General features: G+C 68.5%; 57 protein-coding genes and 4 tRNA genes (1 of these 61 running past the window's edge). 35 read left to right on the top strand and 26 right to left on the bottom strand.

All coding sequences use genetic code 11. From position 1 onward, the window contains the following. Both ACJMKX_RS03130 and ACJMKX_RS03125 read left to right on the top strand, forming a co-directional pair. Positions 1–333 carry the 3' end of a TonB-dependent receptor domain-containing protein gene (locus ACJMKX_RS03130; protein WP_405220904.1) on the top strand. It extends 1569 nt beyond the left edge of the window, so the window shows 333 of its 1902 coding nt (coding positions 1570–1902); the start codon falls outside the window, past its left edge; the stop codon is at positions 331–333. 10 nt (positions 334–343) lie between these two features. Beyond that, the gene (locus ACJMKX_RS03125) at positions 344–1393 is read left to right on the top strand and encodes a lysine-2,3-aminomutase-like protein (protein WP_405220901.1); all 1050 of its coding nucleotides are present in this window, start codon (positions 344–346) and stop codon (positions 1391–1393) included. A gap of 6 nt (positions 1394–1399) precedes the next feature. Here ACJMKX_RS03125 and ACJMKX_RS03120 read toward each other — a convergent pair whose 3' ends face one another. From ACJMKX_RS03120 to ACJMKX_RS03110, 3 genes are all read right to left on the bottom strand, one after another. Further along, entirely contained in the window at positions 1400–2335 is a 936-nt protein-coding gene (locus tag ACJMKX_RS03120; RefSeq protein ID WP_405220899.1) for an alpha/beta hydrolase, read from the bottom strand. Between the two features lie 105 nt (positions 2336–2440). Then, complete coding sequence (locus ACJMKX_RS03115) at positions 2441–3646, bottom strand: EAL domain-containing response regulator (RefSeq protein WP_405220896.1); 1206 nt, start codon at positions 3644–3646, stop codon at positions 2441–2443. Positions 3647–3806: 160 nt separating this feature from the next. Further along, positions 3807–4985 (bottom strand): two-component system sensor histidine kinase NtrB, encoded by a 1179-nt coding sequence (locus tag ACJMKX_RS03110; protein WP_405220893.1) that lies wholly within the window; start codon positions 4983–4985, stop codon positions 3807–3809. 149 nt (positions 4986–5134) lie between these two features. Here ACJMKX_RS03110 and ACJMKX_RS03105 point away from each other — a divergent pair, with 149 nt between their 5' ends. After that, complete coding sequence (locus ACJMKX_RS03105) at positions 5135–5764, top strand: glutathione S-transferase family protein (RefSeq protein WP_405220890.1); 630 nt, start codon at positions 5135–5137, stop codon at positions 5762–5764. Between the two features lie 6 nt (positions 5765–5770). Here ACJMKX_RS03105 and ACJMKX_RS03100 read toward each other — a convergent pair whose 3' ends face one another. Continuing rightward, positions 5771–6247: a hypothetical protein gene (locus tag ACJMKX_RS03100; protein WP_405220888.1), complete on the bottom strand. Its 477-nt coding sequence runs from the start codon at positions 6245–6247 to the stop codon at positions 5771–5773. Between the two features lie 111 nt (positions 6248–6358). On the opposite strand from ACJMKX_RS03100, the gene ctlX reads away from it, so the two are divergent. From ctlX to ACJMKX_RS03085, 3 genes are read left to right on the top strand one after another with little or no spacing between them, the layout of a single operon-like run. After that, positions 6359–7294 (top strand): citrulline utilization hydrolase CtlX, encoded by a 936-nt coding sequence (ctlX, locus tag ACJMKX_RS03095; RefSeq protein WP_405220885.1) that lies wholly within the window; start codon positions 6359–6361, stop codon positions 7292–7294. A 17-nt stretch (positions 7295–7311) separates the two neighbouring features. Beyond that, positions 7312–8142, top strand: a complete 831-nt coding sequence (locus ACJMKX_RS03090; RefSeq protein WP_405220882.1) for a dimethylarginine dimethylaminohydrolase family protein — start codon at positions 7312–7314, stop codon at positions 8140–8142. Between the two features lie 23 nt (positions 8143–8165). Continuing rightward, entirely contained in the window at positions 8166–9983 is a 1818-nt protein-coding gene (locus ACJMKX_RS03085) for a M61 family metallopeptidase (protein WP_405220879.1), read from the top strand. Positions 9984–9989: 6 nt separating this feature from the next. Here ACJMKX_RS03085 and ACJMKX_RS03080 read toward each other — a convergent pair whose 3' ends face one another. Together ACJMKX_RS03080 and ACJMKX_RS03075 are read right to left on the bottom strand one after the other, a co-directional pair. Continuing rightward, the gene (locus ACJMKX_RS03080) at positions 9990–10661 is read right to left on the bottom strand and encodes an SdpI family protein (protein WP_405220876.1); all 672 of its coding nucleotides are present in this window, start codon (positions 10659–10661) and stop codon (positions 9990–9992) included. Beyond that, the gene (locus ACJMKX_RS03075) at positions 10658–10975 is read right to left on the bottom strand and encodes an autorepressor SdpR family transcription factor (protein ID WP_405220873.1); all 318 of its coding nucleotides are present in this window, start codon (positions 10973–10975) and stop codon (positions 10658–10660) included. Before ACJMKX_RS03075 ends, ACJMKX_RS03080 begins: the two co-directional genes overlap by 4 nt. Positions 10976–11144: 169 nt before the next feature. On the opposite strand from ACJMKX_RS03075, the gene ACJMKX_RS03070 reads away from it, so the two are divergent. The 5 genes from ACJMKX_RS03070 to ACJMKX_RS03050 are packed head-to-tail and all read left to right on the top strand — an operon-like array spanning position 11145 to position 15115. Beyond that, positions 11145–12038, top strand: coding sequence for a DMT family transporter (locus ACJMKX_RS03070; protein WP_405220870.1), 894 nt, complete (start codon positions 11145–11147; stop codon positions 12036–12038). A 49-nt stretch (positions 12039–12087) separates the two neighbouring features. After that, a complete protein-coding gene (locus tag ACJMKX_RS03065) occupies positions 12088–12747 on the top strand; it encodes a glycerol-3-phosphate acyltransferase (RefSeq protein WP_405220867.1) in 660 nt (219 codons plus the stop codon). Positions 12748–12753: 6 nt separating this feature from the next. Further along, the gene (locus ACJMKX_RS03060; protein ID WP_405220864.1) at positions 12754–13590 is read left to right on the top strand and encodes a biotin--[acetyl-CoA-carboxylase] ligase; all 837 of its coding nucleotides are present in this window, start codon (positions 12754–12756) and stop codon (positions 13588–13590) included. Next, entirely contained in the window at positions 13590–14351 is a 762-nt protein-coding gene (locus ACJMKX_RS03055; RefSeq protein WP_405220861.1) for a type III pantothenate kinase, read from the top strand. The genes ACJMKX_RS03060 and ACJMKX_RS03055 overlap by 1 nt, the downstream gene beginning before the upstream one ends. Further along, positions 14348–15115: an SPOR domain-containing protein gene (locus ACJMKX_RS03050; protein ID WP_405220858.1), complete on the top strand. Its 768-nt coding sequence runs from the start codon at positions 14348–14350 to the stop codon at positions 15113–15115. Before ACJMKX_RS03055 ends, ACJMKX_RS03050 begins: the two co-directional genes overlap by 4 nt. 58 nt (positions 15116–15173) lie before the next feature. Here the strand turns inward: ACJMKX_RS03050 and ACJMKX_RS03045 are convergent, their stop codons facing one another. The 3 genes from ACJMKX_RS03045 to ACJMKX_RS03035 form a co-directional block, all read right to left on the bottom strand. Next, positions 15174–15689 (bottom strand): cytochrome b/b6 domain-containing protein, encoded by a 516-nt coding sequence (locus ACJMKX_RS03045; protein WP_405220856.1) that lies wholly within the window; start codon positions 15687–15689, stop codon positions 15174–15176. Positions 15690–15705: 16 nt separating this feature from the next. After that, positions 15706–16251, bottom strand: coding sequence for a menaquinone-dependent protoporphyrinogen IX dehydrogenase (gene hemG / locus ACJMKX_RS03040; RefSeq protein ID WP_405220854.1), 546 nt, complete (start codon positions 16249–16251; stop codon positions 15706–15708). Positions 16252–16380: 129 nt separating this feature from the next. After that, on the bottom strand, positions 16381–17076 hold the full coding sequence (locus ACJMKX_RS03035) for a hypothetical protein (protein WP_405220853.1): 696 nt from the start codon (positions 17074–17076) through the stop codon (positions 16381–16383). 107 nt (positions 17077–17183) lie between these two features. Between ACJMKX_RS03035 and ACJMKX_RS03030 the strand changes: the two genes are divergently transcribed. The 3 genes from ACJMKX_RS03030 to ACJMKX_RS03020 all read left to right on the top strand — a co-directional run bounded on the left by ACJMKX_RS03030 (position 17184) and on the right by ACJMKX_RS03020 (position 19064). Next, positions 17184–17259: transfer RNA gene (locus ACJMKX_RS03030), tRNA-Thr, on the top strand. A 120-nt stretch (positions 17260–17379) separates the two neighbouring features. Then, the gene (locus ACJMKX_RS03025) at positions 17380–18687 is read left to right on the top strand and encodes a mechanosensitive ion channel family protein (RefSeq protein ID WP_405220851.1); all 1308 of its coding nucleotides are present in this window, start codon (positions 17380–17382) and stop codon (positions 18685–18687) included. Positions 18688–18863: 176 nt separating this feature from the next. Continuing rightward, positions 18864–19064: a hypothetical protein gene (locus ACJMKX_RS03020; protein ID WP_405220849.1), complete on the top strand. Its 201-nt coding sequence runs from the start codon at positions 18864–18866 to the stop codon at positions 19062–19064. A gap of 22 nt (positions 19065–19086) precedes the next feature. Here the strand turns inward: ACJMKX_RS03020 and ACJMKX_RS03015 are convergent, their stop codons facing one another. Continuing rightward, a complete protein-coding gene (locus ACJMKX_RS03015) occupies positions 19087–19371 on the bottom strand; it encodes a DUF4242 domain-containing protein (RefSeq protein ID WP_405220847.1) in 285 nt (94 codons plus the stop codon). Between the two features lie 104 nt (positions 19372–19475). Here ACJMKX_RS03015 and ACJMKX_RS03010 point away from each other — a divergent pair, with 104 nt between their 5' ends. The 10 genes from ACJMKX_RS03010 (at position 19476) to ACJMKX_RS02965 (ending at position 29445) form a co-directional block, all read left to right on the top strand. Continuing rightward, entirely contained in the window at positions 19476–20414 is a 939-nt protein-coding gene (locus ACJMKX_RS03010) for a LysR substrate-binding domain-containing protein (protein ID WP_405220846.1), read from the top strand. A gap of 74 nt (positions 20415–20488) precedes the next feature. After that, the gene (locus ACJMKX_RS03005; RefSeq protein WP_405220844.1) at positions 20489–23149 is read left to right on the top strand and encodes a serine/threonine-protein kinase; all 2661 of its coding nucleotides are present in this window, start codon (positions 20489–20491) and stop codon (positions 23147–23149) included. Positions 23150–23249: 100 nt separating this feature from the next. Continuing rightward, the gene (locus ACJMKX_RS03000) at positions 23250–23924 is read left to right on the top strand and encodes a tetratricopeptide repeat protein (RefSeq protein ID WP_405220842.1); all 675 of its coding nucleotides are present in this window, start codon (positions 23250–23252) and stop codon (positions 23922–23924) included. 176 nt (positions 23925–24100) lie between these two features. Then, positions 24101–24805 (top strand): dioxygenase family protein, encoded by a 705-nt coding sequence (locus tag ACJMKX_RS02995; RefSeq protein ID WP_405220840.1) that lies wholly within the window; start codon positions 24101–24103, stop codon positions 24803–24805. Positions 24806–24912: 107 nt separating this feature from the next. Further along, positions 24913–26646, top strand: coding sequence for a hypothetical protein (locus ACJMKX_RS02990; protein WP_405220838.1), 1734 nt, complete (start codon positions 24913–24915; stop codon positions 26644–26646). A gap of 144 nt (positions 26647–26790) precedes the next feature. Then, positions 26791–27282 carry a hypothetical protein gene (locus ACJMKX_RS02985; RefSeq protein WP_405220836.1) on the top strand — a complete coding sequence of 164 codons (492 nt, stop codon included), beginning with the start codon at positions 26791–26793 and terminating at the stop codon, positions 27280–27282. Positions 27283–27297: 15 nt separating this feature from the next. Further along, on the top strand, positions 27298–28065 hold the full coding sequence (locus tag ACJMKX_RS02980; RefSeq protein WP_405220834.1) for a potassium channel family protein: 768 nt from the start codon (positions 27298–27300) through the stop codon (positions 28063–28065). A 73-nt stretch (positions 28066–28138) separates the two neighbouring features. Further along, on the top strand, positions 28139–28540 hold the full coding sequence (locus ACJMKX_RS02975) for a cupin domain-containing protein (RefSeq protein WP_405220832.1): 402 nt from the start codon (positions 28139–28141) through the stop codon (positions 28538–28540). 31 nt (positions 28541–28571) lie between these two features. After that, positions 28572–28940, top strand: a complete 369-nt coding sequence (locus ACJMKX_RS02970) for a cupin domain-containing protein (protein WP_405220830.1) — start codon at positions 28572–28574, stop codon at positions 28938–28940. A 16-nt stretch (positions 28941–28956) separates the two neighbouring features. After that, positions 28957–29445, top strand: coding sequence for a GFA family protein (locus ACJMKX_RS02965; protein WP_405220828.1), 489 nt, complete (start codon positions 28957–28959; stop codon positions 29443–29445). 60 nt (positions 29446–29505) lie between these two features. Here the strand turns inward: ACJMKX_RS02965 and ACJMKX_RS02960 are convergent, their stop codons facing one another. Beyond that, a complete protein-coding gene (locus ACJMKX_RS02960; protein ID WP_405220826.1) occupies positions 29506–30111 on the bottom strand; it encodes a DUF456 family protein in 606 nt (201 codons plus the stop codon). 55 nt (positions 30112–30166) lie between these two features. Between ACJMKX_RS02960 and ACJMKX_RS02955 the strand changes: the two genes are divergently transcribed. Further along, positions 30167–30559, top strand: coding sequence for a hypothetical protein (locus ACJMKX_RS02955; protein WP_405220824.1), 393 nt, complete (start codon positions 30167–30169; stop codon positions 30557–30559). A gap of 48 nt (positions 30560–30607) precedes the next feature. On the opposite strand, the gene ACJMKX_RS02950 is transcribed toward ACJMKX_RS02955, so the two are convergent. The 4 genes from ACJMKX_RS02950 to hutC all read right to left on the bottom strand — a co-directional run bounded on the left by ACJMKX_RS02950 (position 30608) and on the right by hutC (position 35950). Next, positions 30608–31777 carry a Na/Pi symporter gene (locus ACJMKX_RS02950; RefSeq protein WP_405221845.1) on the bottom strand — a complete coding sequence of 390 codons (1170 nt, stop codon included), beginning with the start codon at positions 31775–31777 and terminating at the stop codon, positions 30608–30610. A gap of 218 nt (positions 31778–31995) precedes the next feature. Beyond that, positions 31996–33516: a histidine ammonia-lyase gene (hutH, locus tag ACJMKX_RS02945; RefSeq protein ID WP_405220822.1), complete on the bottom strand. Its 1521-nt coding sequence runs from the start codon at positions 33514–33516 to the stop codon at positions 31996–31998. Then, positions 33513–35195, bottom strand: coding sequence for a urocanate hydratase (hutU, locus tag ACJMKX_RS02940; RefSeq protein WP_405220820.1), 1683 nt, complete (start codon positions 35193–35195; stop codon positions 33513–33515). The genes hutH and hutU overlap by 4 nt, the downstream gene beginning before the upstream one ends. Then, positions 35192–35950: a histidine utilization repressor gene (gene hutC / locus ACJMKX_RS02935; protein WP_405220818.1), complete on the bottom strand. Its 759-nt coding sequence runs from the start codon at positions 35948–35950 to the stop codon at positions 35192–35194. The genes hutU and hutC overlap by 4 nt, the downstream gene beginning before the upstream one ends. Positions 35951–36112: 162 nt before the next feature. Between hutC and hutI the strand changes: the two genes are divergently transcribed. Beyond that, positions 36113–37294 carry an imidazolonepropionase gene (gene hutI, locus ACJMKX_RS02930; protein ID WP_405221842.1) on the top strand — a complete coding sequence of 394 codons (1182 nt, stop codon included), beginning with the start codon at positions 36113–36115 and terminating at the stop codon, positions 37292–37294. Beyond that, positions 37278–38207, top strand: a complete 930-nt coding sequence (gene hutG, locus ACJMKX_RS02925; protein ID WP_405220816.1) for a formimidoylglutamase — start codon at positions 37278–37280, stop codon at positions 38205–38207. Before hutI ends, hutG begins: the two co-directional genes overlap by 17 nt. A 46-nt stretch (positions 38208–38253) precedes the next feature. Here hutG and ACJMKX_RS02920 read toward each other — a convergent pair whose 3' ends face one another. Then, complete coding sequence (locus ACJMKX_RS02920; RefSeq protein WP_405220814.1) at positions 38254–38874, bottom strand: YdbL family protein; 621 nt, start codon at positions 38872–38874, stop codon at positions 38254–38256. Then, on the bottom strand, positions 38871–41012 hold the full coding sequence (locus ACJMKX_RS02915; protein ID WP_405220812.1) for a translocation/assembly module TamB domain-containing protein: 2142 nt from the start codon (positions 41010–41012) through the stop codon (positions 38871–38873). Before ACJMKX_RS02915 ends, ACJMKX_RS02920 begins: the two co-directional genes overlap by 4 nt. 221 nt (positions 41013–41233) lie before the next feature. Between ACJMKX_RS02915 and ACJMKX_RS02910 the strand changes: the two genes are divergently transcribed. After that, positions 41234–42703, top strand: a complete 1470-nt coding sequence (locus ACJMKX_RS02910; RefSeq protein WP_405220810.1) for an alpha/beta hydrolase — start codon at positions 41234–41236, stop codon at positions 42701–42703. A gap of 75 nt (positions 42704–42778) precedes the next feature. On the opposite strand, the gene ACJMKX_RS02905 is transcribed toward ACJMKX_RS02910, so the two are convergent. Beyond that, complete coding sequence (locus ACJMKX_RS02905) at positions 42779–43300, bottom strand: hypothetical protein (RefSeq protein WP_405220808.1); 522 nt, start codon at positions 43298–43300, stop codon at positions 42779–42781. Next, positions 43297–43980, bottom strand: coding sequence for a pyridoxamine 5'-phosphate oxidase family protein (locus ACJMKX_RS02900; RefSeq protein WP_405220806.1), 684 nt, complete (start codon positions 43978–43980; stop codon positions 43297–43299). Before ACJMKX_RS02900 ends, ACJMKX_RS02905 begins: the two co-directional genes overlap by 4 nt. Before the next feature lie 89 nt (positions 43981–44069). Between ACJMKX_RS02900 and ACJMKX_RS02895 the strand changes: the two genes are divergently transcribed. Beyond that, positions 44070–46022: an NAD(P)-binding protein gene (locus ACJMKX_RS02895; RefSeq protein ID WP_405220804.1), complete on the top strand. Its 1953-nt coding sequence runs from the start codon at positions 44070–44072 to the stop codon at positions 46020–46022. Positions 46023–46093: 71 nt separating this feature from the next. Here ACJMKX_RS02895 and ACJMKX_RS02890 read toward each other — a convergent pair whose 3' ends face one another. Genes ACJMKX_RS02890 through ACJMKX_RS02870 form a run of 5 tightly spaced genes read right to left on the bottom strand, consistent with a single transcriptional unit; the run spans position 46094 to position 50175 of the window. Continuing rightward, on the bottom strand, positions 46094–47077 hold the full coding sequence (locus ACJMKX_RS02890) for a zinc-dependent alcohol dehydrogenase family protein (protein ID WP_405220802.1): 984 nt from the start codon (positions 47075–47077) through the stop codon (positions 46094–46096). Between the two features lie 58 nt (positions 47078–47135). Continuing rightward, the gene (locus ACJMKX_RS02885) at positions 47136–47777 is read right to left on the bottom strand and encodes a trimeric intracellular cation channel family protein (protein WP_405220800.1); all 642 of its coding nucleotides are present in this window, start codon (positions 47775–47777) and stop codon (positions 47136–47138) included. Beyond that, positions 47774–48280, bottom strand: coding sequence for a GIY-YIG nuclease family protein (locus tag ACJMKX_RS02880; RefSeq protein WP_405220798.1), 507 nt, complete (start codon positions 48278–48280; stop codon positions 47774–47776). The genes ACJMKX_RS02885 and ACJMKX_RS02880 overlap by 4 nt, the downstream gene beginning before the upstream one ends. Beyond that, a complete protein-coding gene (locus ACJMKX_RS02875; RefSeq protein WP_405220796.1) occupies positions 48277–49368 on the bottom strand; it encodes a glycosyltransferase family 4 protein in 1092 nt (363 codons plus the stop codon). The genes ACJMKX_RS02880 and ACJMKX_RS02875 overlap by 4 nt, the downstream gene beginning before the upstream one ends. Before the next feature lie 3 nt (positions 49369–49371). Beyond that, complete coding sequence (locus ACJMKX_RS02870) at positions 49372–50175, bottom strand: FkbM family methyltransferase (protein WP_405220794.1); 804 nt, start codon at positions 50173–50175, stop codon at positions 49372–49374. Positions 50176–50255: 80 nt separating this feature from the next. Here ACJMKX_RS02870 and ACJMKX_RS02865 point away from each other — a divergent pair, with 80 nt between their 5' ends. Beyond that, positions 50256–51161 carry a DUF4437 domain-containing protein gene (locus tag ACJMKX_RS02865; protein ID WP_405220792.1) on the top strand — a complete coding sequence of 302 codons (906 nt, stop codon included), beginning with the start codon at positions 50256–50258 and terminating at the stop codon, positions 51159–51161. Between the two features lie 13 nt (positions 51162–51174). On the opposite strand, the gene cmoB is transcribed toward ACJMKX_RS02865, so the two are convergent. Continuing rightward, positions 51175–52140 carry a tRNA 5-methoxyuridine(34)/uridine 5-oxyacetic acid(34) synthase CmoB gene (gene cmoB, locus ACJMKX_RS02860; RefSeq protein WP_405221839.1) on the bottom strand — a complete coding sequence of 322 codons (966 nt, stop codon included), beginning with the start codon at positions 52138–52140 and terminating at the stop codon, positions 51175–51177. Positions 52141–52173: 33 nt separating this feature from the next. After that, positions 52174–52917, bottom strand: coding sequence for a carboxy-S-adenosyl-L-methionine synthase CmoA (gene cmoA / locus ACJMKX_RS02855; RefSeq protein ID WP_405220790.1), 744 nt, complete (start codon positions 52915–52917; stop codon positions 52174–52176). 88 nt (positions 52918–53005) lie between these two features. On the opposite strand from cmoA, the gene ACJMKX_RS02850 reads away from it, so the two are divergent. The 5 genes from ACJMKX_RS02850 to ACJMKX_RS02830 form a co-directional block, all read left to right on the top strand. Next, on the top strand, positions 53006–53506 hold the full coding sequence (locus ACJMKX_RS02850; RefSeq protein WP_405220788.1) for a M15 family metallopeptidase: 501 nt from the start codon (positions 53006–53008) through the stop codon (positions 53504–53506). An 83-nt stretch (positions 53507–53589) separates the two neighbouring features. After that, positions 53590–53674, top strand: a tRNA-Tyr gene (locus ACJMKX_RS02845). A gap of 189 nt (positions 53675–53863) precedes the next feature. Next, positions 53864–53937: transfer RNA gene (locus ACJMKX_RS02840), tRNA-Gly, on the top strand. A 37-nt stretch (positions 53938–53974) separates the two neighbouring features. Further along, positions 53975–54050: transfer RNA gene (locus tag ACJMKX_RS02835), tRNA-Thr, on the top strand. A gap of 206 nt (positions 54051–54256) precedes the next feature. Then, positions 54257–54383: GTP-binding protein (locus tag ACJMKX_RS02830; protein WP_405221836.1), on the top strand; the 127-nt coding region annotated here is incomplete at its 3' end.

Raw genomic sequence — 54383 nt, 5'->3', positions numbered from 1 at the left:
GACAAGGACGCGGATTACGGCACCGCGGCGGTGGACGCGAGTTACTACGCGCTGAACTACGCCCGCCAGCGGCTGACCGTGGCGCTGGAGTACGACTTCGCCGCGGCCTGGCGGCTGGCGATGGACACCGAGCTCCGGCGCCAGGCGGACAACCCGCTGCGCACCGGCTCGGACGATGCTTTCGCCGCGTCCCTGGCGCTGTTCTGGCGGCCGCTGGCGCGGCTCGATCTCAGCCTGGTGGCCGACAACGTCACCAACAGCGACTTCCGCGAGTTCCCCGGCACGCCGGCACCCCGGCGTCAGGTGAGCCTGCAGGCCCGCTACTCCTGGTAGGCGCGCGGCCGTGACGAGACTCACCAGTGCCGACGATCTCGCGCGGGCCGGTCTCGTGCCCGCCGAGGCATTGCCCGGCCTGCGGGCCGTGGCCGAGCGCTATGCCGTCGCCGTCACCCCTGCCGTCGCGCGACGCATCGCCGCCGGCTCGGAGGGCGTGGCGCTGCAGTTCCTGCCGTCCCCCGACGAGCTGACCGCGCTCGACGGGGAGCTGGCCGACCCCATCGGCGACGGCGCCCACAGTCCGGTGCAAGGCATCGTGCACCGTTACCCGGATCGCCTGCTGCTGCAGCCGACCACCACGTGCCCGGTCTATTGCCGCTACTGCTTCCGCCGCGAGACCGTCGGTCAGGCGGACGCCGGCCTGCTCGGCCGTGAGGAACTGACGGCCGCGCTGGGCTACATCCGCACGCAGCCCCGGCTATGGGAAGTCATCCTGAGCGGCGGCGACCCGCTCATCCTCTCGCCGCGACGCCTGGGACAGATCGTCGACGGGCTGGCGACGGCGGAGCACGTGCGCATCCTGCGCGTGCACAGCCGGGTGCCGGTGGCCGCGCCGGAACGCATCACGCCGGAGCTGGTGGACGTGCTGCGGGCGGCGCGGCAGACGGTCTGGCTGGTGCTGCACGTGAATCATCCGGACGAGCTGGACGAGGCGGCGCTCGCGGCCTGCGCCCGGCTCGCCGACGCCGGCATACCGCTGATGAGCCAGTCGGTGCTGCTGCGCGGCGTAAACGACGACGCGGATACCCTGGAGCGGCTGTTCCGCCGGCTGGTGGAGCACCGGGTGCGGCCCTACTACCTGCATCACTGCGACCTGGCGCCGGGCACGGCGCGATTCCGTACCGGCATCGAGGCCGGCCGTGCGCTGATGCAGGAACTCAGGGGCCGGGTGTCCGGGCTGTGCCAGCCGGCCTACGTGCTGGATATCCCCGGCGGTGCCGGCAAGTCGCCGCTGGGCCCGTCCTGGGCCGAGCGCGACGAGGCCACGTCGGAGTGGCAGGTGCGGGACTACCGCGGCGGCGTCCACCGTTATCCGGCAGACCCGCCGGAGGGGTGATACCCCTTACCGCTTCGCTTGCCAGGGCGAGCGCAGCCAGGCCAGAAGATCGGCGGTGACCTCGTCCCGATTGGTCTCGTTGAACATCTCGTGACGCCCGTCCGGATAGAGCCGCAGGGTCGTGCCGGCGAGCCCTGCCTCCCGGTAGGCATCGTGGAGCCGGGTGAGGCCCTTCGCGCCGCCCACCGGGTCCTTCTCGCCGCCCAGGATGTAGACGGGCAGGCTGGCAGGCAGCTGGCGCAGGGCCGGGACGGAGGAGATCTCCATCAGGCCGCCGGTGAGATCGCGCCAGAGCTGGTTGGTGGACTGTCCGCCGCAGAGCGGGTCGGTCACGTAGGCATCCACTTCGGCCTCGTCCCGTGACAGCCAGTCGAAGTCGGTGCGTGCCGGCCGGAACTCCTTGTTGAACGCGCCGAAGCTGAGCTTGTCCAGCAGCCGGCTGCGGCCGGTGGAGCCCTGGCGCAGCTTCTCGATGGCGGCGACGATGCGGAAGATCCGCAGCTGGAGGCGGGAGGCGAAGGTGGAGCCGGACAGCACCAGTGCGTCCATGCTCACCGGATGGCGCAGCGCGTAGCTCTGCGCGACGTAGGAACCCATGCTGTGGCCGAGCAGGATCAGGCGGCCGTCGGGCCTGAGCGCCTTCGCCTCCTGGCGTGTCCGCTCGACGTCTTGCACCACCTTGTCCCAGCCGGCCTGATCGGCGAAGTGGCCGGGGATGCCGCGCTGGGCGGTGCGTCCGTGGCCGCGCTGGTCGTGGGCGAGGACGAGATAGCCGGCGTCGGTCAGGCTCGCGGCCAGACGCCGGTAGCGTCCGGCATGCTCCCCGAGCCCGTGGATGATCTGCACGGCGTCGCCGTTGCTCTTGTCCTCGTCCGGGTGCCAGACGTAGAGATGGAGGTCAGGCCCGCCCGTCCCCGAAAGCGTCCTTGCTTCTTCCTTCACGGTTTCCCCTCATTGTCCCCAGGCGATGTATTCCACCACAGTCCGGCGCCGGTTGCAGCGCTGCGGGGATCAGGGGCCGGGATTGTGGGTCGGGAGGTCTGCCGGTCAGGCAGCCAGGCTCTCGCCGTTCCAGCGGTGATAGAACTCCTGCATTTCGCCGGAGGACAGGGCGCGCGAGATGAGATGGCCCTGCAGCCGGTTGCAGCCGAGGTCTTTCAGGAACTGCAGCAGGTCTTCCCGGTCGATGCCCTCGGCGCAGACGGTGATGCCGAGCGTCTGGCCCAGCTGCACCAGCGCCCGCAGGATGGTCTCGGACTCCGGCCGACCGGGCACGTCTTCCATCAGCGAGCGGTCCAGCTTCACTTCGTTGAAGGGCATGCGGGTGAGCTGGGTGAAAGAGGAATAACCGGTGCCGAAGTCGTCCAGCGAGAGGCGGAAGCCCTTCAGCCGCAGGCGCGTCATGATGTCGATCATCATGCGCGGCTCTTCCAGCGGCGCGATCTCGGTGAACTCCAGCGTGAGGTAGCGGGGGTCCAGTTCATACTCCCGCAGCAGGAGTTCGAGGCGGTCCGGCACCTCGAGGTCGGCGAGCAGGCCTACGTTGAAGTTCACGGCGACGCCGATCTGCACACCGCTCTGGTGCCAGACCCGCGCCTGTTCCACGGAACGCTGCAGCACGAAGTCGGTGATATGGGTGGCGAGGCCTGCATGCTCGGCGATCTGCATGAACTCGCTGGGGTAGACGATCTCCTGGCGCTGGGGGTGCTTCCACCGTACCAGGGCCTCCACGGAGGCGATGCGCCAGCTGCCGTCCGCCTTGTGCTGGGCGATCGGCAGGTAGTGGGCGGTGAACTCGCCGGCCGCGAGGCCGTCGCGGATGGCGTCTGCGGTAATCGGTTCGGTGGCCCCGCGGGCGTTCCTGAGTGTCTCGCGGAACGGCTCGGGCTCGAACGGCTTCTGTATGGAGGCCAGCATGGTCAGCCCGCTGGCGGCTCCCACCCGCTCGGCGGCGGAGAGCGTGCGCATCTCGGCGCCGCTCATCAGCACGACCCCGGCGCGGGACTCCTGCTCCGCCAGGAAGCGCATGAGCTCCACACCGTCGCCGCCGCGGATGCTGAGGTCCAGCACGATCACGGTGGGGTCCACCTCGGCGTACAGGCGCCGGAACTCGTCCGCGGAGGCGCAGGCCGCCACGGCGAAGCCGACTTCTTCGGCCACGGCGGTCACGACGGCGCAGATCTGGTCCTCATCGTCGACGATCAGTAACCGGTTGGGCGGCCGGTTGGGCTGTTGCTTGCCTGTTGGCTCCATCGTCCCTGTCTCTTGCCTGTCCCCTGCCTATCTCTCAGGCCGGCGGTGCGGCCGAGCTTTGCCATAATCCGGCGGGGCTACCGATGGGATTATGGACACACACCGGTCGGCCGGACCGGACCGATGTCGCATTTTCGGGGATTCTCGCAGATCTGTGGGCTCAGTCGGCGGCGGGCAGCCAGAGCCGGAAGGTCGTACCCTCGCCGGGGCGGCTGTCCAGGGCCAGGCGTCCGCCGGCAGCCCCGGCGAAGCGCTGGACCATGGCCAGACCCAGGCCGCTGCCCTCGGGCTTGGTGGTGAAGAACGGCTCGAGGGCGCGGCGGCACACTTCCTCGCTCATGCCCGTGCCGGTGTCGGCCACGGTGACGAGCCAGCCCGGCGGTCGGTCGCTGCTGCCGTCGCCGGTCACGTTGCCGTCCGCCTCGACGGCGAGTGAGAACACGCCGCCCTCGGGCATGGCGTCCCGCGCGTTGATGGCCAGGTTCAACAGCGCGCTCTCGAAGCCGGCCGCATCCAGCCACACCGGCGCCGGCCTCCCCGCCGGGCAGATCCGGAGCTCGATGCCGCTTTCCAGCGCCCGCTCCAGCAGCGGTCGCAGCGCGCCGATGCGCTCGTCCAGGTCGATGCGCTCGGGTTCGGGCGTCTCGCGGCGGGCGAAGGCGAGCAGGCTGCGGGTGAGGTCGGCACCCTGCCGCGACGCCTTGCGCGTCGCCGCGAGCAGCGCTGCGAGGGGATGCCCCGCCCCCAGCTCCTGCTCGGCCAGGTACAGGTTGCCGTTGATGATGGAGAGCAGGTTGTTGAAGTCGTGGGCGATGCCACCGGTGAGCTGACCGACGGCTTCCATCTTCTGCGCCAGCACGAACTGCTGCTGCAGTGCCTTCATCTCCGTGATGTCGGTGAACATGCCTTCGTAGCCACTCAGCATGCCCCGGGCGTCGCGCACCGGGGCACACGCCGCCATCACGTGCACCGCGCCGCCGTCGACGTGGGCGAGCGCGAGTTCCATGCCGCGCACGGTCTCGCCCCGGGTCAGCGCCCGCAGCCACGCCAGCAACTGATGGCGATGGCGGAAGACCCGGCCCTGCGCGAGGCGGCGCTGCAGGGCGGCCGGGTCGGCGTCGCCGAGCATCGCGCGCACCGCCGGGTTCATGCGGGTGATGTGGCCGCGGGCGTCCAGCTCGAACAGCCCGGCCGGGACGTTGTCGTAGAGCCGCTGCCAGCGTTCCTCGGCCTCGCGCAGCGCCCGCTGCGCGCCCGCTTCGGCGGGGCGCCCGTCGTCGCCGCCACCGCTGTCGGCGGAGTCATGGTCGTGCGTGTCGTCCGTTGCGGGCCGGTTCATGGGCAGCGGCTTCCCTGCGGTCGTTGTCGGCCCGTGCAGGGCATTGCTGGAGGTTGACCCGGGGCGGCGCCATAATGCGCGCCACGCATGGCCGGGCGTTCCCGGCAATAGTACTGGGCCGCGGTCGGCGAGACGAGGGGAGGGATACCATGAAGTTCTACGATTGCCAGTCGGCGCCGAGCCCCCGGCGGGTGCGGATATATCTGGCGGAGAAGGGCATCGAGCTGCCGACGGTGCAGGTGGACCTGGGCGCCGGCGAACACCTGCGCGACGAGTTCCGCGCCATCAATCCGGATTGCACGGTGCCCGCGCTGGAACTGGACGATGGCACGATGCTGACCGAGTCCTTCGCCATCTGCCAGTACCTGGAATCCGTCTACCCGGATCCGCCGCTGATGGGCCGGGACGACCGGGAACGGGCGCTGGTCACCCAGTGGAACGCGAAGGTGGAGGCCCAGGGCCTGAGCGCGATTGCCGAAGCCTTCCGCAACCGTTCGCGGGGTTTCGCGGGCCGGGCGCTGACCGGCCCCGAGGGTTTCGAGCAGATCGCCGAGCTGGTGCCGCGCGGGCGGCGCCGGGCGGAGTTGTTCTTCACCCGCCTCGACGACGAACTCGCCGGGCGGGAATACGTGGCGGGTGACGTCTTCACCGTGGCCGACATCACCGCGCTGGTCACCGTGGACTTCGCGGGCTGGATCAAGCTGCCCCTGCCGGAGGGCGCCGACAATCTGCGTCGCTGGCACGAGGCCGTCTCCGCGCGGCCCGGCACGAAGGTCTGAGTCCGGTCAGCCGTCCGGGGCGCGTCCGGTCACGGCGGCTGCTGCGCCTGCGGTCGCGGCACCGGCCAGCGCATAGACGCCCAGCCAGGCCAGCAGCAGCGCCTTGGTGACCTCGATGGCCGCGTAGACACCGTGGGCGGCGGACGGCGGCGGTTCGCTGCCGGCGATGACCATCTCGGAGCGGGCCACGAGTTCGGGCAGCAGCCACAGGGTCTGGGCCGCCAGCATCGCCGCGAGTACCGCGGCGGTGATCCAGAACAGCCGGCGCCGCTCGGCGACCAGACCCAGCACCACGGTCATCGCGAACAGCACGAGTTCCGTGCGGTTCAGCGCCGTGAACACCACGCGGCCCACGTCGAAGGCGACGGGCCGTGTGAGGGTCGGCGCGGTGAATTTCACCGGCGCCTCGATGAACGAGATGCCGATCACGACCCCGAGCCAGATCAGCAGCACGGGGCCGGGGGAGAGGAGTATTCTTTTCATGGCGGGTCGTATCACTGTTGTCATGCCAGGGTTCGGCAGGCAATCTGAGCGGCCTCGAGGGGCGAGCATAGCACCCGGGCGCTGCCGGGCGCCGGGTGGGGAGAGTGCATCGTGAGTGAAGCGCAGTCGGCGGACGCGGTCCTGATGATCCGGCCGGTCCGCTTCCAGACCAATCCGCTGACCGCGGAGTCGAACAAGTTCCAGGCGGAGGCCCCCGTGGTGCCGGCGGACACCGCCCAGGAGCGGGCGCTGGCCGAGTTCGAGGGGCTGCGCGCGGCGCTGGAGGCCGCCGGCGTGGCCGTGCACGTCTTCGACGACACGCCGGAGCCGCACACGCCGGACTCCGTGTTCCCGAACAACTGGGTGAGCTTCCACTCCGACGGCACGGCCGTGGTGTATCCCATGGAAGCACCGAACCGGCGCCCGGAACGGCGCCGGGACGTGGTGGAGGCGTTCGACCGGGAGCTCGGCTACCGGGTGGACCAGGTGATCGATCTCACCCGTCACGAGGACGCCGGCCACTTCCTGGAGGGGACCGGCAGCCTGGTGCTGGACCGCGCCCGGCACCGGGCCTACGCCTGCCGGTCGTCCCGCACCCACGCGGGCCCGCTGGGGGAGTTCGCCCGCCGACTCCGTTACGAGGTGCTGAGCTTCGAGGCCGTGGACGCCGACGGCGAACCCATCTACCACACCAACGTCATGATGTGGGTGGGCGAGCGCATGGCTGCGGTCTGCGCCGAGTCCGTGCGTGACGCGGAGCAGCGCGAGGCGCTGCTGGCCGCGCTCGCGGAGGGCAGGCGCACGGTGCTCGAGCTCTCCCTCGCGCAGGTCATGGCGTTTGCCGGTAACATGCTCGAATTGCGCAATCGGGAAGGGGGCCGGCTCCTCGTCATGTCGGAACAGGCCCGGCGCAGCCTCACCGCAGAGCAGCTGGCCGCCATCGGGGATTACGCGCGCATCGTCAGCGCGCCGCTGGACCACATCGAGACGAGCGCCGGCGGCAGCGCCCGCTGCATGCTGGCCGCCGTCCACCTGCCGCGGCGCTGACGCGAAACCGAGTCCTTATGAGCAAGACACGCGACCGCATACTCATGTGTCCGCCGGACTACTTCACGGTGGACTACGTCATCAACCCCTGGATGGCGGGCAACGAGGGGGCGCTGGAGCCGGAGAAGGCCCGGCGGCAGTGGGAGAACCTGCGTGACGCGCTGTCCGAGTATGCCGACATCGAGGTGATGGAAGCTCAGCCCGGGCTGCCGGACATGGTGTTCACCGCCAACGCGGGTGTGGTCTTCGGCGAGAAGGCCGTCGCCAGCCACTTCATGCCGAAGGAACGCCGGCCGGAGGAGCCCCATTTCAAGCGCTGGTTCCGCGACCACGGCTACGAGCTGTACGACCTGCCCGAGGACATCGGCTTCGAGGGCGCCGGCGACTGCCTGCTGGACCGGGGCGGGCCGTGGCTGTGGACCGGCTACGGCTTCCGCACCGAGATCGAGGCCCACGAGCACATCGACCGCTTCTTCGACCGGGAGCTGGTCTCCATCCGCCTCACCGACTCGCGCTTCTATCACATCGACACCTGCCTCTGCCCGCTGAGCGAAGGCTTCCTGCTCTACCACCCGCCGGCCTTCGACTACGATTCCCGGGTGGCCATCGAGAGCCGGGTGCCGGACCACAAGCGCATCGTCGCCGACACGCTGGATGCCGGTAACTTCGCCTGCAATGCGGTGAACGTGGACGACCAGATCTTCGTGCACAAGGCGTCGAACCCGCTGAAGGCGCGGCTGATGCGCCTCGGCTTCGAGGTGAACGAGATCGATCTGTCCGAATTCCTGAAGGCCGGCGGCTCGGCCAAGTGCCTGACGCTGAAGCTCTCCGAGCCCCGCCGCCGCTGAGACGAGAACCACCAGGAGGTCCCATGTCCGAGGCCGCCCCCGAGGCCGTTCGCTATACCATTACCCCGGCCGAGCCGGGCGCCCATCTGTACCGGGTGAGCGTGACGGTCGCCGACCCCGACCCGGCCGGCCAGGTGTTCTCCATGCCGGCGTGGATACCGGGCAGCTACATGATCCGCGACTACGCCCGCCACATCGTCTCCATCGAGGCGGAGGCGGAAGACCGGCCCGTGGCGCTGGAGAAAGTCGACAAGACCACCTGGCGGGCCGCGCCCTGCCGGGGCGCGCTGACGGTGACCACCCTGGTCTACGCCTGGGACCTGTCCGTGCGCGGCGCTCATCTGGATACCACACACGCCTATTTCAATGGTCCCTGCGTGTTCCTGGTCGCCGAGGGCCGCGAGGACCGGCCGGTCCGCCTCGAGGTGCGGCCGCCGCCGGACGGTATCGGTGACCACTGGCGGCTTGCCTCGGCCATGCGTCGGGTAAGCGGCGAGGACTGGGGCTACGGCACCTTCGCGGCGGACGACTACGACGAGCTCATCGACCACCCGTTCGAGATCGGCGATCTCACCATCGGCGAGTTCGCCGTGGATGGCATCCCCCACGCCATCGCCGTGCGCGGCGCCCGCCGGTTCGACCTGGAGCGGCTGTGCCGGGACATGGAGCGCGCCTGCGCGGAGCATCACCGCCTGCTCGGCGCGCCGGAAGATCTCGACCGCTACGTCTTCCTGCTCTACTGCATGAGCGATGGCTACGGCGGCCTGGAACACCGCTGGTCGTCTAGCCTGGTGTGCAAGCGCTCCGACCTGCCGCGGGCCGGCGAGGAGCGGGTGAGCGAAGGCTATCGGCGCTTCCTCGGCCTGGTGAGCCACGAGTACTTTCACCTGTGGAACGTCAAGCGCATGAAGCCGGCCGCCTTCACCCCGTACGACCTCACCGCCGAGTCGCACACCGGCCTGCTGTGGGTGTTCGAGGGCATCACCTCTTACTACGACGACCTGGCGCTCGTGCGCTCGGGCCTCGTCGACGCCGCCGGCTACCTGGAACTGCTGGGCCAGACCATCACCAAGGTGCTGCGCACGCCGGGACGGCGCCTGCAGAGCATCGAGGCGTCGAGCTTCGACGCCTGGACGAAGCTGTACAAGCAGGACGAGAACGGCCCGAACAGCATCATCAGCTACTACACCAAGGGCTCGCTGGTGGCGCTCGCGCTCGACCTGAAGCTGCGCGCGGAGACCGGCGGCTGCAACCTGGACGTGGTGATGCGCGAGTGTTGGCGGCGCTACGGGGAGACCGGCGCCGGTATGCCGGAGCGGGCACTGGAGTCCATCGCCGAGGAGCTCAGCGGCCTCGACCTGGGTGAATTCTTCGAGCGTTACGTGCGCGGCACCGGGGACCCGCCGCTGGACGAACTGCTGGCCACGATGGGGGTGGGCTATCACCTGCGCAAGGCGACCGGCGGCGGCGATGCGGGCGGCAAGCCGTCGCAGAACAACCCCCAGCCGCTGCCCTGGCTGGGCGGCCGGATGTCGTCCGAGGGCGAGCGCACCCGTCTGGCCGTGGTGCTGGCGGACGGCCCCCTGCAGCGTGCCGGGGTGGCCGCCGGTGACGAGCTGGTGGCCCTGGACGGGCTCCGCGCCACGCCTGCGTCAATGCCGGTTCTGCTCCGCGGCTACCGCGCCGGCGACACGGCGGAGCTGACCGTGTTCCGCCAGGACGAACTGCTCACCTTCCCCATCACGCTGGCGGAGGCGCCGGCGGACACCTGTTACCTGACCCTGAACGAGGAGGCGGACGACGCCGTGCTGACGCGGCGGCGGGACTGGCTGGGGCGCTGAGCCGGCTCAGGCGGCGTCTTCGTCCTCGTCCTCGGGCTCGAACCCCTCCAGTTGCCGGTACAGCAGGAAGGAGTAGATCACCGGCGCGAAGCCGGCGATGAGGGCGCCCGCCACCGCCACCCGCAGGCCCGGCAGATACAGGGCGCTCATGAGCGCGGCGATGCCGGCCAGCGTAAACAGCCACGCCGCCAGCCGGTGGGTGCGTGCCCACACCTCGCTGCTCGCCAGCGTCCAGGGCGTGCGGATGCCGATGAAGAAGTTCTTGCGCACCTTGCCGAGATAATTGCCGAGTATCACGAACAACACGCCCAGCGCGCCCGTGATGAAACGGGGCATGGCCACCTGAAAGCCGGCTGCATAGAGCAGCGTTGCCACGGTGAGTACGACGATGAAGGCCACGAGTACGATTTGGAACAGCCGCACCACCTCCATGAACTGATCGGTGCGGAAGCCCTTCGGCGAGATCACCGGTATCAGCTTCATGAGCACGAACACCAGCCATGCGACGGCGGGCAGCAGGAAGACGCCCCAGGGCTTGGGTGTGTAGCTGTCGACGTCTCCCGCCGCGTTCCAGTGAGTGGGGATCAGCTCGGGCAGGGACGGGTACATTACCGCCGCGAATGCGAACGAGAATGCGATCAGCAGGATGCTGAGCCAGTCGGCCAGGCGTTGGGTCATGAGCGTTCGGTCTCCTTGTCATGGTCGCCGCCGTTTCCATCCGGGCTGCCGTCGGACCCGAACAGGTCCATGAACAGCGCCGCCACCTCCTCCATCACCGAGGCGTTCAGGGAGTAGACGATGTGCTGGCCGCGGCGTTCCGTGCGCACCAGATCGGCGGCCTTCAGGATGCCGAAGTGGTGCGACAGCGAGGCGCGGGTGATGGGGAACGCCTCGGCCAGTTCGCCCGCCGTCTTCGAGCCCTTGCGCAGCCGCCGCAGGATGGAGCGGCGGGTGGGATCCGCCAGGGCCTTGAAGACGGACTGTTGCTTCATGGTGTTATGATATTTCGAGAAACATCTAAATACAAGACAGAGCCGAAACCCGAGGCTGCCGTACCCGTTCATCGCGGCCATGGCCGGGCCGGCGTCCGCTCTTTAGAATGCCAGCCCTCGTGCTTGCAGAGGATCCTATGCCGCTCACCCGCCAGACAGGGCCCGCCCCGTGCCGCTGATACCGCCTCGAGCCCGCATTTTCCTGGGCGCGACGCTGATCAGCTTCTCCCCGGTGTGGGTGGCGCTGGTGGACGTGGCGCCGACGGCGAGCGCCTTCTACCGCATGCTGATCGGCGGCATCGCGCTCACGGTGTTCATCGCCGCCACCGGGCGCAGTTTCCGCTTCAACCGGGTGGCCTTCGTCGCCATCGTCGCCGCGGCCGTGTTCTTCGCGCTGGATCTGTGGTTCTGGCACCGCAGCGTGCTCTACGTGGGGCCCGGGCTATCCACGCTGCTGGCCAACTTCCAGGTGTTCGCCATGACCGCCGTGGGCATCATCTTCCTCGGCCAGCGGGCGAGCGTCTGGCAGCTGATCGCAATCCCGGTCGCCATGGTGGGACTCGCGCTGGTGGTGGGCGTGGACTGGAGCGTGCTGAGCCCGGAATACCGGCTGGGCGTCGTCTTCGGGCTGGCGACCGCGGCCAGCTACACCGGTTACCTCCTGTCGCTGCGCCGCGCCCAGGCGGAGAGCGGTCACGTGCTGCCGCGGGCGGAGATCGCAGTCATGTCGCTGGTGTGTGCCGCCGTCCTCGGTGCCATGGTGCTGGCGGAGGGTGAGTCCTTCGCCGTGCCCAGCGCTGCCGATGCCGGCTGGCTGGTGTGCTACGGCGTGCTCTCCCACGTGCTCGGCTGGCTGCTGATCGCCGGCAGCCTGTCCCGGGTGTCCACCGCGGTGGTGGGCATCTCGCTGTTGCTGCAGCCGCTGCTCTCCTACGTGTGGGAGATCCTGCTGTTCGGCCGGGTGGTGAGCGCTACCGAGATGGCCGGCGCCGCCATCGCGCTGGCGGCCATCTTCATGGGCTCGCGTCCGCGCCGCGAGCCGCAGCCGGCCGGGGGCGGGTGATACAATTCCACCGGCCCCGATGCCGCGGGCCGCACACCAGATCACTCGTATGCTGGAACTCGGACTGAAGGTACTCATCGCCTACTTCCTGGGCTCGATCATGGGCGGCGTGCTCATGGGGCGGCTGCGGGGTGGCGTAGATCTCGCCAGCGTGGGCAGCGGCAACGTGGGCGGCACCAACGCGCTGCGCACCCAGGGCAAGTTGTTCGCCCTCGGCGTGATTGTCGTGGACGTGGGCAAGGGCGTGCTGGCCGCGGGCGTCATACCGGGGCTCGATATCCCGGGCGTCGGCCTCGACCCCGTCGTGAACCGCCACTGGCTCACACTGTCGTGTGCCGGCGCTGCCGTGGTGGGCCACGTCTATCCGGTCTGGCACCGCTTCCGCGGCGGCAAGGGCGCGGCGACGCTGGTGGGCGCCTTCGGCGTGCTCGCCCCCGTCCTCCTGCTGCCGCTGATCCTCGTCTGGCTGGGCGTCATCGTGCTCAGCGGCTACGTGGGGCTCGCCACCATGATCACTGCCTGGAGCGCGGCGCTGATGATCGCCACCAGCCCCGGGCCGGCCGGCCGTCCCTTCGTGATATTCGCGCTGATCGCCGCGCTGTTCATGCTCTGGACCCATCGCTCCAACATCGCGCGCATGCGGGCCGGCAACGAGAACCGCAACGAGCGCCTGATGATCTTCCGTCCGCGCTCCGGCCCGGAAGCCTGACCCTCCATGCCGACCCCCGATCCCCTCGACGAGGAAGGCATCCGTGACGCCCTGCCCGGTGGCAGCGAGGCCTGGCTCGAGCACCTGGACGTCTTCGACACCATCGACTCCACCAACGACTGGCTGGCCGGGCAGACGCCGCCCGCGGCGGGGCGCCTGGCCGCCGCCGTCGCCGACTTCCAGTCGAAGGGCCGCGGCCGGCGGGGCCGCCAGTGGGACATCCCGCCGGGCCACGGCCTGTGCCTGTCCGTGGCCCGCGCGGTCACCGTGCCCGCCGACGGCATCTCCGCCCTGACGCTGGCCTGCGGCACCGCCGCCGCCGAGGCGCTGGAGTCGTCCGGCGCGGCGGACATCCGGCTGAAGTGGCCCAACGATCTGGTACTGATCGACGGCAAGCTGGGCGGCATCCTCTCGGAGATCGCCGGCCGCGCCGGCGCCGCCATGCATGTGGTGGTGGGCATCGGCATCAACGTCTCGCTGCCGGCGGGGTTCGTGCCGCCCGGCGACATCGGCTGGGGCCGGGGTCCCGCCGCGCTGGCCGAAGTGCTGGAACCGCTGCCGGCACGCAACCACCTGGCGGCGGCGCTGATCGACGCCCTGCAGGGCGCTTTCGACGCCTACGAGGCCGAGGGATTCGCGCCCTTCGCCGAGCGCTGGCAGCGCCGCGACTGGCTGCGCGGCAGCGAGGTGACCGTGCGTGATGCCGACGGCGAAGCGCGCGGCGTGGCCGCCGGCATCGATACCGGCGGTGCGTTGCTGGTGGACACGCCGGACGGGCAGCGGCGTATCATCGCCGGTGATATCCTGCGCTGCCGCCGTCCCGCCCCGGGCACCGGAAACTGATGAGCACCGCCCTCTTCGACATCGGCAACACCCGCCTCAAGTGGGGCGTCCTCACGGCCTCCGGCGAGGTGGCCGGCGCCGGCTACCGCACCCACAAGGAATGCGAGTCGGACAACTACGCCGCCGTGCTGGACACGCTGCCCGACGACATCGACCGCGTCGTCGCGGCCAACGTGGCCGGCCGGCGGGTGGCCGCGGATCTCTCCCGCGCCATCGACGAGAGGGCCGGCATCGACATCGACTTCGCCACCAGCCGCGCCGAGGCCTGCGGCTTCACCAACGGTTACGACGAGCCCGCCCGGCTGGGCGTGGACCGCTGGGCGGCCTGCGTGGGCGCCTGGAGCCGCTACCCGGACGAAGCGCTGCTGGTGGTGGACGCCGGCACCGCCACCACCCTGGATGCCATCGACTCCTCCGGCAAACACCTGGGCGGCCTCATCCTGCTCGGCCTCACGCTCATGGGCCGGGTGCTCGACACGGCCACCAGCGGTATCGGCACCGACGGCGCCGGCGCGGACGACCCGGAGCCGGAGAACCTGTTCGGCCGCAACACGGACCAGGCCGTGCGCAGCGGTGCGCTGGCGGCCGTCTGCGGCGCCATGGAGCGGGCCTGCCGCGTGGTCGAGGGCATCGATCAGGTACCCCGTATCCTGCTGACGGGCGGGGATGCGCGGCGCATCCAGCGCCAGTGGCACTACACGGTGGAGAACCGGCCGGACCTGGTACTCGAGGGCCTCGCGGCGCTCGCGGGGGCGGAATGAGAAACCTCGTTCTCCTGCTCGCGCTGGCCAACGTCATCTTCTTCGCCTGGAACCAGTGGGTGGCGGAACCGCCTTCCGAGGGCGCCACCCGCTTCCGGGCGTCCGATCTCGGCCCCACGCTGGAACTGGCGCCCGCGTCCTCCGGGGGAGCAACGGCGGCCGGCGAGTCCGGCATGGCCGGTCGGCCCATCGTTCCCTCTGCCGATGCCGCGCCGGATACCGACTTCACCGCAGAAGAGCCGGCGGCGCCGGCACCGGCCCGGCAATCTGCCGAAACTGCCGAAGCCGCCGCCCCGGCCACGGACGTCTGCATCAGCATGGGCCCCTTCGGCAGCGCCGAGACGGGAGAGGACGTCGTCGCCCGGGTGCGCGACCTCGGCGGCGAAGCGGGCCTGCGCAGTGCCAGCGAAGAGGTCTTCCTGGGCCACTGGGTGCAGATCCGCAACATCCCGAGCCGGGAGGAGGCCAACCGCCAGGTGGCCGTGCTGCAGGAGGCGGGCTTCGAGGACGCTTACCCCATGCCCGAGGACGACGGCGAGCGCACCATCTCGCTGGGACTCTTCAGTGACGAGGAGCGGGCCGAGCGACTCCAGCAGCAGGCTCTCGACTTGGGGCTGGACGCCGAGGTGGTACCGCAGACCCGGGAGGCCACCACGTACTGGGTGGACGTGCGGCTCGACCCCGACCAGGATCCGGGAGGCTTCGCCAGCGTGCTAGGCGTGGACAACATCGTCACCGGCCCGGACGCCGTCTGCCCGCCCTAGACGGGCGCTCCGCCAGAGGCTGACACGAGCCGGCAATGCCTGCCACCGCGGGCGAACGCTATTCGAGCAGAAACTCCAGCAGATGGAGCGAGGCGGCCACCGCGTGCACGATCATGCCCACCACCAGGGCGTCCGCGGTCACGATGTGCCAGTCCCGCCAGGCCATCGCAGCCCGCGAGCCTTCCAGCACGAACCAGCCGAGCCCCGTAAGCGCGGTGGCCACCAGCAGCACCAGCACCAGGCCCTCGATCAGCGAAAACAGCCCGGCGCCGCCCGGCTGGGGCAGCCGGCCCTTCGGGATGCCGACGACATCGCGCTTCACCTCCGCGAAATTGCCGGCGAGCCAGGGGAAATAATCCCGCCAGCGGCCGCCCAGCGTGTTGGTGGCGAAATAGGCAAGCCCCAGCGGCACCAGCACGAGGCCCAGCGCGATGTGGGCGTAGTCCAGGAAGCCGGCGGACTCCGGGATGCCCTTGCGCATCGTGATCCAGGGGCTGGTCAGTACCAGCCAGAGGGAGAGCAGCAGCAACACCAGGTGCTGGCTGTCGGCAAGCTTGTCGAGTACCCGGCGCAACGGCGGACGCGAGGGCTCAGGCGGCCTCGGCCTTGCCGAGGGCGGCGGCCTGCTCGGCGAAGCGGTCCACCACTGCCCAGTCCGTGTACTGCTCCTTCGTCTGCGGATCCGTCGGGCCCTTCGTGATCCACATGATGAAGCGGATGATGTTGCGGTCCATGGTGCCGTAGCGCTGGTAGTCGAGATCCCCGGCGAACACGCCCAGTAGATCCGGCTGCCAGGGACTCTTCTGCACGAACTGCTTCGTGTACGGGTTCGTCTCCGGCGTGTTCTTCTCAGGCTTTCTTGCCACCAGGTTCACGGAGAAGAAGGCGCTCGGCCGCTCGTCCAGCAGGGGCTTGTACCTGCGGATGAAATCCCACACCGGCGGCTTGTGCTTGCCGTTGCGAATGCAGGCGCCGAGGATGATGCGCTCGTACTGCGTGGGGTCCACATCCGGGTTCTCGAGCAGCGAGACCGCGTCCACGTCCTCGCCCAGCTCCGCCATGCGGTCGCGGATGCGCTCGGCGATGCGGCGGGTGTGCCCGTACAGACTGAAATACAGCAGCAGCGTCTTGGCCACGTCAGAACCTCGGTGCGTTTCCCGGAGCCGTAAACCCGCATGAGGATAGCCGAGCGGGGCGGCAGTTCAATACGGGTTTCCGTAAGTGGCCGTCAGTAAAAGCCGTGGAGGGTTGGGACTCAGGGTATTTCAGGTCGGCCGCAGGGTGTCCGGCAGGTCCGGAGAGGCGCTCTTGCCGATCACGATCGTGGTGCCGAGATACCAGAGCGCGAGCGACGCATTGAACAGCGTGAGCCACAGCAGATGGTCCAGCGGATACGGTGCCAGGGCGATCAGCATCAGGAGTGCGGCCTGGATCAGCACCGGATTCCAGAGAGCGAAGAGGCGTGGAAAGACGGTGACCCGGAACGCCGCGATAAGCACGAATATTCCCGAGACGAGAACGTCGCCTGCCAGGAGCAGCTTTCCGAACGGCTGGCTCAGCGAATTGAAGTAAGGCAGCAGCTCGGACTCCGTCTGTAATGCGCCGGCCACGAACGCCAGGCTACCGTGAAAGAACATCCCGTGGACTACGGTCAGTATCCCGAACAGCAGGAGTGCGTAGGTCTCCGGGTGCTGACGTGGGTTGAGGGCCGCGAAGATCTGCAGAACGCCGAAAATACCCAACGGGATGAACAGCACTGCCAGATAATGGCCCGTGCGGGCATCGGCCAGCGAGATCGCCTGGAACAGCGGTGCCACGTGTTCGAACGACAGGGAAGTGGCACTCACAAGGCCGATGCGCACGCCGGCGGCGAATCCCGAATACACGTCGGTGGCCATACCGGCGCAGTGGCCCAGTATTGCGAGGGCACCGAAGAGCATGAGGGCAGTCTTGCCTTGCATGGACATGGTTGGTGGTGATGACAGGAGCACGCTACCACAGCGAGCCTTTCTGGCAGGTGACGGCTGGTCGCGCCTTGCCTACAATCGACACCTCAGTCGACAAAGATGCCGGAATAGCTCAGCTGGCAGAGCAACTGATTTGTAATCAGTAGGTCGGGGGTTCGAATCCCTCTTCCGGCACCAAAAACCTTAGGGTGTATTCCGGTCACATGGTTTACACCTTCGTTCGCCGTTCGGCGGCCGATGATCGGCACCATACAGGCTCTGGTACAGTAATACCCGTCACTCTCTCCGGGGCGGGCCTTGGAAGAATATCTGGCACGAGCCACTGAATACGGTCAGCTAGCGCTCGGCTATCTGCAACAAACGGGCGTCTTGTTCCAGGCGGGGCTGATCATCGGTCTTTTCGCCCTTGCCTGGGGCCTCACCTGGTGGGCGAAGCCGCGGCTCGAGGAACGGGCGCGCGGCATCAAGGGTTATCCGGGCGTCCTGCGCCTGATCGTCCTTTTGCTGCGCCGGCTCCTCTGGATCTTCTTCGTACTGTTTCTCGGCACGGCAGACGTGCTGGTGCGCAGCATCGGCTGGCCCGAGAACGACATTCTGCTGTCGAACGTACTGCTGCTGAGTCTGGCGTGGCTCGTCATCTCGTTCGGCTCGCAGGTCATACGCAGCCGTGCCATCGGGCGCACGTTCGCCGTTCTCGGCTGGGCCTACGTCGCGGCCACTGTGCTCGGGATCACGGACGACATCGCCGCGGTGCTCGGGAATATCGGTTTCGAGATCGGCACCGGCGGCGCCAGGCTGACGCTGCTGGTCGCCATCAAGGCTGTACTGCTCCTCGGGGTGGCGCTGTGGGCCGCCACGAGCATTGGCAATTTCCTGGATCAGCGTATCCAGAAATCGGATGAGCTGACGCCGTCGCTGCGTGTGCTCATCGGCAAGGTGTTGCGCATCACGCTGGTGGTCGTCGCGGCGCTGGTCGCCCTCGGCGGCCTCGGCATCGACCTCACCGTGTTCACCGTCCTCTCCGGTGCCATCGGTGTCGGTATCGGTTTCGGTCTGCAGAAGGTCGTCTCGAATTTCATCTCCGGCATCATCATCCTGCTCGACCGCTCCATTAAGCCGGGCGATACCATTTCACTGGGCGAAACGTTCGGCTGGATCCGCGAGCTGCGGGCGCGTTTCGTCTCGGTGGTCACACGCGACGGCCGCGAATACCTGATTCCGAACGAGGACTTCATCACGCGTGAAGTCATCAACTGGTCGTTCTCCGACGATCTGGTGCGTATCGACGTGCCGTTCGGCGTCTCGTATTCCTCGGATCCTCACCAGGTGATCGAACTGGCCATCGAGGCGGCCTCGTCGGTGGACCGGGTGGAGTCGTCGAAGAAGCCGGTCTGCTGGATGACCGAGTTCGGCGACTCCTCGCTCAATTTCCTGGTGCGCTTCTGGATACGCGATCCGCAGAACGGCCTGACCAATATCCGCGGACAGGTGTTGCTCGCGCTGTGGGACAGCTTCAAGGAGCACGACATCAACATTCCGTTCCCGCACCGCGAGGTGATCATGCGCACGCCGGTGGAGGTGGCGCGGCGCTCGCAGGAGGATTGAGGTCGAAGCGCAGGCTGCCTGCGCACCTGTGCGAGGATCGTTCGGGGCGAGAAAAGCCCCTGGATTTCCCTTGGCCCGCCGCATTCTCGGGTGGTCTTACCTGCCGTTGGCCGCTTGAAATGCCGTCATTGGCGCCAATCTCTAGAGAGTGGGGCGTCCATCCAGGAGGAACTGCGATGACCGAGCAAGTGATAGCGATTTACAGCGACGCGAAGACCATCAAGAATGTCGAGGACGATCTCCGTGCGGTCGGCATACCCAGCGAGAAGATCTACCCCGACCCGGACAATCGCAGGATTCGCGTGGTGGTACCGGAGGCGGCGAGAGCAGAGATCCTCGAGATACTGAATCGCCACAAGCCTGAAGAGGTACGCTGATCGCCAGCAGCACTCTCACTGCTCAGTTATTGGCCGTCAACGGATCGATGATCTGTGGCACCTCGGTGATGCTCGCCACCGGAATCCCGCTCAGCTCGGCGTGCTTGCGCACGGTGTCCTCGTCCTTCGCCAGGTACACGCAATAGGTCTTGTCACCGCCCACATAGCTGTGTTGCCACTGGATGTCCTTGCCCAGCTGCCCGATGGCCTGATTCGAGGCCCTGGCGGCGCCGCAGAGTTCGGTGGGTGACATGGCCCCGATGCCCGGAATCTCGCGCTCGATGATGTATCGCTTCAGTTGGTCCATGGTTTTGCTCCCCCAGTGTGTGTGGGAGTCATTTTCTCCGATCCGACCGATCAATCAAGATAAATATTCTTCCTCTTAATAAAGCTAAGCTTTATTATCATCAGATGCCAGGGACGACGCATCTGAGAGGTTTGCAGGCGCTGGAGCTGGCCCTGCGCACCGGCTCCATGAAGGCCGCGGCGCAGGAACTGGCCATTTCGCCGGCCGCCGTCGGCCAGCGTATCCGCGCCCTGGAAGACTACCTGGGCTACGACCTGCTGGTCCGCGGCCGCTCCGGGCTGCGCCCGACCCGCGAACTGGAAGCGGCCATGGCGCACCTCGGCGCGGCCTTCCGCGAGCTGGAAACGGTCTCTCAGATTCTCGACTTCCAGCGGGTGGAGGAGATCCACATCACTGCGGACCCGGACCTGGCCGAACTGTGGCTGCGCCCGCGTCTCGAGGCGTTCAAGGCCGAGAACCCGAACTCGCTGTTCTGCCTGAACGGTATCGGCGACGTGCCTGTGCGACTGGGCGACGCCGACTGCGAGATCTGGCTCGGCCGCAGCCGCGGAGGGGAAGAGGAGCGAACCCTGTACCGTGATTACCTCGTCCCGGTGAGTTCGCCGGCCAATACGGAGCGCATCTCGAAGCTGCCGGAAGAGAGCCGGCTGGAGGGTTTCCCGCTGCTGCACCTGGACCGCTACACCCTCGATGCCGGCGAGATCGGCTGGAAGGAATGGATTCGGGAGTACGGTCATCGCCGCACGGCGCCGGACCGGGGCATCCGCTACAAGCGGGTGCAGCATGCGCTGGAAGCGGTCTACGCCAACGCCGGGCTGATGATCTGCGGCCTGTCGCTGGTGCTGCCGGAGTTGGAGAAGGGCAGTCTGTCGCTGCCCTTCGATGTCTCCAAAGGGCAGTGGACGCGCAACGAGTACCGTGTCGGGTTCCGGCCGGACCGACTGCGGCGCGCCTCCGTCGACCGGTTCCGGGAGTGGTTGCTGGAACAGGCCGGCGAGACCCGGCGGCGGCTGGCTTCTTACCCGGGCCTCGGGAGCCGATAACCGCGGGATCGGCGCATGGCGCCGCGGTTTCCGCTACCCTCCAGAGGGACGGGTAAGTCTCGCAGGATGACAGCGTGGCCGCCGACCGCTTCCAGCGCGTAAAGCAGATCTTCAATGAACTGGCCGAGTTCCCGCCGGACGAGCGCGCTGCGCGGCTGGATGCCGCCTGCGAAGGCGACGAGGAGCTGCGCGCCGAGCTGGAGGCGCTGCTCGCCGGACTCGCACTGAGCGACGATACCGTGCGTCGGGTAGTGGGGAGCGCTGCCTCGGATGCCCTGGGTGATGCGCCCCCTTCCGGCGCAGGCCGTGTCTGCGGCCCGTGGAAGCTCACGCGGCTGATCGCGCGCGGCGGCATGGGCGCGGTGTATCTGGCAGAGCGTGCCGACGGTAGCTATGAACAGCAGGCAGCGGTGAAGCTGGTCAACGCGGCGCTGATGTCGCCGCTGGCCCTGCGGCGCTTCGACGACGAACGGCGGATTCTGGCGCGGCTCCAGCACCCGAACATCGCCCGCCTGATCGACGGTGGCACCACGGCCGACGGCGAGCCCTGGCTCGCCATGGAATACGTCGACGGACTGAGGATCGACGAGTACTGCCGGGCCCGCGCTCTGGAGATCCCCGCGCGGCTCGCGCTGTTCCGCAAGGTCTGTGCCGCCATCGACTATGCCCACCGCAACCTGGTGGTCCACCGCGACATCAAGCCCTCGAACGTGCTCGTGGATGGCGAGGGCGAACCGAAGGTGCTGGACTTCGGGCTGGCCCGACTGTTCGAGGACGAGAGCAGCCAGGCGGCGCCGACTGTGACCGAGCATCGTGCGCTCACGCCCCGCTACGCGAGCCCCGAGCAGCTGAAGGGCGAGCCGCTGACCATCTCGACCGATGTCTACTCCCTCTCCGTCCTGCTGTACGAACTCCTGGCGGGCGCGAGCCCCTACGAGGCCACCGCCAACGACCCCGCAGCATTGCACTTCGCCATCTGCGACGGCGATCGCGAACCGCCGAGTTCGGCCGCCACACGGGAGAGCGGCGGCGGGTCGGCGAACGGGCGCGAGGCCGCGCGCGAGCTCAAGGGCGATCTCGACAACATCGTGCTCAAGGGCCTGCGCGCCGAGGCCGAGCGCCGCTACGGCACGGTGGGCGAGCTCGTCGAGGACATCGAGCGCTACCTGCGCGACGAGCCGGTGCTGGCGCGGCCGGACACCTGGCAGTACCGCACCGCGAAATTCCTGAAGCGTCGCCGCGCGCCGGTGCTGGCTGCGGTGGCCGTCGTCGCCGTCATCGCGACTCTCAGTGCGCTGTTCGTCGACCGCATCCTCACCGAGCGCGACGCGGCTGAGGCTGCCCGGGCGCGGGCGGAGCAGGTGACGGAGTTTCTCACCGATCTATTCGCCGGCGCCGATCGCTTCGAGAGTGCCGGCGAGGAGGTGACGGTGCGCGATCTGCTCGATGCGGGCGCCGCGCGCATCCGCACCGAACTCGCGGACCAGCCGGTGGAGCGGGCGCGGCTGATGCAGCGCATTGCCGATACGTACAACGCGCTCAGCCGCAACGAAGAGGCGGCGGCGCTGTCGCGGGAGGCGTGGGAGATCCGGCGCGAAGCCCTCGGTGACAGGCACGTCGAGACGCTCGGTTCGAAGCGGAATTATGCGGACTTCGCGCGGCTGGCCGGCAACGACGTCGACGCATCGATCGCCCTGCTGCGCGAGGTGCTGGCCGCCCAGATCGACACCGTCGGGCCGGCTTCCCACGAAGTGGCGTCCACGCGTAACGCCTTAGCCACCGCGCTGCGATTCAAGGGGGATCAGCTCGGCGCGTTGGAGGAGTTCCAGGCGGCGCTTGCGATCCTGGAGGGTCTGCCGCCGGGTCACGGCGACCGCCGTTTCCGGGCGAACGTGCTGAACCAAATCGGCAACATCAACGAATCCCTCGGCGACGTCGACGAAGCCATCGGCCATTACCGGCGGGCACTCGATATTCTGGAAGAGCGCGGCGAGACGAATCATCCCCTGGTGGGCGCGCTGCTGAACAACATCGGTGTCGCACTCCGTGGGCGGGGCAACCTGGAAGAGGCGCTGACGTACCTGGACCGGGCGGTGGAGCACACCCGTCGGGTCCTCGGTGAGGAGAGCGAGGACTTCGAGGTGCAGCTCTCGTCACTCGGCAGGGTGCTGGGTCAGCTGGGCCGCTTCGAGGAAGCCAACCGGGCGCTCGACCGGGCGCGCGGCGTGGCGGAGAAGCTCTACGGCACCGATCATCCGTTCTACGCGTGGCACCTGGTCAACAAGGCACGGATGCGCCAGCTGCAGAACGACCACGCGGCCGCACTCGCCCTGCTCTACGAGGCGATCCCCATCTACCGGGCCGCCTACGGCGACTATCATCCTTTCCTCGCCGCCGCGGAGATCGGCTGGGCCGTGTCCTCGTTCGAGACGGGAGACGTGCAGGGCGCCGCGGCACAGGCGCGCGAGACGCTGGAGCGCATGCGTGAGTATCCCGATCACGAGCGCCACGTCGAGGCGCTCGGCCGCAGCATCCTGGGCAGGGCGCTCGGCCGCCTCGGTCAGGATGCCGAGGCAAGGGAGCTACTCACCGGCGCGGTCGCAAGCCAGCGCGAGCTGTACGGCGACGAGCACCCGCTCACCGCGCAGACCGCCGGCTACCTCGTGGAGTTCCTGGACGAGCGGGGTGAGACCGGCGAGGCGGATCGGTATCGGCAACTGTCGGTGTCGCGGTAGCGCGACGCATGTGCCCCTGCCGTTAGCGGCTTGATTCCCCACGTCGAGTGTGGGTTACTCCGTAGCCGGAATCAGGTGATTTCTCCGGAGGTCTCTGCCCATGCCGTTAGTCCTGCACCTGTCTGCCGCCATCCTTGCCGTCGCCATGCTGGCTTTGCTGCCGCCGACCGCGGCCGCCGAGAACGACTCCATCTACGTCCCCCTCGACGAGATCGGTGTCTATTCCGCGGACGACTATTCCGCCGACGTCACCGATTGCGACCGGCTGGCCGGACATCCGTCCGACCCGAATTCGGTCACGGACGGCGTGAGCCGAGCCGGGATGGACAAGCCCGCCGCCATCGAAGCCTGCAAGAAGGCACTGGCCGCGGACCCGGACAACCCGCGCCTGAATTACCAGCTGGCCCGCGCGTTTGGTTACTCCGGCATGCATGCAGAGGCCGAACCGTACCGCGAGGCCGCGCTGCGTGCCGGCTATCCCCAATCGCTGTTCGTGATGGGCTACATCCTCGTCACCGGCTGGAGCGGCACGGAGACCGATCCCTGCTACGGCGGCGAACTCATCCGTCGTTCGGCCGAGGCCGGTCGCTATGCCGGTCTCGTAGGCTTCCCCTATTACGCGGTGAAGGGCACGTTCACCGCTTGCGACGGCCTGGAAGTCTCCGCCGCCCAGCTCGAGGCCATGCTGGACGCGGCCACCGAGCGGGGCCCGGACTACTATCAGGGCCTGCTGATCGACCTGCTGCGAGACCGCGTCAAGACCCAGTTCCGCTGATTCGCGAGCCCGCTCTGCAACCGGTCGGCCTTCCCCGGGCGCCGGCAAAAACTGCGCTCTTCCTGATCGGATTCGGACCGGGATCCTGCTTGTACGGATAAGGCCCACCGAATCACCGTCAGGGAGAGATGAACAGGCACCATATTTTCGATCGCTGCTCGACCCGAGTGACGCCTATGGGTCGATTCAGTGGCCGGAGACTTCTGCTCGCACTGAGCGGCTTTCTCCTGATGCCGTTGGGCAGCGCGCATGGCGACCTGCAGGGCCGGCATGGGCAATTGCTGCCGACGCCACAGGAGCGCGAGGGTTCGTTCTATCCCACCGCGTTTCCCGCCGACGTGGACAACGATCTGCTGCGCATCGTGCCGCCTCGCTCGAGTCCGGCGCACGACGCGCGCCGAGGAGCGGAAGCGGGTGGCCGCAGCTTTCCCCTCGCCGCGGGCCGCGCCGTCTATCTGTCGGGCCGCGTGCTGGACAGCGGCGGCGGAGCTGTCCGTGCCGCGCGGGTCGAGATCTGGCAATGCGACGCCGGGGGCGTATACCGTCATCCACGGGCATCGGGGCGCCCCGATCAGCACTTCGCAGGCTATGGCGTCACCACCACGGACTGGGCCGGAAGGTACCACTTCCGCACCCTGCGCCCCGTGCCCTGCGCGGAACGCACGCCGCACGTTCACATGCGCGTGACGGCGCCCGGCCACGTGCCGCTCACCACCCGGATTTACGACGCGGGCCAGCCCGAGCGTAACGCCGCCGATTCGATCTACCGGCGGCACTCGCCGGAGGCGCGCAGGCAACTGACCGTCGAATTCCAGCCGCTCAAGACGGGCCCCTCGGCCGCGATGAGCGCCACCTTCGACGTAGTACTCGCTCTGGACTGACCGATGTCGGCGCCCCGTCAGAGCCTCGTTTCCACTTGGGGTCGGTCACCGGCCCGAACTTGCGCCACCCGCCGCCCGCATGCCGGGCCTGGATTCATGGAGTCAGCATGTACCGTCTCATCATCCACCTGATCGCCGGCTTCGCACTTGCTGCGCTGTTCGCCGCGCCTGAAACCAGCCACGCCGTCGACTTCGCTGCCATGGAATGCGGCAGTCTCGGCCAGCCGGCGTGCTCGGTCGCGCCCGCAACCTACGAGAGTCAGAAACCGAAGGGCTGCCCGGACGGGTCGTTCTTCGATCCCATCAACGGCGGTAGCTGCTGGAGTTGCCCGTCGGGCACGGTCCGCCAGGTGACGCCGGTGAATTCCAGTAACGCCTGCCTGCGCCCGCCGGGTGAGACGACGGCACGGGCGAAACGTAACGGGCGCGGCACGGGCCTGATCGGCACCAATTGCCCGAAGGGCCAATTCTGGGACCCGAACGGCTATTGCTGGAGTTGTCCGAGTGGTTACGCCCGCACCGCCGCCCCCGTCACCGCGAAGAATGCCTGCACGAAATGGCGAGGTCCGTCGTTTGCCCGAGCCACGTTGCGCAAGCGCCTCGCCTGCCCCGACGGGTCCTTCTTCGACCTGACCCGTGGCGGCAGCTGCTGGTCCTGCCCCGAAGGATACGTGCGCACCCTGGTACCGGTGAACGAACCAAACGCCTGCGCCGCAGGCAATCTCGTGGCCGGGGCCAGCCCGGTGTTCGGGCTGTGCGACGACGGTCTTGCCAACGTCGGCGGACGCTGTTTCGAGCGCAACCGCTGCGGCGCCCTCGGCGAGCGTCCGTGCCTGCTCGTGGAGCGCATTCCTTCCTGCGACGCCGGATTGGCCGAAGACTTCCTCAACAACCGATGCGTGGAAGACCGCCTCGGCCAGACGGCCTGCCGGGCACTCGTCGATGCGCTGTGGGCCGGTCAGGAAGTTGCGGCGTTGCTGAGCCAGGCCCCCAAACCTGCCGACCTGCTCGACTTCGCCCTCGATCAGCATGGCACCACGGCAGAGCTAAGGCGTAAGGCCGAGGCCGCACGCCAGCGCGGCGGGGAATTCATGAGTGATGCCATCGTAAGCCGGGTCATTCCGGAAGCGGGCCCGATCCTGGCGAAGCTCAACGATCCCGCCAGCCGCCCTCTGGTCCGGGAGATGTTTTCCGCCGAGACGGTCTGCGGCGGTGATCTGGCGAGGATGGGCCGCCTGATCACGATGTACGATCTGGTGCCGCCGAGCCTCCTCGCGGAGATCGAGCAGGCGCGCCCGAACCCGGCCATCATCTTCGGCGCGCTGCCGATGCTGGGCATCTCGAGTGCCCATGCCGACGACAACTGGGACCCGATTCCCCTGGCCGACCCGCTGTGGCGACATTTCTTCATCGGCTACCAGGTGACGTTGTCCGGCGCCAAGGGCCTCGGTGGCGGCATCAGCATCATCGGCGTCACGGATCTTCGCGGCAATGGCGGCTTCTATCTCGAACCGCAGGCCAAGGCGGTGACCAATGTCGGCGGCGGTGCGGATGTTCGGGTCCTGTTCTTCTGGGAGGCAAACATGAACACTTTCGGAGGACTGGGGTTCGGTATCGGCGGCACCGGGCCCAGTCCAAAGGGTCAGGGCGTCGTGAGCCTGGGCGTGGACCTCATCCTCGAATCGAACCTGTTCCTGCCCGGTATCGGTCTCGGCGCCGGTGTCGGCAAGTCGAAGCTGCCCGTCGATGGGAGCCTCAGCGCGGCCTGGGCCTTCCCGCTCAGCCAGTACTGCGCCTCCACTCCCGAGAGGTCCTGTGATAACTGCAGCTGCCTGAAGTGAGTCGGCCGGTTGTCAGGAGATCGGTATTGCCGCGGCCGGATTGACGGATCGAAATGACACCCGGGCGATCTGCGTGCATTGATAGACTATTACTGCACTACGATCGCCGGGCTCGCCTCGGCACTCACTGCAAGGGAGGCGTTCATGAAGATCACTTACCGTAGCAATGCCATCGGGTTCGTCGCGCTGTTGCTCACCGCCTGCGGCGGCGCGGGCGACGCGCCGGAGTCTTACGTCGTCGCCGAAGATGCCGCCGGAGATAGCGCGGCAAAGGCCGCGGAGTCCGCAGCGTCGACACCCGCCGCCGCGCAAGAGAGTGAAGCGGCGAGTGGTCCGACGCTGACGCCCGAGTACCTGGAGGGCACCTGGTGCTTCGCCTACACCGATCTGGGTAAGGGCAACCGGGAAGAACAGAGCATCGAATACGTCTTCAACACGGACGGCACGCTCACGTATCAGCGCAATCCGACCGGCGGCGAGATGGATCCGGGCAGCTACGAGGTCCAGGGCGACATGGTCGACCTGCGGCCGATGTTCATGGTATTCGATCTCAGGATCGACTCCGTCGAAGACGACGAGTTCGTGCTGAAGGGCATGGGGCGTCACTTCTTCATACGCGGCGTCTGCCCTGAATAGCAACGGGAGTGACGATTGCTCGGCGCGGTATCGCTCATACTGGTCGTAACGATGTCGATTCTCATCACCCGTGTGGCCGCCATCGCGCTCATCCACACGGGCGTTACCCGGGAACTGGCTCGCTTCCAGGCCCGCTCCGCTTTTACCGGCGCGGGGTTCACCACCGAGGAGTCGGAGCGGATGGTGAATCACCCGGTGCGCCGCCGCATCATCATGTGGCTGATGTTCCTGGGCAACGCCGGCATCGTCACCGGCATCACGTCGCTGATGCTGACCTTCGTCAACGAGGGCGACGGCATTCCCAACTGGGTGAAGCTCGCGGGGCTGATCGCCGCACTAGGCGTACTCTGGCTGCTGGCCAGCAGCGACTGGGTGGACCGACACCTTTCGAATCTGGTCAACCGGCTGCTGTCCCGGTACACCGAACTCGACATTCGCGACTACGCCGGCATGATGAATCTCGCCGGCGAATACACGCTGGTGGATCTGCGCGTGCGCGAAGAGGACTGGCTGAACGGCAAGACTCTGGGCGAATGCAACCTGCGGGACGAAGGTCTGCTTGTGCTGGCCATCTATCGCAGAGACGACACGTTCATCGGCACGCCGCAGCCGGATACGGAGTTTCACGCCGGCGACCGGGTAGTGCTGTATGGCCGCCGTGACGCCATCGACCGGATGGACGAGCGCCGCAAGGGCGTCTCGGGCCAGGCTTCCCACGACGAGGGCGTGGCGGAACAGGATCAGGTGGTGGAGAAGGAGAAGCGGGAGGATCCGGAATCCTGAGCTCCGGACGGCCTGACATCGCCGGCCTCGGCCGGTACGCTTGGAGCGAAGGTTTCGGACAGGAAGATCCGCCATGGCAGGTATCGACATCGGGAAGCACCCTATCCATCTCGGCCCCGGCGCCACGGCCGAAGTGGAGCCCGAATTCACCGGCGACATGGCCTGGTACCAGGGCTACGGTCAGCGTCATGGTGCTGACGGCGTCGAGGCCCGGCTCGTCTCCATGCACTCGTTCAGTGCATCCTGGGACATGTGGGAAGTCCATCCCCATGGCAGCGAGGTGGTGCTCTGCGTCGCCGGCTCGATGACCTTGCATCAGGAGTGGCCGGACGGTTCGAAGCAGACGGTGGAGCTACAGGCCGGCGAGTTTGCGGTGAACGAGCCGGGGGTGTGGCACACCGCGGATGTGGATGGCGAAGCCACCGCCCTTTTCATTACGGCGGGACTGGGAACAGAGCACCGTCCGAGAGACTGACGCGGAGCGATCCGCCAGACCGGGAGAGATCATGGCCAGACTGATCGAAGCCCCTACCGTCGTACCGGCGGTCGGCGAGCCGCCGAAGCGCATCGAGGAGTACGTGGGACACGCCAACACGCCTGAGCACGCGACGGTGAGCGTCGCCCGCATGGTGAGCCCGGAGGGCTGGTCCGAGCCGGGCCAGCGGCCGGAGTTCGACGAGTTCACGGTCGTGCTGAAAGGCGCGTTGCGGGTGGAGACCGAGTCGCAGGCATTTACCGTGGGCGCCGGCCAGGCGGTCATCGCGGAGCAGGGCGAATGGGTGCGCTACAGCACACCCGATCCCGGCGGCGCGGAGTACGTCGCCGTGTGCCTGCCGGCATTCTCGCCGGCCACCGTGCACCGGGACGACGACTGATCACCGGAGACAGCTCATGAAACTCGAAGGCTCCTGTCACTGCGGCGCCGTGCATTTCCGCCTGCAGTCGAAACATCCTTATCCGTTCAACCGCTGCTACTGCTCCATCTGCCGCAAGACGGCTGGCGGCGGCGGCTACGCCATCAACCTCAGCGGCGATTCCCGCACGCTGGAGGTGGAGGGTGGCGAGCACATCACCGTGTTCCATGCCCGGGTGCCGGATAAGGCGACGGGCGGGCGTCGGGAGAGCCGGGGCGAGCGCCGCTTCTGCAGGCACTGCGGCAGTGCCCTGTGGGTGTGGGATCCGCGCTGGCCGAACCTGGTGCATCCGTTCGCCTCGGCCATCGACACGGATCTGCCGGAGCCGCCGGAGCGCACCCATCTGCTCACGGACTCGAAGGCCAACTGGGTCCCCGTGCAGGCGGAGGAGCAGGACAAGGTATTCGAGGGCTATCCCGACGAGTCCATCGCCGAATGGCACCAGCGCCTGGGATTAGAAAGGTAGGAGGGGCTTTAGCCCCGATACATTAGACAATCGGGCCTGAAGGCCCTCCTACGGGTTTCGTCAGGCGAAGGCGGCCACGCCCAGGATCACGACCATGACGCCGCCGATGATCATCTTGGCGACCGTGCCCCAGAACCGGCCCACTGCGGCGCCCTTGCCTGCCTCCATGGTATGGATCAGCGGCCGGCCGGCCCAGACATCGCCCAGAATGGACCCGGCGAATGCGCCGATGCAGGCGCCGATGAGCGTGCCGAGCAGCGGCACCACGGGTGTGCCCAGGACGGCGCCCACGATACCGCCGACGATGGCCAGAGCAGCGGCCCGCCGCGAGCCGCCGGCGCTGCGAGAGCCCGCGGCCCCGAGGAAGAACTCCAGGATTTCGCCCAGCGTGGCCAGCCCGGCGCAGGCCAGCAGGATGGTCCAGCCGAACATCGGGGCGTCGGCCAGCGACCAGTCCACGAGCGCGGCGCAGAGCAGCATGAGCCAGGTGCCCGGCAGTCCGAACAGTATTGACGCCCAGAACACGAGGTTCAGCAGGATCAGCAGGATGGCGTAAGCGGCGCTCAGCATGGTCGGCGGCAGGGTTGCGGCGATGGCGTCACTATAACGCAGCTGCCGGCCGGCATCCGGCCAAGCCCTTATTGATACCGCCGTCTCCTGCCCCAAGGTATTTCGACGTGCGCAAGGAAATCCGGCCGTGCACGCCGGAAAGGAGCGAGAAATGAGCGACAAGGACATCTATGACCTGTTTACCGAGGCGCTGGAGGTGACCAACAAGGCGCTCGAGGCCAATCGGGACTCGGCATTCTACGGCACGCTGATCTCCGGCATGGACAAGTACCTGGACGGCCACAAGGCGGGCGTCGCCATCTACGACGACGATCCGAAGCAACCGTTCGACTACTTCACCCTGCGCTACCTGAACGGCAAGTTCGAGATTCTGTCCCGCGGCAAGTCCGAGCACGACACCGAGTGGCGGGTCGCCCGGGAGTATCTGGCATCGCTGGCCGATGAGCCCGACGCCTACATCGAGAACCCGGCGAAACTCGATATCGACTGGCTGCGGCACCTGCTGCCGGACAGCGTGAACTCGCTGCTGAAGAAGGCGAGCTGACCGGTCCGCAGCCTCCGGCACGCCGCCGGGGGCTGCCCGTCCCGGCGGTCATTCGATCGCCAAGGACTCGTTTTCGATTTCTTCCTTGATGGCTTCGAGCTCTTGCTTGCCGGGTTCCGCCTCGACTACGGCCGGCGCCTTGTCATTGAGTAACGTCTCCCCGCCGAACACGCCGCCGGGCAATACGAAGAACACGCCGACCAGATAGCCGAGCGCCCAGCCCCGGTTGATCTCCACTCTTCGCCCGAGCCACTCGGCGGAACGGATCGGCAGCTCGCGCAGGAGCGGGATCACCAGGAACGCGAAGACGCCGGCCAGGTTGTAGAAGAGGTGCACCAGCGCTATCTGCAACGCGACCATCTCGTACGGGCCGGTGATGGCCGTGGCCGCGAGCAGGGCGGTGATGCAGGTGCCGATGTTCGCGCCCAGGGTGAAGGGATAGATCTGGCGCGTGGTGAGGATGCCGGCGCCGGCCAGCGGGACCACCAGGCTCGTCGTCGTGGAGGAGGACTGCACCAGCACCGTGACCGCGGTGCCGGAGGCGACCCCGGCGACGGGACCGCGGCCGATGGCCCTGTCCACCACGCCCTTCGCACTGCCCATCATCACCGCGCGCAGCAGCCTGCCGAGGTAGATCACCGAGAAAATGACCAGGGCCATGCCGAGGGCGATGGCCAGGGAGGCGCCCACTGTGGTCGGCAAGGCCTTGAATACGCCGGTGATGGCGGCTGCCACCGGTTTGGTGATGGCGCCCAGGAAATTCAGCTCGCTGATGGAGGCGCCGCTGCCGCCGCCGAACCAGCCCGCCGCCACGCCGGCAGCGCGCTCCAGCGGGTGGAACAGCATCTCGATGGGCAGGAATACGAGGATGCTGTAAAGATTGAAGAAATCATGGACGGTGGCCGCCTGGAAGGCGCGGTTGAAAGCCGCCTTCTCGCGCAGGCTGCCCAGGCTGACGATGGTGTTCGTGATGGTGGTGCCCATGTTCGCGCCCATGATCATGGGCACGGCGATCGAGACCGGCACGCCGCCTGCGACCAAGCCGACGATGACCGAGGTCACCGTGCTCGATGACTGGACGAGCGCGGTGGCCAGGGTGCCGAGGATGACGCCGACGATCGGGTTGCTGGCGAACGCGAAGATGCGCTCGGCGCCCTCGGCTCCGCCGGACAGCCACTTGAAGCCGTCACCGATGACGCCGACGCCCACCAGCAGCATGTAGGCGAGCAGGGCGACGCCGGCCCAGGTCAGGGCGTGGCCCGACTGCCGTACGGATGGCTCGCTGGCGCTCGGCCTGTCTGTGGTCAAAGCGTCATTCCGGGGGGGTCGTGCAAAGGACCCGTGATCTTCTCCCGGACGTCCGCCGCGCGGAAGACACGTAACCAAAATTTAATATTCGACGGCAGCCGGCCGTGTCGTCTCCCGCCGAGCCACCTTCACACGAGAGCAGCGGTCAGCGCGGCCAGATGCCCCTCCCGGATCAGCCTTGCCGCTTTGTTGATGTCCGGCGCGAAGTAACGGTCGTGGTCGTAGAAGGGTACCGCCGAGCGAATCAGCGCCCTGGCCTCTTCCACCTTCGGGCTGGATTTCAGCGGCGCGCGGAAGTCCAGACCCTGGGCGGCGGCCAGCCACTCGATGGCCAGGATGTTCTCGGTGTTCTCGTAGATGTCGGCCAGGCGCCGCGCGGCGAAGGTGGCCATGGAGACGTGGTCCTCCTGGTTGGCGGAGGTCGGCAGCGAGTCCACGGAGGCGGGATGGGCCAGGGTCTTGTTCTCGCTGGCCAGCGCCGCTGCGGTGACCTGGGCCACCATGAAGCCGGAGTTCACGCCCTCGTTCTCCACGATGAACGGCGGCAGGCCGCTCAGGCTGGAGTCGATCAGAAGTGCCACCCGGCGCTCCGCCAGCGCGCCGATCTCCGCCAGCGCGATGGCCAGCATATCGGCGGCCATGGCGACGGCCTCGCCGTGGAAGTTGCCGCCCGAGAGGATCGCGCCGGTGTCGGCGAACACCAGCGGGTTGTCGGAGACACCGTTCGCCTCGGCGACCAGGATGCGGGCGGCGTGTTCGATCTGCTGCAGGCAGGCGCCCATCACCTGGGGCTGGCAGCGCAGCGAGTAGGGATCCTGCACCTTCTCGCAGCCCTCGTGGGAGCGGCCGATGTCGGAGGAGTCGCCGAGAATCTCCCGGTAGCGCCGGGCGATCTCGCTCTGGGCCGCCTGGCCGCGGATGGCATGGATTCGCGCGTCGAACGGCACCCGGGAGCCCTGCGCTGCTTCCACCGACATGGCGCCGACCAGCAGCGCGCAGGAGAGCGCGTTCTCCGCGTGGAACAGCCCTTCCAGGCCGTAGGCGGTGGACACCTGGGTGCCGTTCAGAAGGGCGAGCCCCTCCTTCGGCGCGAGCGGCGTCGCCTCGATGCCGGCATGGTGCAGAGCGGCTTCCGCGCTTACCCGCTCGCCATCGACGAATGCCTCGCCCTCACCCAGCAGGACGGTGCTCATGTGCGCGAGCGGCGCCAGGTCGCCGGAGGCGCCCACGGAACCCTTCTTCGGAATCGCCGGGCACACGCCTGCGTTCACGAGCGCGACCAGCCGGTCGACCAGCTCGGGTCGCACGCCGGAGTAGCCCCGCGCCAGGGATTTGATCTTCAGCACCATCAGCAGCCGCACGGTACGGGGCGCCATGAAATCGCCGACGCCGGCGGCGTGCGACAGCACGATGCTCTTCTGCAGGGTCTCCAGCGCATCCGGCGGGATCTTCGTGTTGGCGAGCCGACCGAAGCCGGTATTCACGCCGTAGACGGTGCGTCCTTCGCCCAGCACCCGCGCCACGGTCTCGGCCGAGCGCGCCATGGCGTCGCGGCAGCCGGCGTCGATGCGGAGTTCAACCGGCTCCGCGCTCACCCGGCGGAGTTCTTCCAGGGTCAGCTCGTTCGCGGTGATCTCTAGGGTGTTCATCGGCCGTCACCTCCCGTCTCCACCATGGGCAGGTCCAGCCCGTTCCGGCGGGCGCAGTCCACGGCCCGGTCGTAGCCTGCGTCGGCGTGGCGCATGACGCCGGTGGCGGGGTCGTTCCAGAGCACGCGGCCGATGCGCCGCGCCGCCGCCTCGCTGCCGTCGCAGACGATGACCAGCCCGGCGTGCTGGCTGTAGCCCATGCCGACGCCGCCGCCGTGGTGGATGCTGATCCAGGTGGCGCCGCTGGCCGTGTTCAGCAGCGCGTTCAGGAACGCCCAGTCGGAGACCGCGTCGCTGCCGTCCAGCATGCCTTCCGTCTCCCGGTTCGGCGAGGCCACCGAACCCGAGTCGAGGTGATCCCGCCCGATGACCACCGGCGCCTTGAGTTCGCCGCTGGCCACCATCTCGTTGAAGGCCAGGCCGAGACGTGCACGGTCGGTGAGGCCCACCCAGCAGATGCGCGACGGCAGGCCCTGGAAGCTGATGCGCTCCCGGGCCATGTCCAGCCAGTTGTGCAGGTGGGCGTCGTCCGGGATGAGTTCCTTCACCTTCGCATCGGTGGCATAGATGTCCTCCGGGTCGCCGGAGAGCGCCACCCAGCGGAACGGTCCGATGCCCTCGCAGAACAGCGGGCGGATGTAGGCCGGTACGAAGCCGGGGAAGTCGAACGCGTTCTCCACGCCTTCGTCCTTCGCCATCTGGCGCAGGTTGTTGCCGTAGTCGAAGGTGACCGCCCCCTGTTGCTGCAGCGCCAGCATGCCGCAGACGTGGACGGCCATGGACTCCATGGCGGCGCGCACTACGCCCTCCGGGTCCTTCTCCCTGGCGGCCTTCGTCTGCGCGAGCGACCAGCCGCGGGGCACGTAGCCGTTCAGGGGGTCGTGAGCGCTGGTCTGGTCCGTGAGCACATCGGGCACCACGCCCCGCTCGGCCAGCTCGGGCACGACGTCGGCCGCGTTGGCCAGCAGGCCGACGGACACGGCGCGACCTTCGGACTTCGCCTTGTCGATCAGGCGCAGCGCCTCGTTCAGGGAGCCGGCCTTGCGGTCCAGGTAGCCGGTACGCAGGCGGAAGTCGATGCGGCTCTCGTCCACCTCGACGGCCAGCATGGAGAAGCCCGCCATGGTGGCCGCCAGCGGCTGGGCGCCGCCCATGCCACCGAGCCCGGCGGTGAGGATCCAGCGGCCGCTCGCATCGCCGTCGAAGTGCTGGCGGGCGACGGCGCCGAAGGTCTCGTAGGTGCCCTGGACGATGCCCTGCGAGCCGATGTAGATCCAGGAGCCTGCGGTCATCTGGCCGTACATCATGAGGCCCTTGCGGTCGAGCTCGTTGAAGTGCTCCCAGGTGGCCCAGCGGGGCACCAGATTGGAGTTGGCGATCAGCACCCGGGGCGCATCGGCGTGGGTGCGGAACACGCCCACCGGTTTGCCGCTCTGCACCAGCAGCGTCTGGTCGTCTTCCAGGCGCCGCAGCACCTCGACGATGCGATCGTAGGATTCCCAGTCGCGGGCCGCGCGGCCGATGCCGCCGTAGACCACGAGACCCTCCGGGTGCTCGGCCACGTCCGCGTCCAGATTGTTCATGAGCATGCGCAGCGGCGCCTCGGTAAGCCAGCTTTTCGCGGAGAGCTCGGTGCCGTGCGGTGCGCTGATTACGCGCTCGGGGTCGTATCGGTTCATGCTTTCCCCCTCCGGGTGTCGTCATCCCGCCGCTTGTCCTTCCGGACGGGCGGGCGAAAATCGAGGTGACTGCCCAGACGGTAGCGGTTGCCCGGGTAGGTGAGCCGGGTGAACGTGACCACCACCCGGCGGCTGAATGTGCGCCGGGTGACGCGCAGGCAGGGTGCCTCCGGCCGGATCTCGAGCGCCCGTGCCACGCCGGGCATGGCGGTGGTGGCCTCCACCACGTGGTCGGCCTCGGCCAGCGGCGCCACTGCCGACAGGTACTCGTTCGGCGTGGTGCCGGCGAAGTCCTGGGCCAGATAGTCCGGGGCGCAGGCGGGGTTCACGTAGCGTTCCTCATGCTGGATGGGGACCCCGTTCTCCCGGTGGACCAGCACCGAGTGGTAGAGCTCGTTGCCGGGTTCGACGTCGAAGTAGCGGCCCAGCTCCTCGCTGGCGGCCACGGATTCGAGTCTCAGTACCTCGGCGGTGTGGCGGTGGCCGCGCTCGGCGATCTCGTCGGCGATGTTGCGGACCTGCAGCATGGAGCTCATCGGCCGGGAGTCGGCCACGAAGCTGCCGAGACCGCGGGTGCGCAGCAGGAATCCGGCGTCCGCCAGCTCCTGCAGCGCCCGCCGGGCCGTCATGCGGCTCACGCCAAAGCTTTCGACGAGCTCGTTCTCCGAGGGTACCCGCTCGCCGGCGCGCAGCCGGCCGCTCTCGATGTCCTCGAGCAGTTCGTCGCGGATGATACGGTAGCGGGGTGTGGCCATGATGCGTTCGGCGGCCGCGCAGACGGCCTGCCATTGGTCGTACAGGGTCGTATATACAAGGGTTGTATATACAACTAGAATTCCGATGAGCATAACGGTACGGAGGCGCCCGTGGCAATCTTCTCCGACACGCTCATCCACAACGTGAATCTCGCGCCCGCGGTGCCCGATGGCCGCGCGCCGGGCGGGGTCGCGGGCGCGCGGATGGCGCGGCTGGCCGTTGCCGACGGCCGCATCGTCTACGTCGGCGCCGAGGACGACGGACAGGAGGTCGCCGCCGACACCCACGTGGACGGCCGGGGCGGCTGGCTGACGCCCGGCCTGGTCGACTGCCACACCCACCTGGTCTGGGGCGGCAGCCGCGCCGGGGAGTTCGAGCGCCGGCTCCGGGGCGAATCCTACGAGGCCATCGCCCGCGCCGGCGGCGGCATCCGTGCCACCGTCCGCGCCACCCGGGCGGCTGGCGAGGACACGCTGTTCGAGGTTTCCTCGCGGCGTTTGGAGCGGCTGCTGGAGGAGGGCGTCACCACGGTGGAGATCAAGTCCGGTTACGGCCTGGACACCGCCACCGAGTTGAAACTGCTGCGGGTGGCCCGCCGCCTCGGCGAGGTCCATCCGGTGACGGTGCGCACCACCTTTCTCGGCGCCCATGCAGTGCCGGAGGAATACGAGGGGCGCGCCGACGACTACATCGCGCATGTCTGCAGCGAGATGATCCCGGCGGTGGCGGACGCGGGACTGGCCGACGCGGTAGACGTGTTCTGTGAGGGCATCGGCTTCAGTCCGGCCCAGTGCGAACGGGTATTCAAGGCAGCAGGCCGTCACGGCCTGGCCGTGAAGGCCCACGCGGAGCAACTCTCCGACCTCAAGGGCGCCGCACTGGCCAGCCGTTACGGTGCGCTGTCGGTGGACCACCTGGAGTATCTGGATCCCGCCGACGCGCCTGCCCTGTTCCAGGCAGGCACGGTGGCAGTGCTGCTGCCGGGTGCCTTCCATTTCCTCGGCGAGACCCGGCTGCCGCCGATCGACGCCCTGCGCGAGGCGGGCGTGCCCATCGCGGTGGCCACCGACCTCAACCCGGGCACCTCGCCGCTCGGCTCGCTGCTGACGGCCATGAATCTCGCCTGCACGCAGTTCGGGCTGACGCCGGCCGAGGCGCTGCTGGGTGCGACGCGCTGGGCCGCGGCGGCGCTGGGGCTCGAGCGCAAGGGCCGGATCGAGGAGGGGGCGGATGCCGACCTGTGCCTCTGGGACATCGGCTCGCCGGCGGAACTCGCCTGGGGCATCAACCTCGTGCGCCCGGCGGCGGTATGGCAAGGTGGACGGCGTGTGGACGCGCGCTGATCTCTCGCTCTGGAGCGGCCGGACCGACCCCGGCGTGGCAGCGCTGCGCTGGCATCAGGTCATCGACGATCCGGACGACGGTGCTCCCGGCACCTGTCTGTTCGGCTTCGCTTCGGACCGGGGCGTGCGCCTGAACCAGGGTCGGCCCGGCGCGTCCGAGGGGCCGGATTCGCTGCGCCGCGCGCTGGGCAACCTGCCTGTGCCGGCGGAGCGCCCCGTCTACGACGCCGGTACGGTCACGGTCGCCGGCGACCTGGCCGCAGGCCAAGAGGTCTATGCGGAGCGTATAGCTGCGTTACTGGATGCCGGCCACACTGTAATCGGGCTCGGCGGCGGTCATGAGATCGCCTGGGGCAGCTATCAGGGGCTGGCACGGCACCTGGACCGGGGCGGCGAGCCGGCGCGTGTCGGCATCGTCAATTTCGACGCCCACTTCGATCTGCGCGAGCCGGTCGACGGCGGCACGTCGGGCACGCCGTTCCGCCAGATCGCCGACGACTGCGGCCGCCGCGGCAGCGGCTTCCATTACCTCTGCCTCGGCGTCAGTGAGGCGGCGAATACCCGGGCACTGTTCGATTTCGCGGATGCCGCCGGTGTGCGTTATCTCGTCGACATCGACTGCAGCGAGGAGCGGGCGGCGCCGCTGCTGGAGGCGCTGGTGGCGGAGGTGGACGCGCTCTACGTCACGATCTGCCTCGACGCACTGCCCGCCGCGGTAGCTCCCGGCGTCAGCGCACCTGCCGGCCTCGGCATCAGCCTGGAGTTCGTGATCCGTTGCCTGCGGCGCATTCGCGCGATGAGTCCCGAGCGTCCCTGGCCGGTGGCCGACGTCGCGGAGTTCAATCCGCGCTACGACATCGATGGGCGCACCGCCCGGACCGCCGCCCGGCTGGTCTGGGAGCTGGCCCGCTAGCCCGCGCCTGCCGGGAACGGACGGCGCCGCCTGTCCGGCGCCGGCGTTACTTCTGCCGCCACTGGCCCCCGGCGTCCCGGTAATACCAACCGCGCTCGGCCTTGGCGATCCACCGGTCTGCGAATACCTGCCGGATCTCGTCTTCCCATTCCGGGTGACCGTTGATGCGGGCGATCTCCCCGTACAGTGCCTCCCAGTCCGCGTTCTGCTCGGCCACCAGCTGGCGCACCCGGTTGCGCTCGTTCAGCGGCACCAGGGAGCGGTCGCGGATTTCGATGGTGCCCCGGGCGGTCAGGCCGATGGCGCCGGAGTCGTAATACGGCTTCAGCTGAGGGAAGCGCTGCTTCAGCGATTGCTCCAGCGCCCGTTTCGCCGGCGAGGAGGCATCGAAGTCCGGCCGGCCCTGGGCGTGGGCGGCGGGGACGAGGAAATCCGCCACCGCCGCGGCAAAGCGCGCGGGCAGTGTCTCCAGCGGCAGCTGACTGGTGGTGTCCTGCTCGTCCGTGCTGCCGGTGCCGCGCACCTCGTCGATGATGCGGTCGGCCGCGCGTTCGGCCTCGGCGGCCGGGAAATAGACATTGATGGTCACGCACGCGGCGAGCAGCAATGCGGACAGCGACAGCCACGCCGCCGGGTGCGTCATGAGGCGGGTCTTTGCTCTGATCATCTGCGTTCCTCGCTTTGCGGTGACGTGGAGACTTCCCTGGATTTCAGCGCCTCGGTGATCTGCGCGACCAGTCTGGGCCAGTTTACCTCCCGGGAATGACCGATGACATCGATTCGGGGCAGCCCGCTGCCCTTCACCAGGTAGTAGCCCTGCTGCGCCGGTTGCACTCCGCTCATGTTGCACACGTCGCCCTCGAGCACGCAGCGGATGCCGAGGCTGCGGTAGCGGAACTCGTCGAACAGGCCGAGGAAGCCGGCCGAGAGCGCCGCAGTGCCGGAGCCTGCGATCTCCGAGATGTTACTGAGCGCCCGCCGGCTGATTCGGCGCGCGCTGTCGTCGTCGGCCGGCGTGTAGAAGCGCGCGTCGAACGCGATGGGACGTCCCTGCAGCATCTCCAGGCCGCGGATGGCCCCGTCCAGCCGGCCGGTGATGCGGCCGAAGGTGAAGACGTCGGTGACGAGGCCGAGATCCAGGTTGTCCAGCCTGACCTCGGCGGAGGTCCGGCGGTTGGCACCGAAGGGCTGTTCGATGCGCAGCTCGGAGATGCGGGCGGTGCCGTCGAACACCCGCGCCACCAGGCTGCCGCCGAGCGTCACGGCACCCTCGCTCACGCTGAGCAGCGGCAACTCGCCGGAGAGCTTGCCGGGCAGGGCGGGCCAGCCGAGCGCGGTGGTGATGCCGGCGAGGCTGACCGGTTCGAGTCGGGCATCGAACTCCACGGCCGGCTCGTCGCCGGACAGTCCGCGTGCCGCAAGGGTCTCCACGACGAGTGCGCCGTCCAGCACCGGCACGCGCAGCGTCTCCTGCAGCGTGATCCCGTCCGGCGTGGAGGAGAACGCCGCGGCGCCGGCGCCGAAGCCGGCGTCGTAGACGAAACCGCCGTCCCAGGCCAGGCGGGACGAGCGGGGCGCGGCGCCCTGTCTGCCGTCCCACGTGACGTTGCCGCGGGCGCCGTAGATCGCCAGCCGTCTCTCGGCATCGTCCGCGTGGAGATCGTTCAGAGCGAGATCGAGGGCGGCGACCCTGCCGTTATCCAGTCTCACCCGGCCCGATACGCGGCCGCGGGTCTCGAGCTTGGCGAGCGGCGTGCCGGTCAGAAAGCCCTGCAGGTAGGTGGTGTAGACGCCGGGGAACATCGCGCCTGTGATCTCGACGTCGGCTCGTGCCACGGCGGGTTCCTCGTCGCGTCTCAGAACGGCTTCGCCGCTCGCGGCCAGTACGCCGCGGTGATCGAGGACGAAGCTGTCTATCCGGACGGGACCTCCGGCCAGGTCGAGGCCGCCGGCCGATTCGAGCGTGAGCGGCGATGCCGACAGGTTGAAATAGACGGGCTCCACGTAGGCCTCACCGGCATCCGCGCCAAGCGTCGCCGTGTAGTCGAGCCGCCCGCCGGACGCCGGAATCCGGGCCTGCGCTTCCAGTGTGGCGGCCAACCCCTCGGCGGCGAGGCTACCGGAAGCGTTCGCGAGACTCAGGTCCCGCAGCGTGATCGTGCCGTCGATGCGGGAAGCGCCGCCGTCTTCTCCGCGGGCACGCAACCGGAATCCGGCGGTCCCGGCAGCGATCTCCAGCTCGGGTACGGCGGATGCCGTCGACATCATGGATGCCATGGCGGCCATTGCACCGTATGCCGTGGCGGCGTCCACATCGGCGCCTTCGACCGCGGCCGTCCAGGCGCCGTCGGCCAGTTCCACCGATATACCCAGCTTCATGCCCTGCCACGGGAGATCCGGTGATTCCAGGACAAGCCGGCCGTCCGCCCGGCGATAGGTCCCCGACAGCGAGAACGCTACCGGCTCCAGCGGCGAGCGCCGCGCCAGGGCCCGGCCCCGCTCGCAGCCGTAGCCCGAACCGCTGACCACGACCGCATCGCAGCGCAGGGTGACACCGCGCAACTCGCCGACCGGCTCGGGCAGCACGAGACGTTCCACGCGGAGGGAGGCGGCGATATCTCCGGACCCGTCGCCCGGGAGGACCCGGAGCTCGATGCCGTCGGCGGACCAGCCTGCGCCGGTGACGGACTCGACGGCGACAGTGATCTCCGCCGCCGCAGGCGACGCAAGCGACTGCAGCGCCAGAAAAGCGAAACAAATCAGCCTGCCGCACGTTGCCAGCCTGCCGCTCCTGCTGCGCATCACTGTACGCATTCTCGCCCCTGATCGCCTAAGCCGTACCCGCCACGATCGCCACTATCGATGCTCCGATGATCGCACCGCTTTTACATAACTGGTGCTGTCCCGCCGCTGTTCAGCAAATAACCTTGTGATCGAACGGTGTAGCGGTAACAATCTCGACACCCGACCGAACGCCGCAAGTGGCCCGAAGTCGACAATATCAACGAGAACGGGGGAGAAAACTAATGAGCGTATCCCGCATCCTGCTTGCGGCAGCATCCGCCTTTATCGTCGCCGCGTCGGCGCAGGCCTATCCCGGCAAACCGGTCCCACAGGATGACAGGGTATTCCCACGGAGCGAGGAAGCCTTCGGGCCGCCGTTGCCGATTCCAGGCCTGCAAATTCCCGATACCGAGCGTGTCCAGTCAATCGATAGCAATGGCGCGATCTATCGTTATGAGGTTCCAGCCAACTGGAACGGCGACCTCGTCATGTATGCCCATGGATTCCGCGGCTGTGTGGATCCAGTGACGGGTGAACTGGAGCCTCTCGAGGTGGAGAACCCGCCCTTGCGCGAGTATTATCTCTCGAAAGGTTACGCATGGGCCGCGTCGAGTTATTCCAAGAACTGCTACGACGTCAAGGACGGTGTCGAGAGCACCAATCGCCTTTGGCGCATTTTCGCCCAGGAGCAGGGCAAGCCCGAAAAGACGCTGATCACCGGCTTCTCCATGGGCGGACACGTGACGGGCGCCGCCATCGAGATGTTTCCGAATGTAGAGTGCCCGAAAGGGCGTCGCGGTCGTATCTGCGAGCGCTTCGCTCACATCCTCGGCAAACTGTCCGGGGGCGTCGAGTATCACGGAGCGGCTCCGGCCTGCGGCGTGATGGGCGACGAAGCGCTGTTCCAGTATTTCGGCGATTTCGGCTACGCCGCAGAGGCGCTCGCCGCCGAGGTCAACCCGCTGATTCAATCCCAGTTCCCGCCACCGGACAATTACAGGCAGACGACGCTGCCGCTGGTCATCGGGACGCTTTTCTCGAATCAGGGCTCGGATTATCCGTTCGGTCTGACGCCGCAGGGCGAGAAACTGAAGGATCTGACCCGTGTCATTTCCGGCGGCGAGCGCCCCATCGTCGATGACGCCTTCCCCTTCTTTCAGAACACGCTGTTCGGTCTGGCAGGTTCCGATGGAACGGTCGACGGCGTGGTCTCGGGCAACATCTACGACAACATCGGCAAGGTCTATCAACTCGATGACAAGCGGCGGCTGTCTGCAGACGAGCGCGTCCTGAACGACACGATCCTCCGTGTCGAAAGGGACCCGAACGTGAACCCGCGGCGGTTCCTGAGACTCGAGCGTGTCCCCGTGATTACCGGCCGGATCAGCATTCCGGTGATCAGCACCCACACGCTGGGCGACCTGTTCGTGCCGTTCTCGATGCAGCAGATCTACGCTCGAGAGGTAAAGCAGCAGAGGCGTTCGGAGTATCTGGTATCGAGAGCTACGCGCGCGATAGGCCACTGCGAGTTCTCTTCAGAGGAACTGATCCGCACGTTTGATGACCTGGTAACCTGGGTGGAAAGCGGCAAGAAGCCGAAGGGGGATAACATCTTGAACCCCAATAAGGTGGCGAAGCCGTCGTTCGGTTGCCGATTCACCGAGGGCTCCACTGACGATACTCCTGAGACGCTGCGGTTCGGGGCTTGTTGAGACAAAAGTAAAGAATCAGGGCGGCTCCGGACGCCGCCCTGATTCTTCTCCTGATTCCCGAATTCGCTGTGCAGGCTATCGCTCGTTTAACTCCAGCGCCTCGACTCGCGCCTCCGCCTCCGCAAGCTCCTCCCTCAGCGCTGCCTCGCTGGCCTCGGCCTGCTCCAGTCGCGAGAACGCCTCCTGGTAGGCGTAGAACGCCGGCTGGAACATCTCCAGTCCCTGCTCGGCGTAATCAACCGGGTCTTCTCCCCGCTGCTCGATCTCTTCGATGAAGCGCTCGAGGTCCTCGACGTCCTGTTCTGACTGTTCCAGCAGCGCCTCGGCGCGCTTGCGCTCCTCGACGGCGGCGCCGAGGGCGAGTTCCAGATCCCGCACCGTCTGCCGTGCGCTCGCCAGTCGCTGACCGGTCGGAGGAGCTTCGCCTTGCCCCGTCGATGATTGCGTACCGGCGGGTGCGGCTGGCGGCGGGGGCGGAGTTTCGACGGGCCCCTCCCGGCCCGTACGGGTCGGGTACAGCCATAGCGCGATCAGTATCGCCGCGAGGACCAGCAGCAGTTTCCAGCGATGCCGGTAGAGCGGATGGTCGCGCATCATTCGTCTCCGTGCGCCCGCCGGGCCAGCGCAGCGATGGAGGGTGACACAGGCGTATCGTCGGCGAGTTCCGGATCCCCCTCCGGCGTCCCCAGTACCTGCTCCACCGGCACGACCCCCGCCCACACGGGCAGGGCGTAGTCCTCGTCCTCGTCCTCCGGCGGGCCGGCCGTGACCTTGGCGGAGGCGGATTCGATGGGCAGGGCGATGACGCCGGTCATCTTCACCTCCCGGTCGTGGGGCGGGCGCAGCTCGTCCCAGCGTCCCGGCATGAGGTGCTCGGAGATCAGCCGCATGGCCTCGATCTTCTCCGCCTCGTCCTCCACCAGCGAGGGCCGGCCGAATACGGTGACCGAGCGGTAGTTCACGGACGAGTTGAACGCCGAGCGTGCGGCGACGATGCCGTCGATCAGGGTCACGTTCAGTGTCGCCTCCCCGCCACTCTCCAGCAGTCTCACGATGCGCGCCTTGCGCGCGCCGTGCAGGTACAGCGTCTCCCCGTCGCGGGCGTAGATCATGGGGACGATCACCGGCCTGCCCTGGTCGCAGAAGGCCACGTGGGCGCTCAGCCCGGCATCCAGGATCGCGTGCACGGTGGCGCGGTCGTAGCGGGCCGCTTCCCTGACCTGGCGTACCCGGTTGCGTTCGTCGATGTCGTAATCCGCTCCGTTGTCCGTCTTCATCGCTGCTCTCCCCGGATTCGTCCGGGCAGTATAGCCGTCCTGCCACCGGGCCCTCGCCCGCCACGCCCGTCTGCCGCCATAATGGGCGCATGGGAGAGCAGAGAAAGCGAAGGGCGGGCGACGGCGTCACCCGCCGGGACTTCGTCCAGGGCATGGCTCTGGCCGGGGCGGCCGCCGGACTGCCGGGCTCCGCCGGCGCGCAGATGTTCGGCTTCGGCGAGGAGGAGTATTACCCGCCCGCGCTGACCGGGCTCAGGGGCGCGCATCCAGGGTCCTTCGAGGTGGCTCACGCGCTCGCCCGCCGCGGCGAGCGTTACCCCGGCGCGAAGCCCGCCGACGGCGGCCGGGTCTACGACCTGGTAGTCGTGGGTGGCGGGCTCAGCGGGCTCGCCGCCGCCTGGTATTACCGGCAGCAGGCCGGCGAGTTCGCCCGGGTCCTGATCCTGGACAACCACGACGACTTCGGCGGCCACGCGAAGCGCAACGAGTTCCTGGTGGCCGGCAAGAACCTGATCGGTTACGGCGGCAGTCAGTCCATCGACACGCCTTCGGCCTGGAGTGCGCCCGCGCGGGGTCTGCTGGATGCGCTGGACGTGAACCTCGACCGGTTCTACTCGGCCTACGATCGGGGGCACCGCGAGCGCTTCGGCCTGGCCCGCGGCATCTTCTTCGCCGACGCGCCGGAGGGGGAGCGTCTGGTGCGCAGCGACGGCGGCCGCGGCGCGAACCGCCTGCCCATCGACACCGATGCGGAAGCCTGGGTGCGCTCGCTGCCGCTGCCCGACGCGGACAAGGTGACGCTGTTCCGCATCCTCATCGCGCCGCCGGCGGACCTGCCGGCGGCCAGCCGGGAGACCCTGGAGAAGATCCTGCGCCGGGTCAGCTACAACGACTACCTGCGCCGTTATTTCGACGCCGGCCCGGCCGTCCTCCGTCTGTTCCAGAACTCGAGTAACGCCTTCTGGGGCATCGGTACCGACGCGCTGTCGGCGCTGGAGGCGGTGCGTATGGGCTATCCCGGTTTCACCGGGCTGAACGTCGGCCCCTGCCGGGTGAGCGGCGCCTACGAGAGTTGCGAGCACGACGAGCCCTATATCTTCCACTTCCCGGACGGCAACGCGTCGCTCGCGCGGCTGCTGGTGCGGGATCTGATACCGGCGGCAGCGCCGGGCGACGACATGGAGGACATCGTCACCGCGCGCTTCGACTACGAGGCGCTGGATCTCCCCGACGCCTACGTGCGCCTGCGGCTGAATGCCACGGCGGTGCGCGCGGTGAACCGGACGCTGGAACCCGGCCGCGAGGGCGTGGAGGTGGACTACGTGACGGAGGGCGGCAGGTTCCGGGCGCGCGCGCGTCACGCTGTCCTCGCCTGCAACCATCAGATGGTGCCCCATCTCTGCCCGCAGCTGCCGGCAGAGCAGACCCGGGCCATCGCCGAGTATCCCCGCGCGCCCATCGTCTATGCGAACGCGGCGGTCGAGAACTGGGAAGCTTTCGCGGAACTCGGCATCGAGAGCGCCTATTTCCCGGACGATTTCTATCACAGCGTCTCGCTGGACTTCCCGGTGAGCCTCGGCCGCTATCAATATCCCTCCACGCCCGATCAGCCGATGGTGCTCCACCTGGTACACGTACCGACCACGCCCGACGCCGGGCTGACGCTCCGGGAACAGTTCGCCCGCGGCCGCTACCAGATCCTGCGAATGGCGTTCGAGGACTACGAGCGCCCGCTCCGCCGCCAGCTCGACGCCCTGCTGGGTCCGGCCGGATTCTCGTCCGAGCGCGACCTCCGCGCCATCACCGTAAACCGCTGGCCGCATGGCTATGCCTACGAGAAGAACGACCTCTACGACCCGGACTGGCCGCCCGGCGAGGCGCCGTGGGAGATCGGGCGCCGGCCGGTGGGACGCATCGCCATTGCGGCGTCGGATTCCGAGGGTCGGGCCTATGCCGATGCGGCCATCGACGCCGCCTGGCGCGCGGTGGGCGAGACGATCGGGCATTCGGCGGGCGTCCCGGGCGCGGACGCGGTCGACTAGGGCCTCGACTGGGGCCGGCCGCCGGACGGCGGCGAGCCTGCGTGCGGGCGGCGCGGAACCGGGTTATCGCGTCAGGGCACCAGCACGGCGGCGCCGGAGAGACGCCCGTGCCTCAGGTCCTCGAGCGCGGCGTTGGCCTCCTCCAGCGGGTAGGTGGTCACCTCCGTGCGCACGCCGGCGCGGGGCGCGAGATCCAGGAACTCCACGGCGTCCTGCCGGGTGAGGTTGGCCACCGAGCGGATCCGGCGCTCCTCCCACAGGATGCGGTAGGGGAAGCTCGGGATGTCGCTCATGTGGATGCCCCCGCAGACCACGATGCCGCCCTTGCGCACGGCCCTGAGCCCGGCCGGCACGAGCTCGCCGACCGGCGCGAACAGGATGGCCGCGTCCAGTTCCACCGGCGGCGCCTCGTCGGATCCGCCGGCCCATTCCGCGCCCATGCGCAGCGCGAACTCCTGCGCCCGGGTATCGCCCGGACGGGTGAAGGCATAGACCCGCTGGCCCCGGTGCAGGGCCACCTGGATCAGGATGTGGGCCGCGGCGCCGAAGCCGTACAGCCCGAGGTTGCGGCCCTCGCCGGCCATGCGCCAGGAGCGGTAGCCGATGAGCCCGGCGCACATGAGCGGCGCGGCCTCGGCGTCGTCGTAGTCGGCGTCGATGGGGAAGGTGTAGCGGGCGTCGGCGACGATGTGGGTGGCGAAGCCGCCGTCCCGGTCGAAGCCGGTGAAGGCGGGCTCGTCGCAGAGATTCTCCTGGTCGTGCTCGCAGTACCAGCAGTGTCCGCAGGTGGCGCCCAGCCAGGGCACGCCGACCCGCTGGCCTTGCCGGAACCCGCGCACGGAGGTACCGCAATCCGCCACCCGGCCGATGACCTCGTGACCCGGCACGACGGGCAGCTTGCCGCCCGGCAGCTCGCCGTCCACCACGTGCAGGTCGGTGCGGCAGACCCCGCAGGCACTCACCTCGATGAGGAGTTCGTTGTCGCCCGGCGCCGGGGTCTCGCTCTGCACCGCCTCCAGCGGCCGCCCGACTTCTTTCAGGAGCATGGATTTCACGCCCCGAGCATAGGCGATTCCCGCCCGGCTGCCGATCGTGGAAAGCGCAGACGGCGGCTCAGCCCGGCCGGCGGTATTTCGGCAGGCTGAGGCCGGTGAGGATGGCGACGGCCCGCAGGCCGAAGCCGGCCGCGAGCGCGGCCAGGGTGGCCGCGGGACTCGCCACGCCGGCGGCGTCCAGCGCGACGTAGAAACCGGCGCCCGCCAGCGCCGCGGTGGCGTAGATCTCCGAGCGCAGGATCAGCGGTATGTCGTTGCACATGATGTCGCGGATGAAGCCGCCGAAAGTGGCGGTCATCATGCCCATGCCCGCGGCGATCACCGGCGAGATGCCCTGGGCGAGTGCCGCCTGGGTGCCCGTGACGGCGAAGACGGCGAGGCCCGCCGCGTCCATCCACAGGAGCGCACGCAGGCGGGAGCTGAGCAGCCGGGCGCCGACGAAGGTGAGGCAGGCGGCCACCACGCAGACACTGATGTAGACCGGCTGGTCGATCCAGAAGACCGGCGTGCTGCCGAGCAGCAGGTCCCGCAGGGTGCCGCCGCCGATGCCGGTGACCGAGCCCACGAGCACGAAGCCGAGCAGGTCCATCTCCCGGCGGGCCGCCTCGAGCGCGCCGGAGACGGCGAAGACCGCGACGCCTGCGAGGTCCAGCCAGCCTATGGATTCGGCAAGGAGTTCCGCGAGGGGCGGCAGGCTCATGCCGTCGTGCCCCGGCCGCGGCGCGGCAGCGTCCGGTTCAGCAGCGGATGGCCCGCCAGCAGCAGGTTGTCGATCCACCAGGCTTCGCGCAGCCGCGCCCGGCGGCAGTCGGCGACGAAGGTGCAGCCGCAGGCCCGGTCACAGGCAATGCTCTCGATCAGCCTCATACCGGGCGCCTTGTTCTCGGCGGCGAGCAGGGCCAGCCATTCCTCCAGCACGGCCGGTTCCCGCGACGGCCGGGCGCGGCTGAAGCGCTCCGGCGGGTCGTCCCAGAGCGGCAGCGGCCGCTGCAACGGCGCTGGCCGTGGCCGCTCCGCCAGGGCGCGCAGCCACACCCGGCCGGCACGGATATGACCGAGCAGCCTGGCCCGGGGGCGGCGGGTCTGTCCCACGTAGCAGACGAGTCCGCTGTCGGGTTCGGCGAGGACGTAGAGGAGAGCGCCGCGCCGGGGCGGCGGGCTGTCCACCTCGGGGAGCCGGCAGACGGGTCCGGCGGGCCTCATCCCCGGTCCTCCAGCAGCGATTCCAGCAGCTCCTTCGTGTGGCGCACCGTCTCGGCGACGTTGAAGTGCCGGTCCAGCCGTTCCCTGGCGCGCCGGCCCATCAGCGCGCGCTCCGTGGGGTTGTCGTACAGGAAGCGGATCGCGTCGGCGATGGCCCCGGCGTCGCCGGGCGCCACCACGATGCCGGACTGGCCGTCCAGTACCAGCTCCGCGCTGCCGCCGGTGTCCGTGACGATCGGCGGGACGGCGTAGGCCATCGACTCGATGACCGTTTTGGGCAGGCCCTCGCGCTTCAGCGACGGCAGTACCGAGGCCGAGCAGGCGGCCACCAGCGCGGTGGCGTCCCGTCGGAACCCCGCCACGTGCATGCGCCCGCGCATCGGGCTCGCGCCGATCAGCCGGGCGAGGTCCGGCTCCTCCAGCCCGCCGCCCACCAGCAGCAGATGGATCGCGGCATCCCGGGGCAGCCGGTAGGTGGCCTCGACCAGCACGCCGACACCCTTCCGCGGCCGGTTGTTGGCCACGCAGATCACGGTGAAGGCACCCGCCGGGATGCCGAATTCGCCGAGATCCGCCGGCGGATCCCGGTACCAGTCGAGGCTGTGTCCCTTGTAGACGGTGCGCACCCGCCCGGGATGCGGGTGCTGGGCCCGCAGGCTGTCGCGAACGGCATCGGCCACGCACAGGATCATGTCCACCCGGGGATTGAGGTGGGTGAGATAGGCGCTCGGGTCCCAGCGATGGATATTGCCCGTCTGCCCGCGGTACGTGACCACCTTCACCGGCAGCCCGGTGGCGGCGAGGTTCGTGTTGGCGACGGCCTTGTTATTGAGGGAATAGACGACGTCGATGCGCCGTTCCCTGAGTTCGCGGCGGATGCGTCGGATGGCCGCCGGCGAGACCTTGCGCCGGGGCACGAAATCCACCACCTCGATGCCCGCCTCCCGCATGGGGCCGGCGTACACCGAATCGCCCTGGGTCATGACCGTCACCGCGACACCGGCTTTCTGCAGGCCGATGAAGAGCTCGGCCTCCGGCCGGACGCTGTTCAGGGTGTCCCCGTGGGAGGTGATGCAGAGCAGCCGCATGGCTCAGCCGTCGCGGCGCCAGAACAGATCCACGTGCCGGTCGCTCGCCAGCAGTTCCTCGCGCATGACCGGCGCCAGCGCCCCGTCGCGCAGTATCGCCGGCGTATAGCCCTGCTCCGTCATGAAGTCCAGCAGCGCGGCCGGCTCCATGCCGGCGGCGCTCATGTAGCGGGGCGAATATTCGAGCATGACGCAGGGACACCGCGCCAGGACGCCGGCGGCGCCCCGCAGCGCGGCCAGCTCGAAGCCCTCGATGTCCATCTTCAGGAAGCGGGGGGTGCGGTCGCCGAGCTCCTCCTGTCCCCAGAATTCGTCCAGGGTGGTGGTGCGGATCTCGATCGTGCCGCCTTCGTGAATGGGCAGCATCGAGTGCCGGCCCCGGTTGGGACCGCCGAACAGATGCAGCTCGAACGTGCCCGCGCGGTCCGAGACGCCGAGCTGGACCGGGTGGACCCGCTGCGCGGCGTTCAGCGCCCGGTTCTCGCCCAGCAGGGCGTAGTTCTCCGGGTCCGGCTCGAAGGCGTAGATGTCCGCCCGGGCCTCGCCGGCGATGCGGTCGAGCACGAGCGAGTACCAGCCGATGTTGGCGCCAACGTCCAGGATGACGTCGCCGTCCCGGATGTCGAGAGTGCGCTTCAGAAAGTCCGTGGTCTCGGGCTCGTGCGCGCCGTACTTGTAGATGTGGCGGCCGATCACGTCGTCGGTGCGCACCCGCAGGCGCAGGTCGAAATGGTCCGCCTTAGCCAGCACGCGCGGCCTGCGCAGTATGAAGCGGTTGACGACGTAGGCGGCGGCGCGGAGATCCATGGGCGTGATGCGGTGGCGGCAGGTGCGTGTGGGGCGGTGACGCGCTAGAGTTTAACCGCTTTCGTTGCCCGGAGTCGGCCATGCAGCATTGTCGGACGGACAATAGGGAGGCTCGTCGAACGGGTCGTCGGTCGATTGGCGGCGAGCGCGCGCGCGCGGCCCGCGGCCGGCCCACCGTCGCGGCGGTGGCGCTGGTCGTCCTCGCCCTGGCGGGTTGTGCCAGCCAGGAGCCCCCGCCGCCGACCTTCACCGGTTTCATTCAGGCGCAGACGGCGCCGGTAGAACCCTGGAGCCCCTATCCCGGCGTGACGGCCCGGCGCCTGAGCGTGGACGAGTTCACCGGGCGCAGCGCCATCCACCTGAGCGTGCCGCTGGGCTGGCGCTGGACCGGCATGGTCAACGCGGCCTTCACCCGGGAGTGGTACGTGCTGGAAGGCCGGGTGCAGGCGGGCGAGCGCCAGCTGCAGGGCGGCGATCTCCTGTACGTGCCGCGGGGCGCGCAGCCGCCGTCGATCACCGCCGTGCGCCCCGCGAAGATGCTGGTGTTCACCGATCCGGCCGACCCGGCCTCGGAGCTCGGGCAGATCTTCGTCGCCAGCGCCCGTTCGCTGCCCTGGCGGCCGGGCACGGTGGCCCGGGATGCCGGCGTGGCGCTGGATCTCAGCGTCAAGGACCTGAAGAACGACCCCGGCACCGGCGCGCGCACCTGGCTGGTGAAAATCGGTCCGGGCGTGGAGGTGCCCTGGGAGAGCCACTCGGTGGTGGAGGAGGGCTATCTGCTGGAGGGCGACTACCGTCTGTCCGAGTGCCTGCCGGAAGGCCGCAAGGACGGCGACTACCTGCCCGGCGGCTATTTCCGGCGCCCGGCCAACTGGATCCACAGCGGCCCGGATTCCGGCACCGACGGCGGCGCGGTCTGGCTGATGCGCTCGCCGGGAGCGCTGGATGTGACCTTCCACGACGCGTGCCGCCCGCCGGCGCGCTGAGGACCGACCCCGCTCAGGTTCTTTCGGCGATGAGGACTGCGCGCAGCGGCGCGGGGTGACCTTCCACGGTGCGTACCGGGTCCGCGGGATCCAGGGCGTCCTGCAATGACTGGAAAGGCATCCACTCGGTGCTCCGCTGTTCGGCGGTGCTGGTGGCGCTGACGTCCACGCAGCGCACGGCGTCGAAACCGGCGCGCTGCAGCCAGACGGTGAGCGCGGCCACGGAGGGCAGGAACCACACGTTGCGCATGCGGGCGTAGCGTCCCGGCGGCACCAGCACCGTGTCCGGTCCGCCCTCTACCACCAGCGTCTCCAGCACCAGTTCGCCGCCCGGCCGCAGCCAGCGCCGCAGCCGGGCGAGATGGCCGAAGGGCGAGCGGCGGTGATAGAGCACGCCCATGGAGAAGGCCGTGTCGAGGCCGGCGGGCGGCTCCGGCACGTCTTCCAGAGGAGCCGGCAGCAGCCAGAACGGCAACGGTGGTGTGAAATTCCGGAGCGCCCGGTACTGGAGGCTGAACAACCGCATCGGATCGGCTCCCAGCACCCAGCGGGCGCCGGCGTCCAGCATGCGCAGGGCGTAGTAGCCGTTGCCGCAGCCCACGTCCAGCACCCGGCGATCGCGGAGGTCGGAGACGTGGGGCGCGAGCCGGTCCCACTTCATCTCCGAGCGCCACTCGGCGTCCACCTCGACGCCGTGCACCGCGAACGGCCCCTTGCGCCAGGGCGTCAGCGCCAGCAGCGCCTCGCGGATGGCCTCCCGCATCCCGGCGTCGGCCGTGCTGCCGATCCGCACCGCCGGGCCGTCGGCGATTGGCCTGTTGGGTTCGAGGGCAGGGAGACGCTCGATGGCCGCCTCCCACCGCGGCTTGTCGCCGTGTGGCCGTGCCGCCGCGGCCGCGGCGGCGGCCGCGAGCGCCTCGCCCCAGTCGCCGGCCCCCTCGGCGGCGAGCGTCCGGCGCAGGAGTTCGAGATCGGCCAGGGCCATAGCGGTCGGGTCACCCACGGGCCGCCGTCAGGCGACGGCCACGAACGAGGCGAAGTTGAGTTCCTGCATCCAGCAGGCGGCGTGGCCGAAGCCGGCGCTACGCAGCCGCTGCAGGTGGGTGTCGGCGGTGTCGGGGACCAGCACCTTCTCCAGGGCGGCCCGCTTGCGGCTGATCTCCAGATCACTGTAGGCGTTGGTTCGCTTGAAGTCGTGGTGTAACTCGACGAACAGGGCGTCCAGCACCGGATCGGCAAACCGGATCTTCTCCGACAGCACCAGGATTCCGCCGTCGCGCATGCCGTGCCGGATACGGGCGAGCAGGCCCGGCCGGTCGTCGCGGGGCACGAACTGCAGCGTGTAGTTCAGCACCACCAGGCTCGCGTCGCGGATCGGCGTATCCCGCAGGTCCTCCGTGCGCAGCTCCACCGCCACCCCTGTCCCGACGATCCCGCTCTCGTCGAGAATTTCCCGACAGCGCTCGATCATGGCGGGGGAGTTGTCCACGGCCACGATGCGGGCGTCATCGCAACGGATGCCGCGGGCCATGGCCACGGTGGCGGCGCCCAGGGAGCAGCCGAGGTCGTAGCAGGTGGAGCCCGGCGCCGCGGCCCTCGCCGCCAGACGCTCGATCTCCGCCAGCGTGCGGCCGTAGCCGGGGACGGAACGGCGGATCATGTCCCCGAACACCTCGGCCACCCGTTCGTTGAATTCGAACGAACCCCGGTTGCCACCGGAGTCCCGGTAGATAAAATCGCGTTTAGAGCCTGCCATGGAAAGATGGTCCGGTGGCGCTCCGGCGGCGTCAAGCTCGGCCGGGGCAGGGGAACACGGCGGCCGGCGACCGGTCACAGGAGTTGCGATGCTGGCAGAGCTGCACAGGGAACTCGGTATCCCGCGGGATTACGGCGAGGCGCCGCCGCGGCCCCGTTTCGAGGAGGCCACGGGCCTGATCGACGTGGGACCCAATCTCGTGGGCCGGCCCCAGAAGCTTACGCCCCGCGCCGCCGATTGCTGGCAGGCCATGCGGGAAGCCGCGGCCGAGGAGGGCATCCGCCTGCTCCTGGTCTCCGGATTCCGCAGTGTCGAGTACCAGGCCGCCCTCATCCGCCACAAGCTGGAAGCCGGGCAGTCCATCGAGGACATCCTGGCGGTGAATGCGGCGCCCGGCTACAGCCAGCACCACACCGGCGAGGCCATCGACATCGCCACCCCCGGGTTCCGGCCGCTGACGGAGGAGTTCGAGCGCTCCCCGGCTTTCTGCTGGCTCGGGCGCCGCGCCGGCGATTTCGGCTTCGGCCTGAGCTACCCGCCCGGCAACCCCGAGGGCTTCGTCTACGAGCCCTGGCACTGGGCGCTCTGAGGGCGCCGCCGGCCCCCCGCGGGCCGGGACCCCTTGTTGACAGCAGGGGGGGCATGGTTGGACAATAGCGGGCTTGTTTCCGCGGAGGGGTACTCAAGCGGTCAACGAGGGCAGACTGTAAATCTGCTGGCTATGCCTACGTAGGTTCGAATCCTACCCCCTCCACCAGGACAATAGGCGGTGGCGGCAAGCCGGAAGAAGTACTGAAACAGCCCGGGGCATACGGCCTCGACCGGGCTGTTTGCTGTGGAAAAAGGTACGGAATCGGCGGCTGCCATCGGCGAAGAGTCATCGAAGAGGATGGGAAGAGGATCGGGGAAAGCTGACCGGAGTGGCAATTGCAGGCGGCACAGGTTGGCGGGTGTAGTTCAACGGTAGAACCTCAGCCTTCCAAGCTGATGATGTGGGTTCGATTCCCATCACCCGCTCCATCCGCCCTGTTCGTCTTTCGTGTAGGGAGTGCATTAAGCCCACATAGCTCAGGCGGTAGAGCACTTCCTTGGTAAGGAAGAGGTCACTGGTTCGAGTCCAGTTGTGGGCACCAGATCAAGCGAGCCGCGACGCGATGGACCGGGAGCGACGGTCCGCGGCGAAGGAGATGAGGGCCACGGCGTGCGCAGCCTGCGGCCGAGGGAAAATTCGAGGGGTGAGGGTCACCGCGATCCGGCATGGATGCGCGGGGTTTGGCGACCCTTATCAGAGTGTTCGATACGAGCGTGTTTGAAAAGCCCGACTGAAAGGTAGGCAGAGATGTCCAAAGCGAAGTTTGAGAGAACGAAGCCCCACGTGAACGTAGGCACGATTGGCCACGTGGACCACGGTAAGACGACTTTGACGGCTGCGATGACGAAGGTGATGGCCGAGAAGTTTGGTGGTG

It is taken from the genome of Lentisalinibacter sediminis, assembly GCF_040706615.1.
Taxonomy (GTDB): Bacteria; Pseudomonadota; Gammaproteobacteria; order Steroidobacterales; family Woeseiaceae; genus Lentisalinibacter; species Lentisalinibacter sediminis.
The sequence above is the reverse complement of the archived record's forward strand: the minus strand, read 5'-3'. Positions and strand labels throughout refer to the sequence as shown.

Bases quoted from the DNA above. Each gene is read 5' to 3' on its own strand.
- ACJMKX_RS02880 (WP_405220798.1), bottom strand. From the start codon at position 48,280: ATGAGGCCCGCCGGACCCGTCTGCCGGCTCCCCGAGGTGGACAGCCCG.
- ACJMKX_RS02850 (WP_405220788.1), top strand. From the start codon at position 53,006: ATGCTGGCAGAGCTGCACAGGGAACTCGGTATCCCGCGGGATTACGGC.
- hutH (WP_405220822.1), bottom strand. From the start codon at position 33,516: ATGAACACCCTAGAGATCACCGCGAACGAGCTGACCCTGGAAGAACTC.
- ACJMKX_RS02895 (WP_405220804.1), top strand. From the start codon at position 44,070: ATGGGAGAGCAGAGAAAGCGAAGGGCGGGCGACGGCGTCACCCGCCGG.
- ACJMKX_RS02905 (WP_405220808.1), bottom strand. From the start codon at position 43,300: ATGATGCGCGACCATCCGCTCTACCGGCATCGCTGGAAACTGCTGCTG.
- ACJMKX_RS02955 (WP_405220824.1), top strand. From the start codon at position 30,167: ATGAGCGACAAGGACATCTATGACCTGTTTACCGAGGCGCTGGAGGTG.
- ACJMKX_RS03085 (WP_405220879.1), top strand. From the start codon at position 8,166: ATGTCCGAGGCCGCCCCCGAGGCCGTTCGCTATACCATTACCCCGGCC.
- ACJMKX_RS02970 (WP_405220830.1), top strand. From the start codon at position 28,572: ATGGCCAGACTGATCGAAGCCCCTACCGTCGTACCGGCGGTCGGCGAG.
- ACJMKX_RS02910 (WP_405220810.1), top strand. From the start codon at position 41,234: ATGAGCGTATCCCGCATCCTGCTTGCGGCAGCATCCGCCTTTATCGTC.
- ACJMKX_RS03065 (WP_405220867.1), top strand. From the start codon at position 12,088: ATGCTGGAACTCGGACTGAAGGTACTCATCGCCTACTTCCTGGGCTCG.
- ACJMKX_RS03060 (WP_405220864.1), top strand. From the start codon at position 12,754: ATGCCGACCCCCGATCCCCTCGACGAGGAAGGCATCCGTGACGCCCTG.
- ACJMKX_RS02875 (WP_405220796.1), bottom strand. From the start codon at position 49,368: ATGCGGCTGCTCTGCATCACCTCCCACGGGGACACCCTGAACAGCGTC.
- ACJMKX_RS03115 (WP_405220896.1), bottom strand. From the start codon at position 3,646: ATGGAGCCAACAGGCAAGCAACAGCCCAACCGGCCGCCCAACCGGTTA.
- ACJMKX_RS02870 (WP_405220794.1), bottom strand. From the start codon at position 50,175: ATGGATCTCCGCGCCGCCGCCTACGTCGTCAACCGCTTCATACTGCGC.
- ACJMKX_RS02885 (WP_405220800.1), bottom strand. From the start codon at position 47,777: ATGAGCCTGCCGCCCCTCGCGGAACTCCTTGCCGAATCCATAGGCTGG.
- ACJMKX_RS02965 (WP_405220828.1), top strand. From the start codon at position 28,957: ATGAAACTCGAAGGCTCCTGTCACTGCGGCGCCGTGCATTTCCGCCTG.
- ACJMKX_RS02975 (WP_405220832.1), top strand. From the start codon at position 28,139: ATGGCAGGTATCGACATCGGGAAGCACCCTATCCATCTCGGCCCCGGC.
- ACJMKX_RS03075 (WP_405220873.1), bottom strand. From the start codon at position 10,975: ATGAAGCAACAGTCCGTCTTCAAGGCCCTGGCGGATCCCACCCGCCGC.
- ACJMKX_RS02950 (WP_405221845.1), bottom strand. From the start codon at position 31,777: ATGCTGCTGGTGGGCGTCGGCGTCATCGGTGACGGCTTCAAGTGGCTG.
- ACJMKX_RS03050 (WP_405220858.1), top strand. From the start codon at position 14,348: ATGAGAAACCTCGTTCTCCTGCTCGCGCTGGCCAACGTCATCTTCTTC.
- ACJMKX_RS03105 (WP_405220890.1), top strand. From the start codon at position 5,135: ATGAAGTTCTACGATTGCCAGTCGGCGCCGAGCCCCCGGCGGGTGCGG.
- ACJMKX_RS03080 (WP_405220876.1), bottom strand. From the start codon at position 10,661: ATGACCCAACGCCTGGCCGACTGGCTCAGCATCCTGCTGATCGCATTC.
- ACJMKX_RS03110 (WP_405220893.1), bottom strand. From the start codon at position 4,985: ATGAACCGGCCCGCAACGGACGACACGCACGACCATGACTCCGCCGAC.
- ACJMKX_RS03100 (WP_405220888.1), bottom strand. From the start codon at position 6,247: ATGAAAAGAATACTCCTCTCCCCCGGCCCCGTGCTGCTGATCTGGCTC.
- ACJMKX_RS02990 (WP_405220838.1), top strand. From the start codon at position 24,913: ATGTACCGTCTCATCATCCACCTGATCGCCGGCTTCGCACTTGCTGCG.
- hutU (WP_405220820.1), bottom strand. From the start codon at position 35,195: ATGAACCGATACGACCCCGAGCGCGTAATCAGCGCACCGCACGGCACC.
- cmoA (WP_405220790.1), bottom strand. From the start codon at position 52,917: ATGGCAGGCTCTAAACGCGATTTTATCTACCGGGACTCCGGTGGCAAC.
- ACJMKX_RS03015 (WP_405220847.1), bottom strand. From the start codon at position 19,371: ATGGACCAACTGAAGCGATACATCATCGAGCGCGAGATTCCGGGCATC.
- ACJMKX_RS03020 (WP_405220849.1), top strand. From the start codon at position 18,864: ATGACCGAGCAAGTGATAGCGATTTACAGCGACGCGAAGACCATCAAG.
- ACJMKX_RS02995 (WP_405220840.1), top strand. From the start codon at position 24,101: ATGGGTCGATTCAGTGGCCGGAGACTTCTGCTCGCACTGAGCGGCTTT.
- ACJMKX_RS03010 (WP_405220846.1), top strand. From the start codon at position 19,476: ATGCCAGGGACGACGCATCTGAGAGGTTTGCAGGCGCTGGAGCTGGCC.
- hutC (WP_405220818.1), bottom strand. From the start codon at position 35,950: ATGGCCACACCCCGCTACCGTATCATCCGCGACGAACTGCTCGAGGAC.
- ACJMKX_RS03035 (WP_405220853.1), bottom strand. From the start codon at position 17,076: ATGCAAGGCAAGACTGCCCTCATGCTCTTCGGTGCCCTCGCAATACTG.
- ACJMKX_RS02920 (WP_405220814.1), bottom strand. From the start codon at position 38,874: ATGATCAGAGCAAAGACCCGCCTCATGACGCACCCGGCGGCGTGGCTG.
- ACJMKX_RS03090 (WP_405220882.1), top strand. From the start codon at position 7,312: ATGAGCAAGACACGCGACCGCATACTCATGTGTCCGCCGGACTACTTC.
- ACJMKX_RS03000 (WP_405220842.1), top strand. From the start codon at position 23,250: ATGCCGTTAGTCCTGCACCTGTCTGCCGCCATCCTTGCCGTCGCCATG.
- ACJMKX_RS02985 (WP_405220836.1), top strand. From the start codon at position 26,791: ATGAAGATCACTTACCGTAGCAATGCCATCGGGTTCGTCGCGCTGTTG.
- ACJMKX_RS02900 (WP_405220806.1), bottom strand. From the start codon at position 43,980: ATGAAGACGGACAACGGAGCGGATTACGACATCGACGAACGCAACCGG.
- ACJMKX_RS03055 (WP_405220861.1), top strand. From the start codon at position 13,590: ATGAGCACCGCCCTCTTCGACATCGGCAACACCCGCCTCAAGTGGGGC.
- ACJMKX_RS02865 (WP_405220792.1), top strand. From the start codon at position 50,256: ATGCAGCATTGTCGGACGGACAATAGGGAGGCTCGTCGAACGGGTCGT.